Here is a 57,354-nt window from a genome sequence, read left to right as displayed (position 1 = left end):
GCACTACTACCAGTTTCGAGCCGGCCACTTTACAGGCATATTCCATGCTGCCCAGAATATCTTCGTTCAGAATATTGCCCGCAATGCGGATGCTGAAAATATCTCCCAGGCCCTGATCAAATATCAGCTCGGCCGAAGTGCGTGAATCGATGCAGCTTAAAATGGCGGCGAAGGGAAATTGTCCGGCGGCGGTTTCGTTTACCTGCTGCAGCAGATTGCGGTTCGCTTTCAGGTTATTTACAAAACGTTGGTTGCCTTCCTGTAAAATACTAATGGCCATTTCGGGGCTTAAACCGCTCTGCGATTCCAGGGTGTGCGTTCTCATAAAGGGTAAATATTTGCTGATTTCCGGAGATTGAAGGAACAGAATTGCATGAACCGCATAATTTCGCCGGGAACGAAATAGCTTAACGTGGAGCTTTTCGGGTTTTTACGCACTTCCAATCCTGATACTTGTGTTTTTTTTTACTTGTTTTGGCAAAATTGGGATTTTTATTTTAAATAAAAATCTTCCGGTGCCAACGGTTCCGGCACATTCGGTTCCTCCAGTAATTGTTTCAGGTTTATTTCTATGGCGCGGGCAATGGAAGTAACGGGCGTATCGGTAGGCATGTCTACAAAGGGATCCTCCAGGTAAGTGGCCGTTTTTTCGATCAGAAAGAAAGTGGTTGCCGTCATGATCAGGATCGGAATTTCCAGCGGACCCACCGTTTCCACCAGCCCCAGCGAAAGAATGATCAGGAAAAGGTAAATGAAGAAGTGGATGATCACGCGGTAAGTAACCGGGAAAACGGTATTGTTTATGCGTTCGGCCATGCCCATAGCATTGGTGAGCCGGTTAATGGTATTATCTACCTGAACCTGCTGATACGGGTTAATGGCTTGCTGGCTGAGGAGCTTTTTCAGGTCCTGCATGTGCAGGTCCAGCATGGCGAAATTCTTATTGCTTTGCGGCAGCACAAAACCCGCTTCGGCCGGGATCAGATACTTCAGAATGGTAGCGCGCGAGTCGCGGCCCCGCAACGATTCGCCGAAGGCATAGCACCAGCCAATTTGCCGAAAAGCTACTTTCCGGAGCAGCGCTTTGGTTTCTTCAAACCCTAAAACCTCCGGGTTTATAAAGTTTTTCAGTTCCAGAATAAGCGTGCGCGAATCGTTTACAATGCTTCCCCAGATCTTGCGCGCTTCCCACCAGCGGTCGTAAGAGTGATTCAGTTTAAAAGCCAAACCCAGCGAAATAGCCGTACCCAAAACCGTAGGCAATTGCGCGGGCAAAGAGGGCAAATAATCGTTGAAAAAGAATTTGAAAAAGTTGAACGTAAGAGAAAAAAGGAAAACCCGGATCACATCTACCTTGATCATGCTGAACAAGTAGTTGAAAGGCAGTTTCTTAGATATGAGCATAAAAGATCCGGGCAGTTTGCGTTTAAAAGATTTTAAAAACGCATCCGGCCGGATATGGTTTAACCTTGAAAGTGAAAAATACGCATTCCCGATTGTCCCCCTTCGGAGGGGGTAGGGGGAGGATGCACACATTTCTGAAGTTAGATTCTTGCCATCCCGGAGAGATCTCTCCTGACGTCGAGATGACAAAAAAACGCTATCCTTTCCGCCTCAAAAACTCACAGCTTTATCGAATCCGAAAGCACTTTCTTGCCATCGGCAAACGGTTTCAATTCGCGTTCGCAAAGCCTGATAATGCGTTCTAACCGTTCCGCCCGCAAAGCCGGCGATTTTACTTTTTCAATCTGCCGGATGTAAACAAACTGATTGGTATTGCTCAGGCTTTTAAAGAAGATCAACGCCGCTTCGTTCGCTTCCAGGGCATCGTCTAAGTCTTTCGGGATTTCCTGTTTGGCACTAAGTTGATAAGCCGCTTCCCACTGACCGTTTTGCTTTGCAATTTCTACCAGTTTCATCCCGGCGTCGGTCATTTTTCCTGCGGCAATTAGTTTCGCAACGCGGTCCTGGTTTACCACGCTCCACGTACTTTTGGGCTTGCGCGGCGTGAACCGGTTCATGTAGGTATCGTCGTCAATTCCTTTGCGAATACCATCGATCCAGCCGAAACAAAGCGCTTCTTCCACGGCTTCTTCGTAAGTTACGGTTGGTTTTTTGGTGCTGAGTTTGTAGAAGACCAGGTAAATTTCCGAAAGCTTATCGTAGTTCTGTTCGAGCCAGTTGCGCCATTCCTGCCGGTCTTTGGCAAATACTTTTTCCATAAAATTACGCGGTTGCGGGTTGGCTCATTTCGATCAGTTTGTTGATGGTGCGCCAGTTGCGGGTAGAAGCGGCCACTTTCAGTTTCTTCTCGAAAAAAGCATTTTCCAGCTTCGTGTTTCCGTAGCCGTTAAAGCAATACACAAAAATTTCCTTGCCCGAAACGCTATACATTTCCGGCTCAAAACTAAAGGCTTTCAGCGCTTCCAGTTTTTCTTCGGAAGGCGTTTCCTGCAAAAAAGTAACGTAGAGTTTTTCAGGCTCAAACCCTACCATTTCCGCGTACGGATTACGGGCAATTACCTGCTCCATTTCTGCCGCCGTCCGGCAAATTACCGGAACCTCAAACCCAAAAACTTCCTGAATTTTTGCCGAAATTTTGCTTTCCAGATCTGCTGCCGTAGCGCTTTCGAAAACCACGTTGCCGCTCTGAATGTAGGTGCGCACGTTCGTAAAACCGAGCGTTTTAAACATCGTTTTCAGCTCGGGCATTTTGATCTTTTTGTGCCCGCTCACGTTAATGCCGCGCAACAAGGCTGTATAGGTTTGCATCATTCAGAATCATTGCTTTCAGGCTTTGAAATTGCCGAAACAAAACCTGAAACGCAAATGGAAACCTTGCAGCGGCTGGTATTTTTTTAAAATTCCAGATGATCAGGCATAAATGTTTGACAATTAATTTGTTACAAGGTGTAAACGGTATCGGATTTGCTACGGAAAGTAAAATTAATTAGCCAAGGCAATCTCATAAATCTTTTGTTTTTCGTTTAAGCGGTATGGAGTATTTTGTAAAGGAGGGTTCGGTGGTGCGGCAGATCTGGGGTACCTCCGACGTTATTTTGTTTATTTTTGCTGGTGCGGCTGCGGAATTTGCCTTAAACAAGGCCGTAGACTGGCTTTATTTTACCGGTAAACTGCCCGCCGATCCGCTGGGGCGGCTTTTTTCTACCGTAGAATACGCGCGGGTAATTGTTTTTTCGGAAAAGGGATCAGCCGAAAAGGCTATCGATACGATGGCGAAAATTCATGCCGGGGTTGAATATAAGCGCGGTGCCGCAATACCCGACTGGGCGTACCGCGACGTGCTTTTTATGCTGATCGATTATTCTATCCGGAGCTTTGAGTTGCTGGAGCGCTCCCTTACACCCAGCGAAAAAGAAGAAGTTTTTGAAGTTTTTAACCGCGTAGGTTTACGCATGGGATTGCAGGGTTTACCGAATACTTTTCCGCAGTGGCAGGCCATGCGCGCCGAACACTTGCGGCAGAACCTCGAGAAAAGCCGCTATACCACCGATCTTTTTATGCAATACAAAAAGCACCTGGGCAATATCCGGTACCGCATTTTGCTGCAGGCGCAATTATTGGTTGTTCCTAAACGCGTGCGTAAACTGCTGAAAATAGGAAAAGTTTCGATGCTGCTGCCGGCCGTGCCATTGTATAGGTTAAGCCGCAAACTGCGCCTCGATTGGGTTTTGAAAGTTTTGTTGCTGCCGGCCAGTTATAAAATGCAGATCAATGCGCTGGATCGGGTGCCGGTATACGGAATGCGTGTAAGCAGTTAAGAGTTAGCTTAAAGAATTGCCATCCTGAATACGGGCATCGGGCTTACCTGCGCTTAGGTTGATAGGAAATTTTAAACTATTTAAAGTAAAATACTCAGTTATGGGTATTGCAGGCGGAGGCAACAATCGGTTATTTTTGTGTTTCCTATTATAAACCTGGAACTCCCGCAGCTATGACCTGTTCTCCTATTAAACGCCGCATAACGAAAGCGGCAGTAAGTGCTTTAAGCTTGTTTTTAGTGCTGGGCTTGCATGGTTGCGGCGATGATGAGGACGAAAAAGACGATAATCCGGCGCCCGGCGTGAGCGAAAGTTTGCATTTTAACTTCAAGACGCCGGATTGGGAACGCAATATCGATTGCACGCATCTGGATCTGCCTTCTAATTCGCTGGATGCTACCACTTATTATGTGTCGGCTACTTCCGCATCTACCAATTCTACGTTTTTCTTTTCGTTTCCGCAGGATAGCTCGGCTATTGTAAACCCTGCCAACCTGAAGCAATACAGCATTAAAGCCTATGGGCAGAACGATGCTCCGTTCCAGCTTTCTTTAAAACTGCCTTTAACCGAAGGCAACAGCAAACGCCTGGTAAGTAAAGCCGGGCAGTCGGCGGAATCTTACAACGAAATTTTAGCGGTGAAATACGACGGGCACAACGCTACGGAAGCGTTCTTTAAAGTAAAAGCCAAGTACCAGATGAAAACTGTGGTAGTAAACGACTCGAGCATTCAGAAAACCGTTTCCGGTACATTTCATTTCCGCATCCGGACTACCAGGAAGTAAGTTTTGATTTTGATGGATAAAGAAAACGCCTCTGAATTTTCAGAGGCGTTTTTGATAAAACTCCGATTTGGTGGGAGTGAGGGTTATTAAATGTTGCACAAGAATTCTTTTTCAGAAATCACTTCAAGAAAAGAACCTTGTTCTATTAGTTTGACAGCTTTCTCTTGTTTACTGCTCATTCCATCTTCCCCTACTACTTTATAATCTTGTTGTCCAACAACTAAAAAGTTTGTTGTTTTTGTAACTGAAGGAGCATTTATCCCGCCTATATCTGCAATTAATTGTTGTGCTTGCGCTCTTGACATCGAAGTTAGTGTTCCTGTAAAAACAACTGAATTCCCGTAGAAAATACTTTCATGTTTACGCTTAGCTGGGTCTCCTGCAATTATAGCTAAATCTTTTTTGGTAGACGACCCTTTAGATTCTGCTGGTCTGTAACCACCTTCAAATAATTCGCCAATCGAAATTTTTAGTTTTTCCTGAAACTCATGAACCGAATTTGTATTGGTAAGTTCAAATGCTTTGAGCGTTAATTCTGCACAAGCCCTTGAATCTGCAGCCGCTCTATGATGGTTTAAATTGATATTATTATACCAACAAAGCGTTTTTAAATCATAGGAAGCTAATCCAGTCCAGACTTTTTTAGAAAAGATATAACTGCATGCGTAATTTAAATTGGGAAACGGGAGATCGTAAGTAGTTAACGTTTTTCTCAGAACACTAAAATCGAAGCTTGCATTGTGCGCAATAACCAATTGGTTTTCTAACTTAGATTTGATTTCGCTCCATAGTTCATGAAATTCTGGTTGGTTAGCAACATCTTCAGGTCTGATTCCATGAATTGAAATATTGAATGGATTAAAGTAGGGATAACTTTTTGGCTTGATTAACCAAGATTCAGTTCCAACGATTTCCTTATTTTTTACATAAGTTAAGCCAATTTCACATGGGCTGTCTCTTTCAGAAGTAGCTGTTTCAAAGTCTATAGTTACAAAGTCCATATTATAGTTTTGTTGAAAGTATTCCAGTTGGAATTTTGTTTGTTACAAAGGTATAATTCTCATGAATTTCCCCTAACAAAAAACGCTATCCTTATCATTCTAAAAACTCAGAAGTAAAAAACTGTCTAAATTACTTCAGGCAACCTTTAAAGCAACAATTAATTTAGGCTAAGGCTTCTTCTTTCCCTGTAACTTCTTCACTTCCTTATCGAAATCAGATACAATCTTCTGGGTCTTGTTGAACTTGTCATATTCCTCTCCGGCTTTTTGTTCGGCGGCGAGTTTGGTTATTTTGCCGGAATTTTCTAAAACGTGATATTCGTTAAAAGCCAGGAATTTATTCACGCTTTCGGCTAAGGCTGCCATTGTAAAAGTTTGTCGTCTTTCGATCAGGTTTTCGATGTAATCAAAATAGCCGGAAACGGTGCGTTCCAATTGCTTGATCTCTTTCTCCGATAAATAGTTTTTGGCAACAGTTGTGTCTGATTTCAGGATACGCCCATCCGGAGAATTCTTCCAGGTGGTTAAGCCCATATTTTCCTTTTGGCTGTCGGCTAGTTTGTAAATTATTTCAGCGGCAGTATGGCCGGTAATAGCAAAATGGAATTTGTTTTGAATGGTGGCGTAAAAGGTTTTGGTCAGCTCTGAGTTGCGGTCGTAATCGATACTGCATTCGGCAAAAATATCGGTTATTTGCTGGTAAATGCGGCGTTCGCTGGCTCGTATGGAACGAACCCGTTCGAGTAATTCCTTAAAATAATCTTTGCCAAACAAAGTATTCCCTTGCTTTAAACGCTCATCGTCCATCGCAAATCCTTTAATCAGATATTCCTTCAGGGTTTTGGTAGCCCAGATTCTGAACTGCGTAGCCTGGCGGGAGTTTACCCGATAACCAACCGAAATAATGGTATCAAGGTTATAAAAATCTATACTTCGGGTTACTTGTCTGTTGCCTTCCTGGCGAACTACTCGAATTTTTCGAGTAGTTGTCTCTGCTTCTAATTCTCCGGTTTTATAAATTTCACCAAGATGATATGTAATAGTATTTGCCTCAACACCAAAAAGCTCACCCATGCTCTTTTGGGTAAGCCAAACCGTTTCATCCTGAATAATTACATCTACCCGTACTTCACCATTAGGAGCTGTATAAAGGAAAAAATTAGCTTCGTTTGGTATTAATTCATCCATTTCATTTTTATTCATTAGGCCCTTATACAAATGTAATACTTTGCGGCCAAGCTTTTAACAAAAAACGCTATCCTTTTAACCTAAAAAACTCAGAAACAAAAAAGCCTGCCCGAGTCACTTCAGGGAGGCTTTCCAATGCATTCAAACCTAAACTCACCGCACATCGCCCATCCACTTTTTGATCAGCGGTACGCATAAGATCAGCAGCACCCCAAACCCGATAGAATACATCCCGATCTGGCTCAGAATATCTGCGTAGTAAGGCAACGAAAGGGCAGGTTTATCTACCACGTTTTCGGGTACGCTCATGAGGGCGCCGATTTTACCGGCCAGGAATTCGCCGATGGCGCTGGCAAAAAACCAGATGCCCATCATCATGGCCCCGATCCGGACCGGCGAAAGTTTGGTGATCATGCTCAGCCCGATGGGGGAAATGCAAAGTTCGCCGCAGATTATAAAGAAGTAACCCGCCACAAACATCGCCAGCGAGATCAAACCGCCTTCCGCCGATTGGCAAGCCCAATAGAACACGTAAAAGCCCAGGCCTAAAAACAAAAAAGAGATCCCGAATTTCAGCGGCGTGCCGGGTTCCAGTCCTTTTTTATTGAGCGCAGGCCAGAGCCAGGCAAAAAAGAAACTGAGCACAATTACCCAGGCCGGCGGCAGGAAATTATTCACCGCCAAGGCCGGAAGTTCGGTCCCGAAAACGTGCATATCTACATTGCGCATGGCAAAGAGGTTAAGCGCGCCGGCGTTCTGTTCGTAAAAAGCCCAGAAAAGCGTGGAGAAAACGATCATGACCAAAGCCGCAAAAAGCTTGTAGCGCGGCACGCTCTCGAGCTGGAAAGCGGTGTATAAAATGTAGCCCAGCGACAGCGCGCCCAGGCCGAACATGATAAAATCCATGAGGTGGTAGCGGTGAAACAAGGCAACAATTACCGGAATGAGCAGCAGTGTAGCGCCATAAATAACCACTTCCTTGCTGATGCCGGCAAAAACCGGTTTCTTCAGCGCGGCGGCATCGGGCGGGTAACCTTCTTTCAACGATTTTTTACCCAGCCAGAAAACCGTTAAACCCAGCACCATAAAAATACCTGCCAACCCGAAACCGTAGTGCCAGTTTATCTGCTGCCCCACGTAGCCGCAAAGCAACCCACCCAGCGCCGCGCCAATGTTTATGCCCATGTAAAAAATGGAAAAAGCGCTGTCTTTGCGCGGGTCGTTGTCGGCGTAAAGCGTACCTACCAGACTGGAAATATTAGGCTTGAAAAAACCGTTGCCGCAGATAATAAAAGCCATGCCGTAAAAGAAACTCCAGTCTTCCGGCACCGCCAAAACCAAATGCCCGATCGTCATGAGAATGCCGCCAAACATAATGGCTTTCTTCGCCCCTAAAAACCGATCCGACATCATGCCGCCGAACATGGGCATGGTATAAACCAGCGCTGCGTACGAACCCAGGATGGCATAGCCTTTCGGTTCGTCGAACTTAAGCTGCGTAACCATGTAGGCCAGCAGCAGCGCTTTCATGCCGTAGAAAGAGAAGCGTTCCCACATCTCGGCGAAAAACAGCATGTAAAGTTGTTTCGGATGACCTTGGCTGGCCGGCGCTTCGGGGATTTTAGGTTCGGTTAAGTCCATGTTGGGTTTTGCGGTGCAGAGTTTTAAAGATGTAAGATAGTAGAGTTTTTTGAGGTTTTTGTATAGCGTTTTTTTACGGCTTCGGCTAAAAAAGCAACCGTCCGCAGCTTGAAAAGTCAACCATCCCCAACCCCTCCTGACCAGGAGGGGAGCTTTTTTTACTGCTTCATTTAGCTTCGGTAATTCTTAAGATACTTTTATGGAGGGAAACGTTAGGCTTTGATGCTTAAAAAATAGAGTGAAGCAGAACTGCAAAACTCCCCTCCTGGTCAGGAGGGGCTGGGGGTGGTTGATTATACCAAAGATCAAAAACAAAAAGCTACCGGGTGTGGTAGCTTTTTTCAATAGCAGGCAGGGTGATTTTATGGCAGCGTTAGATCGGTAAAGGTGCCGCCGGTTACTATTACTGAATCAGGTTCGGTGCTTCCGCCGAAAACTTTCTGGCCGGTAAAACGGAATGTGCCGGAAAATTTCTTCGTGTTGGCATCGTAGCTGGTAATGGTTAGCTGGTTTACCGTACTGTCACTCAGGAAACCGGTCCAGCGGGAATAGCTATTATCTGCATGCGTCAATTCGTAGGAAAGGCTGCCGGAAGTATACGTACCAGTTTTGGTAGGAGTATCCATGCTGATGGTTATTTTCCGTCCGGAGCCATCTTCGCCGTAAATTCCCAGCAGACCACCGGAAACCGCGGTATTGTGGTTTATCGCCTGCCAGCCTGCTCCGGCAATGGTAGCTTTGATCTCCGGCTTGGCTGGTGCGGGCTTATCGGTGTCGTCGTCTTTACTACAGCTGAACAGAAAGCAAAGCACTACGAATAAAGTGAAAGGTAAACGTTTGAAATTCATAAGCATGAAGGTGTGGGTTTGCGTTAACCTAAAGATAATGAAAATATTAACATATGATTTCCTGCGTAATAAGTGCTAAATTTTCCTGAAGCTGAAAGCCGAAAACGCTAGGCTTTAATGCTCAAAAAGTAGCGTGAAGCAGAACTTCAAAATTCCCTTCCCGGTCAGGAGGGGGTGGGGCAATGTCGTTAACTTAAGAATTTATTTTGGTCATCCCGAGGGAAGCTGAGGGAACTAAAGCGTACCGGACCTGCAAGGAATTCATTGCTTCGCTCGAATTCCCTTGTAATTCCGCGTAAGTTTCTTCGACAGGCTCAGAATGACCCAATAATTACCGAAGTTAACGACATTGGGGGTGGTTGTTTCACGCATTCCTGAATCTATAAATCCTCAAATCTGAAGAATCCAAGTTCAGACAGACGCCATTTCCGCCTGCTTTAGCTAAGGGAAACGATAAAAAGCAGTACCTTTCAGCATGGAAAACATGATCCGGGTTATTGGCAATATAGAACTGCTGAAAGCAAGCGACTGCGTTATTTACAACACCACCAAATACCTGTCGCCGCCCGAAGTTTACGTGCATGACCCGATCATTATTACCGGCGATAACCTGATCATGGACGAGGAAAAAAGCAATACTTCCGACGATGATAACGACAATAACGGGCTGCTGTATTACGAATTTCAGGTGTTGAATGAAGGCGAACCGGTTGAAAAGATCCTGGTGGTTTTCCACGATACGCATAAAAACGAATTCACCGGCTGGTGCCTGGAAGAATAAAAATGGAAAAGATAGAACTACAAGGCACCTGGACCAAAGACGAGGAAGGATTTATGGAATTCGAAACCTCGCAGCTGCAACGTTTATACGAAACCGTAACCGATAGCTACCACCACGTTTACAACCAGTTCCTGGAGGAAACCGACGACGAAGAAGACGCGCATTACAAAGCCCTGGAAGCCGGCTACGAAATGATAACCGATTACAAAGAAATAAGCGGCATAACGGAATTCGTGACCACTTATAAAACGCCCGCTTACGTGGCCGATATCTGGTACGAAACCGATGAATATACCGGCAAGAAAGTTTTCGACAAAGGCTTTATCCGGATCTCCGGCAAATAAAATTCAGATTTTTCTTTCCCAGGAAAACGTATTGTTACCCTGAAAACGGTATCGGTTTCAGGGTAAAAACTCGAAACGCCTTTTGTGAAGCCTTGCTTTTAAGCGGCCGTTTTTTTCTGAATATTCAATAGTCTTTTCAAGACATAAACAATAGCAATTGCCAGCATAGCCCCGGTAAAAGCCAGGAAAATATCTTTCTGCGCATCCCAAGCATCGCCCTGCGTGCCGAGGTAGGAAACGCCCTGCGCCGGAAAGAAAAGCTCCGCTACGGCCCACTCAATCAGTTCGTAAAGCCCGCTCACGGAAAGTGCAATTTCAATGGGTAATAACCACGCTACCCAGTTCGGGAATTTGGCCCATTTCAGAAAAGCCTCGCGCATGGGGTACGCCAGCAGAAAACCAAAGCTGAAATGCACAATGCGATCGTAATGATTCCGCGAAGTCTGAAACGTTTCCTGCAACCAATAACCCAGCGGATTTTCGGCATAAGTATGTTTGGCTCCATACACGTGCAGGCACAAATACACGCAGATCAACAGGTAACTCAGGTCTGAGAACTGGTGCTTTCTGTAAGTGAAAAACAAAAAGAAAACTGCGCCAAAAACCAATACATTTTCCAGGAGCCAGTTCGGCAGATCGGTAGTGCCCAGCAAAGAACTGCTCCAGAAAGCAAAGAAAATTCCGATGAAAGATTTCAGCCAGAAATTCTGGATAACGGGCGTGCGGTACGTAGAAATTGCGTTGGTAAAAGTCATGGTTCTCTCAGGTTTAAAGCGTTGTTTTTATTTGCTTCAAAGGTAGAAGCACCAACCCGCTCCGGAAAACCGGAAATTCAGAATGTTAGACTTTAGGTTTTTTCGGAATTAGTGTTTACTAACCTGAAAATCAGCAATTAAATGTGTGGATTATAAGACTTTTTGTTTTGCATTAATTGTCTTCGGGTTTTAAAACGCTATCCTTTTTAGCCAGAAAACTATAGAAACGAAAAAGTCTGCCGGTAAAGAATTCGGGCAGACTTTTTACAGTTAAAACGATATCGTTTTCCGGGTACCTAGAATACGTACACGTTAATGGCTTTTTCCAGTTTTTCGGCGGTAAGCGGTTTGTGAATAAAGCCTTTTACCTGCGGAATATCGATGGCTTTGCGTTCCTCGTCGGGGTTAATGCTGGTGGTAAGCATCAGGATCTTGATGCGGCGGGTCTGGTCTTCCGGCAGCTCTTTGTAAGCTTCCAGGAATTCCCAGCCATTCATACCGGGCATGTTTATATCCAGGAAAATGAGCCCGGCTTGCGGAAGGGTATGGGCGGAGGAAAACTTACCGGTATTGGTCAGGTATTCCAGCGCTTCGCGGCCATTACCTGCTACCTGCACCTCGGTGTTAATATCTGCTTTGCGGATCACGCGCTGATTCAGGTAATTGGTCGCCTCGTCGTCGTCCACTAATAAAATAAAATCTAAGCCGTTTATCTTTCTCAAAGCGAAAAATTGTTTGTGTTGATCGTAAAATAAAATGTGCTGCCCACGCCTGGTTCTGACGTTACCCACAGGTCGCCGTGGTGCAGGGCGGCAATGCGTTTGCAATGGGCCAGTCCAATGCCGCTGCCTTCGTACTGGCTGCGGGTATGCAGGCGCTGAAAGATCAGAAAAATGCGGTCGAGGTATTGCGATTCTATGCCAATACCATTGTCTTTTATCGCAAATTTCCATTTATCCTGCACCAGTTCCGCGCTTATCCGTACCTGGGGTTTTACGTCTGGTTTCCGGAATTTGATGGCGTTACTGATCAGATTCTGCAGCAACAAACGTAATTCGGTCCGGAAACCAACGATAACCGGTAGAGGTTGGGTTACAATTTCTGCGCCCGTTTCCCGTATCAGGGTATTAAGGTCGGCACATATTTCCTGTACCACTTGCTGGGTATTTATTTCGGTGGCTTCGGAATTACGCCCCAGCCGGCCATAATCGAGCAGGCCGTTTATCAGATCGCTCATGCGGGCGGTAGCCGCTTTAATGAACTGCAGCATTTCTGTTCCGGTATCGTCGAGCTTCTGGCTGTAGTCTTCCCGGAAAACATCAATAAAGCTGCTGATATTCCGCAGGGGTTCCTGCAAATCGTGCGAAGTAATATAGGTGAGTTGCTCCAGTTCGTCGTTGCGGGCTTCTATACGCTGCATGTTCAGCAGCGTAGCCTGGGCTTTTTTCAGTTCCGTAAGGTCGCGGGTTACTTTCGAAAAACCGGTAATTTCGCCGTCGTCGTTGTGCAGGGTGGTAATGGTAACGTTTGCCCAGAAATGCGAGCCGTTTTTACGTACGCGCCAGCCTTCGTCCTGGGCCCGGCCGTTTTTAATGGCTTTTTCCAGTAATCGCTGCGGTTTTTGCGTGGCCTGGTCGTCGGGCGTATAAAAAGTGCTGAAGTGCCTGCCAACAATTTCGCTGGCTTTGTAGCCTTTTATTTTTTCGGCGCCTTTGTTCCAGTTCTCAATTTTGCCGTTTACATCCATCAGTAAGATGGCATAATCCTGAATCTCAGCAATCATTTTGTGGTACCGGTCTTCGCTGCGCCGCAAATTTTCTTCCGCCAGTTTTTTCTCCGTCAGGTCGCGGGTTACTTTCGAAAAACCGATCACCAGCTCATTCTCATCGTGAATGGCCGTAATGGTTACACTGCCCCAGAATTTTCCGCCATCCTTCTTCAGCCGCCAGCCTTCGTGGTGAACCGACCCTTTGGCAGCGGCCTCAGCCAGTAATTTTCCCGGCAAATCGGCCACCCGGTCTTCAGGCGTGTAAAAGTTACTGAAGTGTTTGCCGATAATTTCGCCGGCGTTATAGCCTTTAATCTTTTCGGCGCCCTTGTTCCAGCTCTCGATGTAGCCATCCTGATCCAGAAGCAGAATAGCGTAATCTTCTACCTCTGCTACCATTTTCTGAAAACGAATATTCTTGATATCAGATTCGGGAGTCATTTTTAAAGTTTTACCGGCCAGAAATAACTAAAAAGGAAACGGCAAGATTCTGGCTGTTACTATAACGGCAATAAGGTTTGTATGGTTATATGTATTTTTTTATAGTCAGAACGCTATATTTTTGAGGGAAAAAAGTCAGCACCTGCCGCAACGAATGTTGGCAGGTGCTGACCAGGTTTTTCAGGAATAAGGTAAAGCCGTTATTTTTTCAGCGGCGCGCCCACCGGAATAGCACAATCGTGACCCGGCTGACCGTGCGGCGGGTTCATGCCGGCCACAGTTGGTTGAGAAGTTGGCTGGGTAGCAGGCGCTGTAAAAACCGGGGAAACCGTATTGTTGGCAGGCGGTGCCGTAGTTGGCACCGGATTGATTACCGGGTTGTTATTGTTTGCGGTAGCGTTCGCTTTAGGGGCACCGCTTAAAGGTGCTCCAACTTCCACATCGCAGCGGTGGCCGGGCTGGCCGTGGGGCGGATTCATGCCGGCGGCAACCGGCGCCGTTGCCTGCTGCGGCTGGCCGCCTACAGCCATTTCCGCCATCTGTTGCATGGCATCTGCGGTAGTATCGGGCGTGGTAGCAGGTGGTATAGTGGCCGAAGTAATATCGTCGGCGTTGGCGGTTTCGGTGGTAGTATTGTTATTTTCCTGCGAGCAAGCCAGCATGAAAACGGCCGAAGCAATAACTAAAAACTGGGAAGTAAATTTCATTCTAATACAAATTGGTTGGCCTGAAGCCAGGTTCTGATTTTATTTAAGCTATAATAACGTTTCTTGCTGCTTTTTATTGGCCTGAAACTGAATGCCTTTCAAAGATACGAATTCTGAAATCTAAAACGCTATACTTTTTGCCTGAAAAACCCTGAACCCGGGCAACACACCCCGTGAAATTGCGGCTTTTTACCGCTGTAAATTTTGTTAACCGTTGGTTTTTTTCTAATTTGTGTGCTTGTAAATAACCCTTCGTGCATGTGTGCCCGGTAAAGGCGCGCCTGCCAACAATCCTATATTCTGTATGCTTAACCGGATCTTGAGCCACCAGTGGAAAGAAGCTACCCGCGCTGCGGCCTGGCAAAACCACCTCGTTATGAATATTATCATGGGCATCGTGTTGTTTTTCATGGTGCTGAACCTGGGCGTATTGGGTTTCTTTCTCCATAAGATCCTGGAAGCGGCGGTGCCCGGTCAGGAAGTGGTGCTAACCTTTAACAAAGCTATTATCTATTACCTGGGAATTGACTTGGTGTTGCGGTTTTTTATGCAGCAGGTTCCTGTGCTGGCCGTGCAGCCTTACCTGCATCTGCCGGTTAAAAAAAGCAAACTGGTGCATTTTGTACTGGGGAAATCGGTGCTGAGTTTTTCGAACGTGTTGCCGCTTTTGGTAGCGCTGCCGTTTGCATTTCAGGCAGTTCTGCCGGCTTACGGGCTGCTGCCGGCGCTTGCCTGGTCTGCCGGTTTTATAAGCCTGGTGCTGTTCAATAACTTCCTGAACCTTTACCTGAAACGCCAGCTTACCTTAAAGCCGGTAGTTTTTCTGCTGTTAGCCGCCGGTCTGGCCGGTTTGGCAGGGCTCGAATACCAGGGGATTTTCAGGCTATCTTCACTTACCGAAAATAGTTTTGCTACGCTGCTGGCGCAACCGGCCATGTGGTTTTTATTGCCGCTTTTGCCGGTTGTCATGTATACGTTTAATTACCAGCTGCTGCGCCGGAACATGTACCTCAGCGAACTGGAAAGCGCCACTGCCAGCGTAACCAATGTGCACGAATTTGCTTTCCTGAAAAAGCTTGGCGCGGCCGGCAACCTGCTGGCCCTGGAAATGAAACTGATCTGGCGGAATAAACGGCCGCGGTCACTGTTTATCTCCTCGCTTTTTATGGTGGCATATGGCGGGGTTTTAATTATTATGAAAGATCCGCAGGAAGAAAATGTTCCGGACTCAATTATGCTGATCTTTGCGGGCGTTTTAACTACGGGCGCCTGTATGCTGTACTACGGGCAGTATCTGCACAGCTGGGATGCCAATTATTTCGATACGCTCATGACCAAAAACATCAGCCCGTATCAGTATTACCACTCTAAATTCCTGCTTTTTATAGGCATGTGTACCATCGCTTTGCTGCTGTCGCTGGGTTTGGCTATTCTTGACTGGCGCGTGCTGCCGCTTAATTTTGCGCTTTACCTGTATAACATTGGCGTAAATGCTTTTGTGGTTCTTTTGTTGGGGGTATACGATGCCAAAAAAATTGACCTGACCAAGAATGCGGCTTTTAGCTGGCAGGGTTTAGGCGTTGTGCAATACTTTATCATGTTGCCCTTAATACTGGGTCCGGTACTTTTATATCTGCCATTTTACATGCTCGAACAGAGCGATCTGGGCTTAACGATGCTGGCGGCTTTAGGCATAACTGGCCTGGTTTTCCATAAACCTATTCTGAAAAAACTGGCGAAGCGCCTAAAAAGCCGGAAATACAAAATGGCTGCCGCCTTCCGGGCCGCTTAAAAAACGCTATAGTTTCAGGCTGAAAAAGTAAAAAAATATGAACGCTCACCATAAAAGTATGATTGCAGTAAACGGTCTGGTTAAAGTTTATAAAGGCGTAACGGTGCTGAATATCCCGGAGCTGAATATTGCGCGCGGCGAAAGTTTTGGGCTGGTTGGCAATAACGGCGCCGGCAAAACTACCTTGTTCCGCATGATCCTGGACCTGGTTTTGCCCTTGGAGGGCGAAGTGCTCCTGCAGAATGAGAACGTACGCCAATCGGAAAACTGGAAGCAATTTACCGGTTCTTACCTCGACGAAGGTTTCCTGATCGATTACCTGACGCCTAACGAGTATTTTAATTTTATAGGCAGCCTGCACGGCCTCCACAAAGCCGAAGTAGCCGAGCGCCTGCGCAAATTCAGCGATTTCTTTAACGACGAGATCCTGGACAAACCCAAATACATCCGCGATCTGAGCAAAGGCAACCAGAATAAAGTGGGCATTGCCGCCGCCCTGCTCATTGAACCGCAGCTTTTAATTCTGGATGAACCCTTCGCTAACCTCGACCCGACCACCCAGATCAGGTTAAAGAATCTGCTCCGCGAACTGAAAGAAAAACGGCAGCTTACCATGCTCATTTCCAGCCACGATCTCAACCACGTAACAGAAGTCTGCGACCGCATTGTAATTCTGAATAAAGGCCAGCTCGTAGACGATATCCGCACCAGTGCCGATACCCTGAAAGAGCTGGAAGCCTATTTTGCGGTTTAATTTCTTTGTTGGTTTCTTAGCTTCTGATAGTTTTTAAACTGCCGGCAGTTTTCAACGCAAAATGCTACCCTTTCCGGCCTGAAAAGTCGGGAGGAATTAAGGTAGTGCAGGCTGTTTATCGGCCGGCTTCCTGACCTGGATAGCCGGGTTTTCCTGTAGCAGTGCTTCCAGGAAACCGGTTTCGTCTTTGGGGGAAATGAATAATTCGTCCCATTTATTATAGGTAATCATCATGCCTTTACTGGCAAGGGTGGCATTTACGTTGGCCCAGCTGCGGGTTTGGGTTTCTATTTTGTGAATGCGGTTTATGGGAATGCTACCCCTGGTAAAACCGCTGCGGTAGATCAAGGTGCCGTTCCGGAGTTCATAATGCGTGCCCCGCCATTTCCAGCCGTAATACCCCAGGAAAAAGAGCCAAAGGCCGATGGCAACCCAGTCGGAAATATCTACGGGCGTAAATTTCCGGAAAGTCTGAAAGACCAGGATCAGGCTGAGATTCAGCAGAAATAAGGTGGCCGGAATAAAAAGGCTTCTTTTAGGGGCAAACCTTTTTCCGGAAAGCGTTTTTTGTTCCATCGCTCGTCTGGTTTTAGCGCTCGCAATACTGCCGTTATAGCAAAGCTAAGTTATGGAAATAAACGGATCTGGCAAACAGGCGTTGTTGACTATTGCCCCGGGTACCAGTTGCGCAGCCTTACTTCAATGTTTTTATTGCCGGCGGTTACCAGTTTTTTAAATTCGTTCACATCGCTTTGGCCTTCCTGACCGCGGTAATGGTAGGGGTAAACGATCTTCGGTTTAAAAGCCAGCACGCCTTCTGCCGCCTGTTGCACGGTCATGGTAAAAGGCAGGTTCATGCACACAAAAGCCACGTCAATGCCTTGCAGCGCGCGCATTTCTTCGGTGTCTTCGGTGTCGCCGGAAAGGTAGATCTTTTTGCCGCCCATTTCTAGAACGTACCCGTTGCCGCGGCCTTTCGGGTGCCGGGAATCCTCGGTTTCGGGCAGGTTATACATCGGAACGGCGCTGATACCAATGTCGAGTTGTTCCGTGCTTTTGCCGTTTTTTAGCACTACCAGCTGGTCTTTATACGTTTCCGGAAGTTCATCTGCCACGGCCTGCGGTACTACAAATACGGCTTTCGAAGCTGGCAGTGCGCGGAGCGTTTCCAGGTCCAGATGATCCTTGTGAATATCGGTAATCAAAACCAGGTCAGCGGGCGGAATACCGGTAAAAGCCGGGGCTCCGCCGTACGGATCTACGTAAATGGTTTTGCCGTTCCAGGTTAATACCAGTGTGCCGTGCGTAATGGGCTGAATGGTTAAATTCCCGTGTTTGGTTTCAATTATGTCGGGAGTGGGGCGCTGCGCTGCTAACGGAAGTACAGGCAGGCAAAACACCAGCAAAAAAAGCAATTTCAGTTTCATGACGTGAAAGTTTAGTAAAGCAACCACTAAGAAGGAAAAAAGTTAAGCGCAGTGCCTGCTAAACGTTTCTGGCCGGCTTTGGTTAATTTCCTGCAGCCGTTGCACCGTTGAAAAACGCTATGTTTTTTACCCGGAAAACTGCTCTGGCGGCAAGTTGCTTTTAAGCATTTTATGAAACTTGAAAAAAGTAAGCATACTTTAAACTTCTAATTCCTGATTTTTAATCCCTAACTTCTGATTTTCCCAAACCTTACGGCTTGGCCACTGTTTGCTGCGCTACGGTAGCGTTATTTTCGTCGAGCAGTTTGGCAACAAACCGGGTGTTCGGGTCGCGGAGGTGCAGCAGCGTAACTTGAATGTTGTAATTGCCAACCGGCAGGTATTCGTAACGTTTAAATTCTTCCACCAACGTTCCGTCTTCCAGGTACACATTCAGGCGCGCTTTTTTCACTCCTTTGGCCAAAGCAAAACTGAAAGTGAAATCGCGGGCTTCGGGTTTTCTTTTTACGGCTTTGGTGTTTTTATCTACCTTTTGCTGGGCCAGTACTTTGCCGCTGGCATCAGTAATTTTAGCGTAAAACACCGGCGATTCGTTTGGTTCTACCAGTTCGTTTATGCCAAAGGTGTATTCTTTCATGCCGTGCGGAATGAGCTGGTTTTCGTAATGCGTGTGGTATACCTGGCCCCGGTCGTTGTAAATTTTAAACGAAAGCCGCTGGTTCACGGGGTTGTGGAAAAGCAGGATGCTCCGTTTGGAAAAAACCGCTAGGGGTGGCCGGGCAGTCATGGCCGTTGCCGCCGAAACAGGGCGCACTCTTCCGGCTGCCAGCCCGGCCGCCTTTGCCACGAACTGCATGATGTTATAAGCCGGGGCCATCAACTTATCTGCTACCCAGATATCGTATAATTGCTTTTTATCGGTAATAGCCCACACAAACATTTGTCCGTATTGCAGGCGCAGGTCCGGGTAATGGTTCAGCGAATCGCCCAGGGTTTTAAGCGGCGCGGGTGCCAGGCCTTGGTAAACGTAAATCTTATCGCTGCCCGGCGCAAAATTTTTAGATTGCATGCAGTAGCCGGTGAGCACAATTTCGTTTTTCGATCTTGGCGCCAGCACGATCAGGTATTCCTGCAAAAGCAGCAGGTTTTGCGCTCCTTCCTCGCCCGATTGGAAATACACCCCCGCCGGGATCCGGATCTTTAGCGACGCCGGGGTGGTGTTTTCCAGCAGGCACCGCAGGTTATTTTCGCCTAGGCCGCCAACGGCCCTGGCGCTTACCTGCACTTTTTTGCCCGAAACCGCCGCCGGAAGATCCACAAGGGTCACGTTGCCGGCAAAACAAACGCTGGAAAGCAAAAGCAGCCAGCCCAGAAAAAGCTTTTTCATAATTTTTTATTTCGGGTAGATTAAAGCAGGTAAACGGAAACGGATAACCGGAGCGCGTTGCAGGAATCGGCTTTTTTCTGCGAATGCCGCGCGCTGTTAAGATACAAGGATTTACTGTTTTCAACGGAAAGCACTGGGGCAAAAGTATAAGCGCAGCATCAAAAATAACAGCAACAGCACTTTTTTAAGCCCGGAGCATAGCGTTTTAGATTCATGAAATTATTCCCGCAGTTTCAGCAGTGCAAAAACGCTATGCTTTTAAGCCTGGAAAGTAGGGCAAGGCCTGAAAACGATTTTTGGAAGCAACCATTTCGGGCCGGTTTTGTACACTTCGGAATTAAATGTAGGTTAGAAGCCAAAAGCAGTAAAAACCATGAGAGGTAGATCGACATACAAAGCCGCCAAAGCCGTAGCCAAAGCCGTAGAAATGCATTTTGCCCAGCACCGGGAGGCTGCCTTGCTGCAGGGCGATGAAATTCTGGCGCCCTTACCGCGGGCCGGCATGATCGAATCGGTGATTGATACCGCTTTCTGGGCCAGCCTCCGGCGCGAAGAGGGTATTTCGCCCAAAATTTCCCTGGCATTTCTGCCACCCGAATTGGCCGGTCAGCCGCTCTTATTCGAAAAGCGCCTGCCGCTTACTTCGGGCATGCTTACCAAGCTGGGGCCGGGCGTGGAGCGGGCCGGTATTCACCTGGGAGTCTGGTACGAAAAGAACGAACTGTTTGTCTGGGGTACCACGCTGGAAATTCAGAGTTATTGTTTTGTGCTCGATGTGCCGGAGCCGGGTTTGCTGGTTATAAAACACCGCCGCGCCGACCGCTTTGGCAAATTTGCTAACGTAGCCGTGCTCAAAGGCGACCAGATAAAAATAGTAGATGAACAAAGCTCCAGCCTGCCGCAATGCCCAACCTTGCTTACCTCGCTGCTCGGTTTTACAGATCCGGCCTCCTGGAATGAATCGGTAAATGTGCTGGTTCAGCTGGCCGTTTCTATGCGCGCCCATGGCCGGGGCGGCACTTTGCTGGTGGTTCCCAAAAATGGTGAATCCTGGCGCGAATCTATTGTGAGACCTATGCAGTATGCCATCTCGCCGGCATTTTCGGGCTTGGCTAACCTCATGCGGCAGGACGAAGGCGAACGGAACCGGAGTTTGTGGCAACGATCGCTGCGCCGCGAAATAGACAATATTGCGGGCCTCACGGCCGTAGATGGCGCCGTTATCATCAGCGATCAGTTCGAGTTGCTGGCTTTTGGGGCAAAGATCACCCGGCCCGCGGGGGCGATGCTGGTTGAGCAGATGGTAGCAACAGAACCCGTGGTTGGGAATAGCGCCGTAGTCGTGAATCCGGGGCAGCACGGCGGCACCCGGCATTTATCGGCGGCTCAGTTTGTGCACGATCAGCGCGACGCCTTGGCTTTGGTTGCCTCCCAGGATGGCCGCTTCACGATCTTTGCCTGGAGCCCCTGCGAAAATACGGTGCACGCGCATAGAATTGATACCTTGCTGTTATAAGCTGATGCCTTGTTGTAAGCCCGAAAACGCTATGGTTTCAGGCTGAAAAAGTATTCGTACGGGGCATTAAAAGCCGTAGGGCAATGCTTGCTGGTAAATGTCGTGAATTTTTTCAGCCAGGGTATTGGCAGTTGGCAAAGGCACTTTTTTAAAATGATACCACAAAGGAATAGGGTTGGAAATATTGGTGGTCTCTACTTCCGAAGTGCTGAAGACTATTTCCGTTTCCGGATGCTTTCTCTGAAGTTGCTGAAACTGGTCTTCCAGCATCATCCGGTTTTCCACCGTAATAATTGCATCGTCGGTGCTGAGCCAGTTGTCGCAGCTGATATCGGCGTGGTCGGGGAATTGGGTAATAATTACGCAGGGCTTTTTTTGCTGATGACAGGCTACGCGGTATTCTTTTATTTTTTTGGCGCCTGCTTCATCGCCGTTTTTAACGGTAATATATTTTTGCATTTCCATTAAATCTGAAATTTTATTTATCGGGTAGTGGCAGCAGCATGTCTTATGAAGAAATAAAACAGCCGGCAATAGGTTGCTGCAAGTTGCAGAAGCTTTTACGGTAATTTATTTTTTGCAGCTATGTTTGCCGGGCAAAAGAAACGCGCGTAGTTTTTTGCCGGAAATCCATAGCGTTTTCTATTGGAGCTTCGGGTTAATGCTTCGGGATGCCTGTATGATTGCAACTCGTGCAACTGCTTTCGTTTGACCAGAATTTCTGAGAGGCTGCCTGGTTCTTAAAGCGGGTTCTGCCTGGCCGCCAGTTTTGCCTGTTCTACTTTAAAAATAAATTCCGTAGCGTTATCCCGGGAGCTGATCTGCTGATCGATCCGAAGGGAAGGCGTAGCAATGGAAATAATACTGATGGAATAGAAGGAATAAATCAGGTAAAAGAAGAACGATGTGATTCCGAATATGATAGACAGGTTATCTGTAGGCTTGCCCATTACCCCTTCCACAATCCTTTCCCCGATCATAGAAGCCATGCCATTTACGAGCATCAGAAGGGTTAAATACAGTAAAAGATCTATTTTTTTCTTGTCTATGGCAATGGAAGTAACGTCGTGGAGGTAAATACTTTTATAAAATTTGGCATTCTCCGCTTTGGCTTGTTGAATTACCCGCAGGTTGGTTAATATCAGGAGGTTTTGGTTTGCGCTGGCAATTATGGTTTCATTATCTAATAGCTGCATTTTACATCTATTTTATAGATCAGAGTCTCGTAATACTTAGTTTTTCAAATAAGGTATATACGTTCCATGCCGTTCCTGGGCTATTTTATTCTCCCCTGATCCATTTTCTAATGATCACTCTTCCTCGTTTCCAGCTTTTGAATGCTTTAAAAAAAAGCCATATCCCTGGAATACACATAAAGATCAAAACAAGCCATTCTTTCCCTTCCATAATCTCGCCCTTTGTTTGTTGTTAATTTGATTACGGATTTAAAGCAGCCTCGCCTGCATTAGCTGCAAAAGAATTTACCAGCCTTGCAATGTAAAGAAATAAATTCGCCTGATGCCTGAGATTGATAGCCAGAGATAAAAAACGCTATGGTTTCGGGGTGAAAAAGTCTGAAAATAAAGCTCAGAAAGTTGTTTTTCCGGTGCAGGAAGGCTTTCCAGAAAAATGGAATATGGGTGAAAAAACGAAAAATTTACCCCAGTTCAGATTTGGAGGAATTGATAATAACCTGAACTAAGCCCGGATTTAGATCCGGAAAAAGAAAACCACTGCCAATTCATTCCCGGAAACTCCGAAAGCTATAAAAACAAAAAAGCCTGCTTCTGATTAAAGAAACAGGCTTTTTAAGCTGGTGGTGATGATTGGAATCGAACCAACGACACAAGGATTTTCAGTCCTTTGCTCTACCGACTGAGCTACATCACCAGCTCTTTCGCAACCCCTCTTTCGAAAGGGTATGCAAAAGTAGGAATGTTTTTTTAACGTGCAAAATTTATTTCAAAAATTATTTTCAAGCCAATGTTTCTTTAACTTTGTTGCCTGCATAAATAGCTTGTTTGAACTTCAACCAACCTGACCGTGATAAGTAATATTATTTTCCTGCTCGTTGCCGCTGCCGCCATCGGTTTATTCGTCTGGCAGATCCGCAAGATCTCCAAGAACATAAACCTGGGCTACGACAAAGATATTTCCGATAATCCCGGCGAACGCTGGAATAATACCTTGCTGATCGCTTTCGGGCAAAAGAAAATGTTCAAGCGCCCGTGGCCGGCCATTCTGCACTTCTTCGTGTATGTTGGTTTCCTGGTGATCAACATCGAAGTGCTGGAAATTCTGATCGATGGTATTTTTGGCACGCACCGCGTTTTGGGTTTTATGGGCCCTTTGTATAGCGTTTTAATGGCGGTAAACGAAATCCTGGCTTTGCTGGTAATCATTGCCTGCGCCATTTTCCTGGTGCGGAGAAATATAACCAAGGTGCCGCGTTTAGCCAAAGGTGTAGAAATGCGCGCCTGGCCTAAAATGGACGCCAACCTGATCCTGATCACCGAAATTGTGTTGATGATCGCGCTTTTCGCTTTCAATATTTCGGATCTGAAACTGGCGCAACTGGCTGGCCACGAATTGCCGGGCGCTTTTCCGGTTTCAGCAGGCCTGATCGATCTTTTCGGTTCCGATGAAAGCACCTTGCGGACGATTGCCGGTTTTGGCTGGTGGTTCCACATTCTGGGTATTTTCGCTTTCATGAATTACCTGCCCAGCTCCAAGCACTTCCACATCATCATGGCGTTCCCGAACGTGTATTATTCCAAACTGTGGCCGAAAGGGAAATTCAACAACGTAGAAAATATTACCCACGAAATTAAAGCCATTATGGACCCAAGCTACCAGCCGCCGGCTCCGGCCCTGGATGCTGCCGGTCAGCCAATCGTGCAGCGTTTCGGCGCCAAAGACGTGGAAGACCTGAGCTGGAAGCAAATGATGGATGCTTACACCTGTACCGAATGCGGCCGTTGCACCGATGTTTGTCCGGCCAATATTACCGGCAAGCTGCTTTCGCCGCGGAAGATCATTATGGATACCCGTGACCGCATGGAAGAAAAAGGCGAACATCCGGCCATTTTCAAACCAAACCATTACAAGGAAATGGGCGTGGAGCGCGTAAAAACCACCGACGAAAATACGTTATTGCGCGGCTACATCACACCGGAAGAACTTTGGGCCTGTACCACCTGCAACGCCTGCGTAGAAGCCTGTCCGGTAAACATCGATCAGCTTTCAACCATCATCGATCTGCGCCGCTACCTGGTTTTAGAAGAATCGGCCGCGCCGGCGTCTTTAAATGCCATGTTCAACAACATCGAAAACAACGGGGCCGTGTGGGCGTTCCCGGCATCGGACCGCTTTAACTGGGCCGATGACCTGTACGTGACGGTTAAGGGATAGTAGCGGGTAGTTGGTATCTGGTATTTAGATTTTAGAAAGTAGAAGCAATAAATTGAATTAGAAAAGGTAGTTGGTTTGGTATTCGGCTGAAAAGCAAAATGGTATTAAAAAGACGGAAGAAAGTCCAGATACCAGATACTAACTACTAATATCCAAATAAAGCAATGTCAGAAAAGAGATTAATAAAAGTGCCTACCATGGCCGAATACGCGGCCAACGGCGATACGCCGGAAATTCTGTTCTGGGTGGGCTGTGCCGGTTCTTTCGATGACCGTTACAAGCGCGTAACCCGTTCGTTTGTACAGATCCTGGAGCACGTAGGCGTGAAATATGCCGTTTTAGGCACCGAAGAAAGCTGCACCGGCGATCCGGCCAAACGCGCCGGTAACGAGTTCCTGTTCCAGATGCAGGCCATGAGCAATATTCAGGTGCTGAACGCTTACGAAGTGAAAAAGATCGTTACAGCCTGCCCGCATTGCTTCAACACCATTAAAAACGAATACCCGGACCTGGGCGGCAACTACGAAGTAATTCACCACTCTACTTTTTTACAGCAGTTGATCAACGAAGGCAAGGTGAAAGTAGCGGGCGGCGAAAGCTTTAAAGGCAAACGCATTACCTTCCACGATTCGTGCTACCTGGGCCGCGCCAACAATATTTACGAAGCCCCGCGCGATGTTTTAGCTGCTTTAGATGCCGACCTGGTGGAAATGAAACGCAGCCGCGCCAACGGTTTGTGCTGCGGCGCTGGCGGTGCCCAGATGTGGAAAGAACCGGAGCCGGGCAAGAAAGACATTAACGTAGAGCGCGCCGAAGAGGCCCTAGGTACGGGTGCTACCATCATTGCTTCGGCTTGTCCGTTTTGCATGGTTATGATGAACGACGGGGTGAAAAATAAGAACCAGGAAGACAACGTAAAAGTGTTCGATATTGCGGAGCTGATCGCTTCGGCTGAAGGCTTGAACTAAGCTTCCAGGGCTTTTTTGCCGGAATCGCCTTCTGAAGAAACGCTATGTTTTTGGACCGGAAAAGTCTGAAAGCATCGCGTTTTTTTAGTTTGGGCCGCCTTTGTTTCGTTGCTGCTTGGTGCTCAAACTTGCTGCTTAAAATCCTTGCCTTCTCTTTTTTGGTTTTTAAACCCGAAAACATGGCGCTTTACCCATTTTTTTTGTTGCCGGGTTTTAACTTATTATATTTAAAACTTGATTAAAACATAAAAATTTGCTAGTTTCAACTTTCGGGTTTTTACTGCAAAAAGCATAGCGTTTTTTTCAGCTTAGAACCACCCCAATTAACACCGAATAATAAATAATAAATGTACGTTCCTTTCGAACAGCTTCCGCCGCAGGCCCGCATCTGGATCTACCAGTCCGACCGGGAATTTACGGAAACGGAAGCCGCTGAAATTCAGGATAAAATAGAGAAGTTTGTAACCGAATGGAGCGCGCACGGCCAGCAATTGCACGCTTCGGGCCAGTTGCTGCACCGGCGGTTCGTGGTGCTCGGCACCGATGTAAACGTTACCGCACCAAGTGGCTGTTCCATAGATAGTTCGGTTAAGTTTCTCAGAATCCTTGAAATGGACTACCAAACCAGGCTTTTTGATCGTACGCACCTGGCATTTCAGAAAAACGGTGCAATAAATATTGTGCATCTTACCGAAATGCCGGCCGCGGTAGCCAGTGGCGAGATTACTGCTGAAACGCCGTATTTCGATAATCTGGTAGCCGAAGCCGGCGGCCTGAAAGCCAATTGGGTGAAGCCAGCAGGCAAAACCTGGCTGCAAAAATATTTTTCCTAAGCATATTTGTATTCAATAATATTTTCTTAATATTGTTTCCTGAAAGTCAAGAATATCCATCATTATTCATATCGTAGTATTCGTTTAAATTTTAGCTATGAAGAAAATTATAGTTAGTTGCTTGGTGCTCTCGGTAGCATTTACGAGTAGCTGCAGCTCAAGCGGAAGCATGAGCAAAGCTGATAAGAAATTCGCCAAAGCAGAGTATGAAAATGCAATTGAGCTTTATCAGGCCGACATTAAAAACGGTAAAGATCTAGCCAACGCAAACTTCAAGATTGCAGAAGCTTACCGGATGTCTAACCGTTTGCCAATGGCTGAAAGCTATTACAAAGCGGCGCTTGATGCTGGCAGCAAAAGAGAAGAGGCAATGTTCTATTATGGCATGGCTTTAAAAGCAAACGGCAAATACGACGAAGCTACTGCCCAGATTTCCAGCTATGCTGCAAAAGGCACAAAAGCTCCGTTGGTAGCGCAAGCCAAACGCGAAACAGGTAACCTGAAGAATGTAACCCAGCTGGCAAGCACGCCAACTTACATGATCGTAACGCCGGTAGATGCGGCTAACTCCGCTTCTTCAGATTACGCTCCGGTACTGAAAGGCGAGGAGCTGATCTTCTCTTCTTCACGCGGCGATAAAAAATATGCAGGTAACGGCGAAGGCTTTACCGACGTGTTCGCCCTGAAATTTGACGATGCGAAAACCATGACCGGTGGAACTGCCCGCAGCTTCGATCCGCAGATCAACCTGGGCGATACGCACGATGCAGCAGTTACTTTCTCTGCCGATGGCAACACCATGATCTTTGCCCGCGGTAATACCGGTTCTAAAAAAGGAACGCTGAACGTAGATTTGTTCATTTCCCGCTTTAAGAACGGTGTTTGGTCTGAGCCAAAAATGATCTCGGTAAACGATAAAGCTGCCTGGGATTCTTCTCCAGCCTTATCGCCGGATGGCAAAACGTTATACTTCTCTTCTGATCGTAAAAAAGGCGGCCAGGGTGGTAACGATATCTGGAAAACGACAATAGATGCAAACGGCCGTTTCTCTGCGCCGGTAAACTTAGGCCCAACCATTAACACCGCCGGTAACGAGAACTTCCCGTTCGTGGCAGAAGATGGTACGCTTTACATTTCGTCTGACGGACATGCCGGTTTAGGGATGCTCGATATTTTCAGAATTGAGAAAAACCAGCCGGTAAATTTAGGTTCGCCGATCAACTCAAATGCCGATGATTTCTCGCCTTACATGACGAGCGCAACCTCTGGTATTTTTGCTTCGAACCGTGCCGGTGGTAAAGGCGGCGACGATATCTACATGTTCGCCAAGCAGAAACCGAAACTGGTTAGTTTCTTCGTAGATGGTTCGGTTAACCTGAAAGAAGATAAGAAAGCTGCTGTTCCGGCGGCTAACCAGAAAGTTGTGCTTAAAGACAACGCTGGCAAAACCTTGCAGGAAGCTATGACCGATGCGCAGGGTAAATTCTCTTTCAAACTCGATACTGCTGCTTCTTACGCAGTTGTTGCTGAGAGACCAAACTACATTACTGACCGTAACGCGGTGGTAACGGCCGGTAAAACGCCTGCACAGTCGCAGTTAACCGAAGAAATGACTGACATTCGTTTAACCACTGCGCTTACCCTGGATAAGATCGTGGTAGGTAAAGCCTTCGAAGTAAAAGACATTAACTACGATTACGACAAGTGGGATATCCGGGAAGATGCTGGTGTGAACCTAGATTCGTTAGTAATGTTCCTGAACGATAACCCGAAAGTTACCATCGAGCTGAGCTCGCATACGGATAGCCGCGGTAAAGATGCTTACAACATGACGCTTTCTCAGAAGCGTGCTGAAGCAGCCGTTGATTATATCGTTTCGAAAGGTATTGATAAATCACGGATCACGGCTAAAGGTTACGGCGAAAGCAAACTGCGTAACAAATGCAAAAACAACGTGAAGTGTACTGAAGATGAACACGCTAAAAACCGTCGTACGGAGTTCAAGATCACCAAAGTAGCCAAGTAAGTGCTGCCCGAATAATAATAAAAGCCTCTGCCGAAACGCGGGGGCTTTTTTTTTAAATTGTTGATCGCTGATTGTTAATTGAGATTAGAAAATTACTTTTGCAGGCAGTTGATCAACATTCCTATTAAACCATCAGCAATTAACAATCAACAATAAAATAATGCAAGACCGTTATATGCGCCGGGGTGTTTCGGCCTCGAAAGAAGACGTTCATAACGCCATTAAAAATTTAGATAAAGGGTTATTTCCGAAAGCCTTCTGCAAAATTGTGCCCGATCTTTTAGCTGGCGACGAAGAGTTCTGCAACATTATGCACGCCGACGGCGCCGGTACCAAATCTTCGCTGGCTTATCTGTACTGGAAAGAAACCGGCGATCTGAACGTATGGAAAGGCATTGCGCAGGATGCGGTGGTGATGAATACCGACGATCTTTTGTGCGTAGGCGCTACCGATACTATTCTGCTTTCTTCCACCATCGGCCGCAATAAAAATCTTGTGCCCGGCGAAGTGATCTCGGCCATAATTGAAGGCACCGAAGAAGTGTTGCAGATGCTGCGCGATAACGGCGTGGGCATTTACAGCACCGGCGGCGAAACTGCCGATGTAGGCGATCTGGTCCGCACCATTATTGTAGACAGCACGGTTACCGCCCGCATGAAGCGCTCGGAAGTAATTTCGAACCACAACATTAAAGCCGGTAACGTGATAGTAGGTTTTGCCTCTTACGGCCAGGCCACTTACGAAACCGAATACAACGGCGGCATGGGTTCCAACGGCCTGACTTCCGCGCGCCACGATGTTTTCCATAAATACTTAGCCGAAAAATACCCGGAGAGTTTTGACCCGCAAATCGATAGCGATCTGATCTACAGCGGCACGCGCAAGCTGACCGAAATGGTAGAAGAAACCGGTCTGGATGTAGGGAAACTGGTGCTCTCGCCAACCCGTACGTACATGCCGGTTGCCAAAGCTATTCTGGAAAACCACCGCGATAAGATAGACGGGATGGTACATTGCTCCGGCGGCGGCCAGACCAAGGTTTTACATTTTACGGAGAACGTGCACGTTATAAAAGATAACCTATTTGACGTACCGCCGCTTTTCCGCATTATTCAGGAAGAAAGCCAGACCGGCTGGCAGGAAATGTACAAAGTTTTCAATATGGGCCACCGCCTGGAAATCTACACCGATGAAACTACTGCCGAAGAATTGATCAAGATCGGTAAATCGTTTAACATCGATACCAAAATTGTAGGCAGAGTAGAAGCAAATCAGGGAAATAAACTGACGATAAAAAGCGATAAAGGCGAGTTCGTTTATTAAGTAAGCGGTCATACAATTATTGTGTCATCCCAAGCCTGCAAGGGATCTAAATCAGTTTAAAAGCTGCGCTAGATTCCTTGCAGGCTCGGGATGACTTTTGTATTAGCTGCTTGAAAATTTCTTAAGGAGGCGTTTGACTTTTTTACTCCAAAACCATAGCGTTTTCAACAGTTTTTCCGGTTAAAACCCTACCGCTTTTAAGAAAAACCAACAATTTTAAACCTGTTTCCGTAGGCCCGCATTTTCTGGCACAATTTTAGGATATAGTAGAAATATGATACACACCTACTAAATTCTACAATTATGAAACGGTATGCAGTGGCTATCTTCCTGATGGCCTTATTACTCGGCAGCCTCGCGGCGCATGCAGCCAGCGCAACTTTCACTACCCGGCAAGGGCAGATTTTCCAGTTATTAATAAACGGCCGCCTGGTTAACGGGCGCGGTACCAGTCAGGTAATTTTAGACCGCTTGCCGGCCGGCAAACATATCATAGAATTCAGAGTTCCGGCGCGCCGCGGCTTTTTAACGTATTGCACCAATATTTTCCTGGATCGTGGTTTCGAAACCAATTACGTGTTGATTCCGCCAAGCCGCAACCCGAACTTCCTGCTGAAGGAAGTAGGCCGCAGACCATTAATTGCGCCGGTTGCCTGCAGTACCTGTCCGCCGCAACGCCCGCACGGCCACGGCATTTACGATGATTTTGATGGCTACGGAAACCACGGCGGCGCGTATCAGAACGGACCAAGCCACGGCGGTGGGAATTATAATCAGAACTACAACCAGGGCAACTACAACAATGCACCGGGCTACGGCAATAATTATAATAATCAGCCGAATAACGTGATGAGCAGCTACGATGTGGATCTGTTAACGGAAAGTATCCGCCGCAAGAGCTTCGATGATGCCAAAGCCGATATTGCCAAACAAGCCCTGAGCAACCAGTTCATTATGGCCGAAGATGCAAAGAAAATTATGGAGCAGTTTACCTTCGAAAGCAACCGCCTCGATTTTGCCAAGTTTGTTTACGCCAAAGTTTACGATCAGCAGAACTTCTACCGCGTTTACGATGCTTTTGAGTTTGACAGCAGCATAACTGAAATGCAGCGCTGGCTGAAAAGATAGATCGTTCGAATGTTCGATATTTGAATTTTCGATGATCAGATAGAATAAGCTTCCGATAAATAAAAAGTGCCGCTGAAATTATTTCGGCGGCACTTTTTTGGGTTAAAACCCTACTGTTTTTCTGAACGAAGTGAACGGTAATGACTTTTCAGGTTAAAAACGATATCGTTTTCAGAGGGAAGGTTTTAATGCCTGTGTCCTGATACTAATGTCTGAAAAAATTAACGCAGGCGATCTACCGAACGCACCAGTTGTTCGTCGCGGCGGATGAAACGGTTGGCTAGTGCATTAAGCAATAAGGCCAGGAAAGGCAGGTAAAAAGCGGCTTCGCGTTCGCCGGGCACACCTTTAATCATTTCTTCGCCTACGTAATAAGCATAATAAACGCTGGTACCCAATAAAGCAGCCAGCAATAAAGTGTTCAGCATACCCAGTTTCATTTGTGTTAAGCGGTTCTTGTACTGGAAGATCTCGTAAAGAGCCACGGCCGCAGCCATAATTGCCAGAATGGTCAGCGCAATGGTGCTGGTAGAAGTGCTGGCCGTTTCGGTGCCGGCTGCCGCTGTTTGGGTTAGGCTGAAAGCGGTTAACGTGGCCGTAACGCCTGTTTCAGCATCGGTTTTCGACCAGATGGGCAGAAACAAAAAGGCTATCATGCAAAGCGCGATCAAAAGCAGAAATACGGATTGAATTCTTTGTATCATAATAAGTGTTTAATTTGCAACAGAATTGCAAAAGTAACCAAAGAAGCCTAAAAGAAAAACCTATGAGTGCTGCTTATATTGTAGATATTGTAAGAACCCCGGTCGGAAAGTTTGGCGGCACGCTCGCTACCGTTCGCCCCGATGACCTGGCCGCGCACGTAATCAAAGAATTGCTGAAGCGGAACCCGGATTTTGACGTGAATTTGCTCGAAGATGTAATATTTGGCGCCGCCAACCAGGCCGGCGAAGATAACCGCAACGTGGCGCGAATGGCTTTATTACTTGCGGGCTTACCGATGGAAATTGGTGGCGTAACCGTAAACCGTCTTTGCGCTTCCGGCCTGCAATCGATAATCGATGCTTCGAGGGCTATTAAATCTGGCGATGGGGTGGCTTATTTAGCCGGCGGCGTAGAAAGCATGACCCGCGCGCCCTTCGTAATGGCCAAAGCCGAGCAAGCTTTTTCCCGCGTTCCCGAAATTTACGATACTACTATTGGCTGGCGCTTTACCAATGGCGCTTTAAGCAAACTGCATTATCCGTATTCTATGGGCGAAACGGCCGAAAACGTAGCCAAGAAATGGAACATCACCCGCGAAATGCAGGATGAATTTGCTTACAATTCCCAGTTAAAATACCAGGAAGCCGCCAAAGCCGGGAAATTCAGCAATGAAATTGTACCGGTAACCATTCCTTCTAAAAAAGGCGACCCAACCGTTTTTGCTGTGGATGAACACCCAAGATTATCTTCGGTAGAAAAATTAGGCGAACTGAAACCGGCTTTCGTGAAAGAAAATGGCAGCGTTACGGCCGGAAATTCTTCGGGTATTAACGATGGCGCGGCAGTAAGTTTAATAGTAGATGAAGAAACCCTGAAACGCTTCAACCTAAAACCAATTGCCCGGGTAGTTTCTACCGCCGTTGCCGGTGTAGACCCGATGTACATGGGCATGGGGCCGGTTCCGGCTACGCAAAAAGCCTTAAAACGGGCCGGCCTGAAAGCTTCGGATCTGGATCTGATCGAACTCAACGAAGCCTTTGCCTCGCAAGCCGTGGCCTGCGCGCAGGACCTGGAACTCGATCCGGCAAAAATAAATGTGAACGGTGGTTCCATTGCTATTGGTCACCCGCTGGGCGCAAGTGGTACGCGTATTACAGCCACGCTTTTACACGAAATGCAGAAACGCGACAACGTAAAATACGGCCTGGCTTCGATGTGCATTGGAGTAGGTCAGGGTGCGGCTATTATTTACGAGAAGCTGTAATTCCTGAAGTTAAAATTGAGAACTAAGTCCGTTGCTGAAAAGTAACGGACTTTTTTGCTTTTAAAGGCTAGCGTTTTGCAGCGAAATTTTAAAGCTCGGGGATTAGTGTTGTTTGTTTCGTATATTAGAATTTCTGAGTTCATTCAGGTGAGTTAAGCGCTTTTGTATGAAAAAGATATTCGTTTTAATAATCGGGTTGCTTGTTGGGTTTGAGCTGCAGGCTAGTTGTATGGCAGAGTGGATGGCAATTTATCCAAGTACCAATTCAGTAACCCAAAATCCGGTTTTCTTACTAGAATACGACGAATCAGAATACAAGCTTGCTACTAAATGGGACGAATTGGAATTTACTTTGCTGGTAAATAATAAGCATAAAGTAGGCGTGAAGGTGTTGCAAAAAGTAACTGGTGTGGGGGCGAATTCGCAGTTATTACTTCAGCCGGAAAAATTGCTGACTCTTAACGATTCGGTGCAATTAGAAGTGGACTTTAAAAAGAAAAATACAGGAATATTAAATCAAACATTTTTGACTTTTCGGGATCGAATTAAATGGCGCAAATGGAAGGTTGCGCAGCCTGAAGATCTGAAGCCGGTAAGTTGGGTGGGAAATCTTTCCTGGGAATATCCGGAAGAAAGAATTAGCTCAATTAGTACCCGTGGCGTTAATTTCTTATACCAACTCCATGATGATAATCCGGTACATTACGAATATGTGCCGGGGAAAACTACTGCGCTAAATCTGTTTGAAATTGAAATAAATGGCCGGAAATTCTACAGTTTGGGGGGTGGGCCAAAAAGTAAGTTTAGTATTTATGATAGCATATGCGGCGGCAACTTTTACCTGCAACATAATAAGCAATACGAAGCCAGAATTACCGCGTTAGATTTTTCCGGCAACCGAAGCCAAGAAACCAAACTGGTTGCTTTTAACACGTTCAGAAACTAAAACGATATGGTTTTTCAGCTGAAAACTCAAAGCCCGCCAATTATTCAGCCATTTAATCATTAAACCGTTAAACCATTTACCCAATCCGTTTGAAAAAAGTATCTTTGCTGCAAATGCGGTACTTTCTTCAGATTTCCTACAACGGCACCCGGTACAATGGCTGGCAAACGCAGCCCAATGCCCGCGCTGTGCAACAGGTTTTAGACGAAAGTTTGCACACCATTTTTCAGACCGAAATAAATACGGTTGGCAGCGGCCGGACCGATACCGGTGTACACGCATCGGAGCAATTCGTGCACCTGGATCTGCCTTTTCAGATAAGCTCTGAAGAAACCGCGTTCCGCCTGAATAAAATACTGCCGAAAGATATTTCGCTGAATAAAATTCTGGAAGTTGGCCCGCAGGCTCACGCCCGTTTCGATGCCATTTCCCGGACGTACGAATACCGCATCTGCTTACAGAAAAACCCGTTTCTGGCCGATTTCGCTTATTATTTGAGCCGCAAACCGGACGTAGAAGAAATGAACGAAGCGGCAAAAATGCTGCTGGGGTTTCAGGATTTTACGGCTTTCTCGAAAGTAAAAGGCGATACCAAGCATTACAATTGCCACATTTACGAAGCGAACTGGAAACAGGAGCAGGAACTGCTGATCTTCACCATTAAAGCGAACCGGTTTTTGCGCGGCATGGTGCGGTTAATTGTAGGCACGCTTTTAAGCGTAGGCAAAGGCAAAATTTCAGTTTCAGCATTTGGTAAAATAATTGAAAGCCAGGACCGGAGCAAAGCCAGCGGTGCGGCGCCGGCCGAAGGTTTGTTTTTAACCAAAGTAGAGTATCCGGAAGGGTATTTCGACGAACAGAAAAAGCTGTTTTACAGCCACCTCAACGTATTGCCGGGCGGCGGAAGTTAACGCGAATCAGATATTTTTTACCTGCAACTGACTTTTCGGGCCAGAAAGCCTACCGTTTTCCAATAAATAATCGCAACTTCACACGTTGTAATATTCATCTTTTCTAATTTTTTACTTTATGCTTACCGAAGACAACAAGTACACGCAATACCTCGGAGATCGGAAATTCCGGCCGGAAAGTTTAATGATGAGCTACGGTTACAAGCCCGAATTGTCGCAGGGCGCTATTAAAAGCCCGATCTTCCAGACTTCCACCTTCGTTTTTGAGAAAGCGGAGGACGGTAAAGCGTTTTTTGAACTGGCTTACGGTCTGCGCGAAAAAGGCGAAAAAGAGGAAATGGGCCTGATCTACAGCCGCCTGAATAACCCCGATCTGGAAATCCTGGAGAACCGCCTTTGCCTGTGGGATGATGCTGAAGAAGCTGCCGTTTTTGCCAGCGGGATGGCTGCTACCAGCACTACGTTACTGGCTTTGCTAAACCCCGGCGACGTAATTCTGCACTCCGAACCAATTTACGGCGGTTCTGATTACTACATCAAAAACATTCTGAAGAAATTCGGGATTACGGCGGTTGGCTTTAAAGCAAACGCCACCGCCGAAGAAGTTGATAAGATTATTCAGGAAAAAAATATTGGCGGAAAACTGGCTATGATCTTCATCGAAACGCCGGCTAACCCAACCAACCACCTGGTAGATATTCAGGCTTGCGCGGATCTGGCTAAAAAATATTCCACGGTCGATAAAAAAGTATTGCTTACGGTTGATAATACGTTCTTAGGGCCGGTTTTCCAGCACCCGTTAAAGCACGGCGCCGACTTAATTATTTATTCCGCTACCAAATTTATCGGTGGCCATTCCGATCTGATCGCCGGGGCCTGTTTAGGTTCGGCTGCGTTGATGAAACAGGTAAAAGGCATGCGCACCTTCTCGGGTTCCATGGCTAGCCCCTGGGATGGTTGGATGATGATGCGCAGCCTCGAAACTTTGAAAATAAGAATGGAACGGATGGCCAAAAATGCCGCGGTAGTAGCCGATTGGTTGGTAAAACACCCGAAAGTGGAGAAGATCCATTATTTAGGCATGCTGGAAGATAACGCGCAGCAAAAAGCTATTTTTGAAAAGCAATGTTTAGCGGCCGGTTCCATGATCGCATTCGATATTAAAGGCGGCGAAGCAGAAGCGTTCAAATTCCTGAATAACCTGAAACTCATAAAACTGGCTGTAAGCTTAGGCGGTACCGAATCGCTGGCGGAACACCCGGCTTCTATGACCCACTCCGATATCACGCCGGCCGACCGCGCGGAAATGGGAATTGGTGAAAATATGGTGCGTCTTTCTATTGGGGTAGAGCATCCGGAAGATCTGATCGCCGATATGGAGCAGGCTTTTGCGGCGGTTTAGTTTTTAAACTGAAAAGCCTACCGTTTCTTCAGACCTCCCAGGTTTTTAAAAACTGGGAGGTCTTTTTTTTGCCGGAACTGCTGCAGGAGCAAAAAGCAGTGAAAGTTGTTTATTTGATTTTCCCAATAGTAGCAACCTCTGGCGATTTTCATTCATAGCCAGCAAATCCGTCAGCTAAAGCAGACGGTAATGAATTTCTTCAGTGTTATAATTTTCTTCATTGCCGTTAGCTTTAGCCAACGGTTTAGCATGGTTTCTAAATGGCTTTAGCCTAAATTTGCAATATGGATTGGTGTCGCTTAAAGACATTGGAAGTATTTCAGGAGTAATGCCAAAACAACTTCATTGCCGTCTGCTTTAGCTGATGGATTTCCTGGAATGAAATTCTCCTTTCCCAAAACGCTATCCTTTTCCCCATAAAAACTCCAACAACTATCAACCACCAACCAACAACGAAATTTAGAGTATCTTTGCAGGCGTAAAAACTAACGGCGCAATTTCCCCGTGGAACAAACCAAAAGCACCAAAACCGGCAAAGCATTCGACAGCGAAGTTCTGAAAAGGCTATTCGTGTTTGTGCGGCCGTACAGCAAAATATTTTATTTCCTGATCTTCCTCACCGTCGCTTCGGCGGTGCTGGGTACCATCCGCCCGTTTCTGATTCAGTTCACCGTCGATAACCATATTATGGTGGAAGATATGCAGGGCCTGAACCGAATGTTTATCTGGCTGGGCGTTTTGCTGGTGGCGCACGCGCTGGTTTCGTATTTGCATACGTATTTTGCGGGCTGGCTCGGGCAGAATATTGTGCGCGACATTCGCGTGAAACTCTACCGCCATATTCTTAAATTACGCCTCAAGTTCTTCGATAGAACGCCCATCGGCACGCTCGTAACCCGTAATGTTTCGGACGTAGAAACGCTTTCCGATGTTTTCTCCGAAGGGCTCGCAGCCATGATCGGCGACGTTTTGCAACTGGTTTTTATTCTGGCTTACATGTTTTACCTCGACTGGGAACTGACGTTGGTAAGCCTTTCTACGTTCCCGCTTTTGTTTGTGAGCACCTATGTTTTCAAAGAAAAAGTAAAGCAATCGTTTCAGGAAGTGCGTACGGCGGTAGCGTCTTTAAACTCGTTTGTGCAGGAACATATCACCGGTATGAGCATTGTGCAGATCTTCAACAACGAAGAACGCGAAAATAAGAAATTCCGGGAGATCAATAAAACCCATACCGAAGCCAATATTCGTTCGGTGCTTTATTATTCCATTTATTTCCCGGTGGCCGAAGTAATTGGTGCGGCTGGAACGGGTTTGCTGGTATGGTACGGCGCGAAAGGCGTTTTAGACCACGAGGTTACGCTTGGTACCCTGATCGCGTTCATCATGTACATCGCCATGTTTTTCCGCCCTATCCGCCAAATCGCCGACCGCTTCAATACGCTGCAGTTAGGCGTGGTAAGTACCGAACGCATTTTAAAGCTTTTAGACAGTAACGAACTCATTTCCGATTCCGGCGAGTTAAAACCCAAAACGCTGAAAGGCGACGTGAAATTCGACAACGTGTGGTTTGCTTACAACGACGAAGAATACGTGCTAAAGGGTATCAGTTTCGAGGTTAAAAGTGGCCAGACCGTAGCCCTGGTAGGAGCCACCGGTGCCGGCAAAACGTCTATCATAAATTTATTAAGCCGCTTCTACGAAATTAACAAAGGTACCATCGCCATAGACGGTCACGACCTGAAAGAATATGATCTGGGCGAATTGCGCAAGCACATCGGGCTGGTGTTGCAGGATGTTTTCCTGTTTTCCGGAACCATTGCCGATAATATTTCTTTGGGAAACAAATCTATTACCGAAGCCCAGATGTGGGAAGCCGCTGACCTGGTAGGAGCAAGGAGGTTTATTGAGCGGTTACCGGGCGGCCTGCACTATAACGTAATGGAGCGCGGCGCGACTTTGTCGGTTGGCCAAAGGCAGCTTATCTCTTTTGTGCGCGCCATGGTTTACGATCCGAAGATCATTATTCTGGACGAAGCCACTTCCAGCGTAGATTCCGAAACCGAAGAGCTGATTCGCTTTGCCATTGATAAACTGATGCAGGGCCGTACTTCCATTGTAATTGCGCACCGCCTGAGTACCATTCAGCGCGCCGATAAAATTATTGTTATGGATCGCGGCGAAATAAAAGAAAGCGGCAGCCACGACGAACTTCTGAAACTAAACGGTTATTACGCGCAGCTTCACCAGATGCAGTACAAAGATGTTTTAAACGCATGAACACCAAAAAACTCTTACTCGGATTTTTAGTAATTATCTTGTTAGGCGGCGCGGGCTATGCCTGGCTAGGCGGTTTCAATAACGCAGAAGTTAAGCAGATTACCACTTCTGAAATTTATGTAGTGGGCAAAGAATATAAAGGATCTGTTAAAAGCGATAAGTTTGGCGTCCTGTTTCTGGAGGCTGGCAAACTGGTAGAAGAAAAAAAGCTGGCTGGCAACCCCGGTAGCATTTATTACAACGATCCCGAAAAGTTTAAAGATTCTATCAACGCGTTTATCGGGGTGGTAGTTACAGATCCGAAAATGGCACTGCCGGCAGGTTACGAACTAAGAACGCTTCCGGCCGGTAAGAAAGCGGTGCAAGGCAACATCAACGCCCATTATTTATTGGCTCCGAATAAACTTTTCCCGGCAATTTTCAATTACGCCAAAAATAAAAACATTACCCTACAGGATTTTTTTGTTGAACGCTACCCGGATGAGCGCCACGCCGAAGCCATTGTTTTTGAGCAGGAAAAATAGCGCGGCCGCAGAAATTTGTTTGTAAAGTGCTTGCTGACAGGGATTTGTGTTTGACTTTTTATAGCCAAAAGCATAGCGTTTATTATTCCTGTTAAACTGGGTTACAGGATTTTAGTAAGTTTCATATATACTATTTTTCTAATATGTGGAAAAATAATCCAACCTTATGAAACGTTGTGGCTGGTTTTTTGTTGTGCGAAGTAATTTTGAATTAGAAAAAAACTTTGCTTACTTTAGAAAATCGCACCGATAAATGAAGGACATGACTACGATTGGCATTATTGAAGACGACACTACGATTCGTGAAGGCTTGCGTACTTTTCTGAATCGGCAGTCTGGCTTTAGCTGCACCGTGCTCGTAGATTCTATTGAAGAATTCCTGAATCTGGATACAGAAGAGCGCCGGGTAGATATTCTGCTGCTCGATATTGGTTTGCCAGGCATGTCGGGGCTGGATGGCTTGCGTTTGCTCAAACAGCACCTGCCCGATACCAAGATCATCATGAGTACTGGCAACGAAGAATCGACTTACATTTTCCGTTCCTTTAATGCCGGCGCCAACGGTTACCTGCTGAAAAACAATCTTTTTTTCGAAGTGAAAACCGCTATCGATTCGGTGCGTGAAGGCAATGGTTATCTTTCCCCGATCGTAACCCGCAAAGTGCTCGATTTTTTTAACGCCCCCAAGCACGAAGAGATTGAAATTACCAGCCGCGAACGCCAGATCGTGCAGTGTCTGGTAGATGGCCTGAGCTACAAACTCATTGCCGATAAACTCGATATTTCTTTAGATACCGTACGTTTCCATTTAAAGAACCTTTACAAAAAGCTGCGCGTGAACAGCAAGTCAGAAGTTGTTTCAAAAGCGCTGAAAACCAATCTGATCAATTCCTGATCCGTCATCCTGAAAAACTACCAGAAATTAACACAATCCTCAACCCTGCGGGGTTAAGGAATTGTTGCGGTATTGTAAATTGTAATTTATTTCTATTGTAGCGTAGCATTATACCGCGAAAAACTAGGTAAAAGCCGGTAAAATGGCTTTTACTACCCAAACATGTAGTTGTGTAATTGTATTTACTGGGGTAATTTTCTGCCGGATTTAAGCTTTAACAAGCCCATCCAAGGAAAAGTTAGTGTTTTTATTTAAAGACTCTTACCCCAAAAATCTACAATTATGATGCAACTTCTACTTTCAAAAAGAGTTTCTGAAACACGGGGCAGCTACGCGCCGGAACAGAAACGCAGGTTTTCGAACCGGGCCCAGGGCCACAACGGTCAGCCAGTTTTTAAAACTGCCGGAGCCCGCTCGCTGGTTTCCATTCTGATAGCCTTGTTCTTTAGCGTGAGCGCCTACGCTTCACACTATAAAGGCGGCCAGATCACTTACGAAAGCCTGGGTGGCGGAACGTATAAAGTTACCGTAAAAAGCTACTGGCGTTCACAATTGCCGGGTAGTGTGGTTCCTTCTTATTCCGGTAGCCCAACCTTAAATACCAACCTGAACATGGTATCGCTTACGCCGCTGCCAGATGGTGTAACGGTAGAGAAAGTAGAACAGCAGACGGTAACCTGGCCAACGCCGGGTCTTTATACCATCAGCTGGACCAGCTGCTGCCGCGTAAACGGCGGTGCTAACTTTGGTCAAACCGATATGGGCCTTTTTGCAGCTGTAAATTACGATCCTGCCAAACCAAGTTCTTCCCCGCAATTCTACGATCTGCCGGTGTTTAACTATGCTGCCAACGTGCCTTTAAGCTTTGGTTTCAACAATACCGATCCTGAAAACCACGATCAGCAGTATACCCTGAACACGCCTTACGGGATTGCTACTAACCCTTACGGCAGCATGATCTCAACCGGCTTTTCTATTTCAAATAGCGGTATCGTTTCCTGGACCAACCCGCAGCAAGGTATCTGGTTAGTAAATGTGAAACTGGAAGAAAAAATTAACGGGGTATTGACCGGCGCTTATGTGTACCGCGATTTTATGCTCAACATTGTGCCAACTACCAACCATGCCCCGGTTTTAGGCAATTTAAATGCCCAGACCGTTCGAGAAGGTCAGAACCTGCAGTTTGCAGTAAACGCTACTGAACCTGATGGCAACCAGGCTACGCTGCGTGCCAGCGGTTTGCCAATGAGCATGGGTGCTGCTTTCGCCCAGACAACTACCGGTAACGCGCCAAACGGTACTTTTACCTGGACGCCACCTGCTGGTTCTGCCGGTACTTATTCCGTGCAGTTTGTAGCTACCGATAACGTAAATCCTCCGCTTTCTGCGCAGCAAACCGTAATGGTAACGGTATTGCCACTTTGCAATCTGACTGCTACCGCAGCAGTAACCAATGTACCTTGCGGTAATGTTAATACAGGTGCTATTACAGTAACTGCTACGGGCAGTGCCAACTACGAATATTCGAAAGATGGTGGTATTACTTTCCAGAACGCAAACGTATTCAGCAACCTGGCTCCGGGTACTTACGAAGTTGTGGTAAAAGACGGAGTATGTTCTTCGCAAATGCAAACGGTTACCATTATTGCTAATCCGCTTCCGGTAGTAACCCTCGATAATTTTGCCAGCCTGTGCGGCAATAGCGGCAACGTTACTTTAACCGGTGGCCAGCCTCTGGGCGGTACTTATTCCGGAACAGGTGTAAGCAACGGTATCTTTAATCCGGCTGTAGCTGGTTTTGGTGCCCACACCATTACCTACACTTATACAAACAGCAACGGCTGTGTTAATGCAGCCACGGCTACTATTACGGTAGGTGCCGGATTTACAGCCAACGCCGGTCCTGATAAAACCGTGGTAACCAATTATAACCCTACAAAATGCGTAACCTTAACGGGTTCTGCTTCTAATGCTAACGGAACGTATACTTACCTGTGGAGCAACGGCGCTACAACTCCTTCTATTAATGTTTGCCCAACCACTACCACTACTTATACGCTAACCATTACTAACGCGGCCGGCTGCACTGCTACCGACCAGGTTACAGTTAAAGCAATAGATGCTTCCTGCGGGAACCGCAACGAGAAAGTAACGATCTGCCATAACGGCCACGAGATCTGCGTTTCTGTAAATGCGGTACAGGCACACTTAGCGCACGGCGATGTGTTAGGCAACTGCCAGTCTTCTAATAACCAGCCAGCCAAACCAAATAACGGTGGCGGTACAATTAATAACAAAGTTGTTTCTGATATTTTAATGACGGCTGTGCCTAACCCGTTCACAGAAAATACGCAGATCGACTTCGTGATGCCTGAAACCGGCTCGTATGCCCTTGCAATTTACGACCTGAAAGGCATGCTGGTGAAGAATGTGGAAGAAGGAAATGCCACAGCAAATGAGCGCCGCAGCATAGAAGTGAACGGTAATCAGTGGCCGAAAGGCGTTTACATGGCGCGCCTGGTAACCGGCAAAGAAGTAAAAGTTATTAAAATTGTACTTGCAAAATAAGTAATAAGCGAAGTTTAGAATTATTAAAAACGGCAGCTCCCCTGGGGCTGCCGTTTTTTTATGCGTTTCCCGGCAGCTGCCTGCAGTTACAAGAATTCTGGCTATTGAAAATTTAAAGATCTGCCTGAAGATAAGTTAACCTAACGGTTCGCGTCCCGTTTAAATATTCCCGGAAAACGCTATTGATTTGGCCGGGAAAACCAGGCATGGCACCAGATATTAAAAACGAATTCGAACAGGCGCGTTTAAAACATTTATTGTTCAAGTCTAAATTGCGGGCTATTTTGTTGGGCGCTGAAATAGAAGAGGCGCCGGTACTTTCGGAGCACGATTGTCCGTTCGGGCAGTGGATGCAAACGTATTTGCTAAAAAAATGTAAAGACTCTGCCGCGCTGAAAGAACTGGAAACCATTCATACCGAAATGCACCGCCTGACCAGGATTGTAGTTAAAAATTACCATGCCGGCGCAGAAGCTGCTTCTGAAGTTGAAATGAAAAAAATCGAGATCCTCGGCGACCGCATTCTGGAGTTGCTCGATATTCTGGAAAGGCATTGCTGAAAGCAGAAGAAACTGCCATAAAACGCTATGGTTTTAACGCAAAAAACTGCCGGAACACAAGTTTCGGCAGTTTTTTTATTTATAGGAATGCTGAATAAGTTGTTTTAAAGTTGCGTGGTAAGCGCTGCAATGCGGGCCCGTAATTCATCTATCTGGTTACGGTTCGCCTTCGATTTTTCAATGGCATCGAGTTTTTCGAGCAGTTTCTGCATTTCCTGCAGGTGCTGCATTCTTTTTTCCGGCACGATCGGGCCATTATGCGTAGCCTGTTTAAAAATATTCCCTTCGCCGTAAATTACCCAGTGAGCATTCAGTTCTTTTATCTGCGTAAGCACTTGCAGGAGTTCATCCATGGTGTAATTTTTGCCGGCCATAATATTGGAGATCAGCGGCGCTGAGGTTCCGGTAAGTACGCCCATTTCATAAATGCCCAGTTCTTTTATTTTCATATAAAAGCGAAAGCGGGCTCCGATCTGTTCTAAATTAGCGGCCATAGGTATAAAGGTTTGTTTAATATTCAGTTACTGCCGGCATGTTATGTTCGGCTGGTTGCCTTTTATAACCAGAAAATACGCAAATTAATTCGGAAGGGTGCCTGCCGGGGAATAAAGCTGCCAAAAACGGTAGCGTTTTCAACCCGAAAACCGTAAGCTTGCAAGAGAAAGTTACTGAAGTAAAGCCTTAAGATTCCATTCCTTGTCAACGCATTCTCACGATCACAGCCTTTTGCATCACGCGCACGCACACACCGGAAAGAACCTGGTGCTGGCCTTCTGGATGAATACGGCTTTTGCCATTTTTGAGCTAATCGGGGGTTTTTACATCAACAGCGTGGCCGTAATGTCCGATGCGGTGCACGATTTCGGCGACTCGGTTTCCTTGGGGCTGGCCTGGTATTTTCAGCGCATGGCCGGGCGCCACCGCGATGCGAGCTTTTCGTTTGGTTACCGGCGTTTCTCTCTGCTTGGGGTGCTCATAAATTCGGCGGTGCTTTTGCTTGGTTCCGGTTTTGTGATCCGGGAAGCGCTGCTCCGGCTTTTTAACCCGGAGCCGGCAAGCGCAACGGGTATGATCGGGTTTGCCCTGCTCGGGCTTTTAGTGAATGGCGTGGCTTTTTTACGGTTGCAGAAGGGCGGCAGTTTAAGCGAGAAAGCGGTAGCGTTGCATTTTCTGGAAGATGTATTGGGTTGGCTGGCCGTTTTAATTGGCGGCGTGGTCATGTACTTTATAAATGTTCCCTGGCTCGACCCGGCTTTATCGTTAGGTATTGCCTGTTTTATCCTGATCAACGTTTTTAAGAATTTCCGAACCAGTTTCCGGATCTTGCTGCAGGGAACGCCGCCCGGGCTGGAAGAAGAAAAACTGCGCGCCCTATTAGCCACCGTGCCCGGTATTGCCGCCATTAACGATCTGCACATATGGAGCCTCGATGGGGAATACAACGTGCTTACGCTGCACCTTACACCCGATAAAGATTATACCCTGGCCCAGACCCAAGGCCTGAAAAATGCTGTTCGCCAGCTGCTGAGCCAGAAATCAATTCACCACATAACCATAGAGCTGGAAAGCAACGCGGCAAGCTGTGAGCTGTAAAAGCCATAAAAAAACCGGAAGCTGTGAGGCATCCGGCGTAAAGAGGCAGAAAATGAAATATTAGTTATCTGAGAATGTATAATCTCCGAAATTGTAGATCTCAATGCATTCGCAGGTAGTGGCAGCACCCGGCTTTTGTAATTTTTTCGGGGTAGAAATAGTTTGCTCAAAGCCCCATTTCAAACGGTTCACATATTTCAGTTCTTCAGCGAGTAAAATTTTCTTTTTGTTCATAGCTTTTACATTTTAAGGTTGGTAAAAAAACTATCGGCAAGAAAATGGATGCCGCAATGGCACTGGCAGAGGTTTCTTTCTTTTACTTCTGTAGCGGGTTCAGGTTACAGCAGGGTAAAAAAACTAATTGAATTATTTTAATACGGCGCTTGCACTTAAAGGTGAACAGAGCCGGCATATGTTTTTTAATGGCAGAAACAGTGCCAAATAAAAGATTGGGTCCGGTTCCTGAATAAAAACGCTATGCTTTTACCCTCAAAAACTAAACCTGCGCTTCGGTCTGTAATTGTTTTTCGTAAAGTTGTTTGTACAAACCCTCGTGTTGCATCAGGTTTTGGTGCGTGCCGTGCTGCACAATTTCGCCGTCGTCTAAAACCAGGATATGGTTGGCCAGCTTCGCCGACGAAACCCGGTGCGAAATAATGATAGACGTGCGGTTACGCATGATCCGTTGCAAATTGTTCAGAATTGCGTTCTCGGTTTTGGTATCTACCGCCGAAAGGGCATCGTCTAAGATAAGTATTTTTGGTTCGCGTACCAAAGCCCTAGCCATAGAAACCCGCTGTTTTTGTCCGCCCGAAAGCGTGATACCCCGTTCGCCCAGTTTGGTTTCGAATTTCTCCGGAAAGCGCATGATATTTTCGTACACGTCGGCATCTTTGGCGGCTTGTTCCATTTTGTGATCCGGCAGCGTGTTTACACCAAAGCCAATGTTGGCCCGAATAGTATCGGAAAACAGGAAAACATCCTGCGGCACGTACCCGATCTGGCTGCGCAAATTGCTGATGTTGTAATCCCGGATATCTTCGCCGTCAATCAGGATTCTTCCTTCCGAAACATCATAAAGCCGCGTTACCAGGTTGGCAACCGTACTTTTCCCTGAACCAGTATTTCCGATAATGGCCAGCGTTTCGCCGTGCTTAATGCTGAAATTCAGGTTTTTCAAAGCTACGATCCCGGTATCCGGATAAACGAAGGTTACGTTCTCGAATTGAATATCGCCCACGATCTCTTTTTCAAAATTGCGCTGCGAAATAATGTCGGTTTCGGTATCCAGGAATTCGTTGATGCGGGCCTGCGAAGCGGCGGCGCGCTGCACCAGGCTTGCGGTCCAGCCCAACGCGGTAACCGGCCAGGTAAGCATGTTCACGTAGATCAGGAATTCGGCAATATTACCGGCCGTAATGCTGCCGTTTATCACTTCCTTACCACCGATCCAAACCGTAATAATGGTGCTTAAGCCGATCAGGAATAAAATAAGCGGAAAGAACAACGCATTCACAAAGTTTAGCTCCAGGCTTTTATCTTTATACGTATTGCTGGCTTTATCGAAATTCATCGCTGAATCGTCTTCCCGCACAAACGATTTCAGAACCCGGATCCCTGAAAATGTTTCCTGTACAAACGTAGTAATGCCCGACAAACTTTTCTGGATCTGGTCCGATTTGCGCTCGATAATATTGTTCACGTAAAAAATGCTGATGGCCAGCAGCGGCAGCGGCAAAAGCGTGTAAATGGTCAGTTTTACGTTCACCGAAAGCATGTACGGAATTACCAGCAAAAACAAAACCACCAGGTTAATGCCATACATGATCGCCGGGCCAACATACATCCGAACGCGCCCCACATCTTCGGAAATGCGCGCCATTAAGTCGCCGGTATTGTTGCGGCGGTAGAAACTTAATGGCAGCGTCTGGTAATGGGCGTAAATGTCGTTTTTCAGGTCGTTTTCTACTAGCCGGCTCATTACAATAATGGCTTGCCGCATGAAGAACAAAAACACGCCGCGCAGCAAGGCCATGAGCACAATCAAAGCGCCGTAAAACAAAATGTTGCGCGCAAAAACGCTATAGATTTCCGGCTGAAAACCCGTGCCTGCGTAAAGCTCATGCAGCTTTATGCCGTCCTTCACCAGATCGAAGGCATAGCGCACGAGCTGCGCCGGAATAATGGCAAACAAATTGGAAACCGCCACAAAAACCACGCCCCAGAAAAGGCGCCATTTATAGCGGAACAAATACTTATTTAAAGCGAGTAGCGATTTCACAGGTTCAGGAAAAGTTACAGCAAAGGTACCGGTAGCAAAAGCAATTGCCAAATTAATTGGAAAACGGTAGGGGTATACGGGCAAAAAGTATGAGAAAGATGGGAACGGATTTTTTTAAGAAGAAAGATATAGGGTTTAATGGATTGATTAGCTTAAAATTCATGCATTATTGCCTGATCAGGCTAAAGAACACCAGTAAGACAATTGAAAATACTGGTGTAAGAAAAACCAGCACCAACAACTTAGTATAATCATTCCTGGCCTGTTCTTTAGTCTTTAATATTTTTATAATAAGTATAATGAAGAAAAGAATGCTGATTGAAGAGGTTAAGCTTAATAAAGCTATATTGAAAATGTGACTTGAAGCAGGGGAAATTGACGCATCTGATAAGAACCACAAAACCAGATAGACATATAAAACAAAATGGATGACTATTAAAATGGTTAAAAATCTATGCCGGCTAAATAATTCCATTTCAGAAAACTGAATAGTTTTTGCACAAGTTAGTGAACAAAAGAAAATAAACTTCACCTATTTTTTAATTGCTTAAAACAACCAAAATTACGCAATCCTTGTCTACTCTCATGTTCAGAATTATTACTGGTAACAGCAATAAGTATTTTAATATCTGAATGTTTTGCCGCTTGTTAAACCCGGTAGCTAAAAAAAATCCCAATTGGGTTTTCTGCAAAAATTGAATTACTTTTGCATCCGGATTGTACTAGGGCTGCTATATAGTTTTTTACAAACCCAGAATAACCTTTTAATTAGCATAAAATGGTCGAAATTAAAGAAGTACCAGTTAAAAAGGAATCCTCCGTTTTCGGGCAGGTATCCGAGTTTCAGCACGAACAAGTTGTTTTCTGCCACGATCACGAAACCGGTCTGAAAGCAATCATCGGCATTCATAATACCGTTTTAGGCCCTGCTCTGGGCGGTACCCGCATGTGGTCTTACGCTACCGAAGCCGAAGCTTTGAACGACGTATTGCGCCTTTCCCGCGGTATGACCTACAAAGCAGCCATCTCTGGTTTAAATTTAGGTGGCGGTAAAGCCGTTATCATTGCCGATTCCAAAAAAGATAAATCCGAAGCCCTGTGGCGCAAATTCGGCCGCTTTGTAGAAAACCTGAACGGTAAATATATCACTGCTGAAGACGTAGGAACCACCAGCAAGGATATGGAATACATTAAAATGGAAACCGACTACGTAACCGGCCTGCCGGAAACAATGGGCGGTTCCGGCGATCCGTCTCCGGTTACAGCTTACGGCACGTACGTAGGTATGAAAGCCGCTGCCAAACGCGCTTTCGGTTCCGATAGCCTGGCGGGCAAAAAGATCTCCGTGCAGGGCACCGGCCACGTAGGTGGTTACCTCATCGATCATTTAGTGAAAGAAGGCGCGCAGCTGTTCATCACCGATATCGACCAGGAGCGTCTGAAAGACATCAACGCCAAAACCGGTGCTACCATTGTTGGCCTGGATGAGATCTACGACCTGGATGTGGATATCTATTCGCCATGCGCGCTGGGTGCAACCATTAACGACAATACCCTGAGCCGTCTGAAGTGCCAGGTAATTGCCGGTTGCGCCAACAACCAGCTGAAAGACGAAACCGTACATGGTCCGGCTTTGGTAGAAAGAGGCATTGTTTACGCGCCAGACTTCCTGATCAACGCGGGTGGTCTGATCAACGTTTACTCGGAGCTGAATGGTTACAACCGCACCGCGGCTTACGACCAGACCGAAAAAATTTACGATTACACGCTGAACATTTTTGACCTGGCCGAGCGCGAAGGCATCTATACCCAGCTGGCTGCCATGAAAGCGGCTGAGAAACGTATTTCTGACATTGGTAAAGTAAAATCTACTTACTAATTAACCGAAAAACGCTATTGAATAATAACCCAAAAGTGCTGCATGAATTTGTAGCACTTTTGGTTTTAGTACCTGTTTAAGATTTATTTCATGTTTTCGGAATCTGTTTTAAAAGGTACACTAACCCGGCCGCACTTTTTACGGTAAAAGACCTACCGTTTTGTTTGCAGCCCCCCTTCGTTCTTTGACCGGCGCTCAATTGCTGAATGGTTTCATTGCTAAACGGTTTCTCAGAACAAAGTTTTAAAAAAGATCAAAGCGTTTTTCCGCCCGAAACGCTACCGTTTTCCGGGTAAAAACTGCCAGATACAAAACCAGTAATGGACTACAGAGCCATTATTAATTATTCATTATTAATTATTCATTACAAAAATGCTCAATCGCCGCACCCTTCGGATAAAAGCCATGCAGGCCATTTACGCGTATATGCAAGCCGAAGGTTCCGATTACCTGATGGCCCTGGACCTGATCGAAGATGATTTTGCCCCGGATCTGAATTCCATGGAAGTACAGAACAAGCAGCTGCTGGAAGGTAAAAAACAGATCGGTACGCTTCTTTTCAAGGAATGGTACAAAACCCGCCAGTTCGATACCGAAGAAACCGACAAGGAAATTCTGCAATCGGTAAACAGTGCGGTAAATTTTTATCAGAAACAGGTAAAGAACGACTACAAATTTTTCAGCAACCAAATGCTGAGCGCCGTAGAAAATATCTACGATCATTACCTGGCCATTCTGGCGTTGGGCGGCGAAATTGCAAAGCAGATCGATAACGAGGAAGTTAAAAAAGCCACCCGTTTTACCGAGAAAAAAGACATCGACCTGCAGCGCCTCACCGAAAACAAGGTTTTTCAGCAATTGCTGGCCAACAAATCTTTGCAGCAACTCATCATCCGCCGCAGCATCAGCTGGGAAAAAGATGCTGACCTGATCACCCAATTTTACCGCACCGTTCTGAAGCAGGACGAAACCATTCAGGCTTACGTGTTGAAATCGGAAGAACATACTTTCGAAGAAGACAAAGAACTGGCCAAATACTTTTTCAAAACCCTGATTTTCAAAGATAAAAACCTGCAGGCCTGGTTCGAAGAGCACGACCTGAACTGGCAGGAAAACAAAGCCATCGTGAAAAGCCTGGTGATGAAAACGATCAAATCGATTGAAGAAACCACCGACGAAAACCTGGCTTTGCTCGACCTTTCCACCAACTGGGAAGACGATAAGGCATTCTTCGAAGAGCTTTACCACAAAACTTTGGAAGATGACGCCAAATACGAAGCCATGATCGCGGCCGGCGTAAAAAACTGGGACATCGAGCGCGTTGCCGTGATCGATAAGATCATCCTGAAAATGGCGCTTTGCGAAATGCACATCTTCCGCAGCATTCCCGTGAAAGTAACCATCAACGAATACATCGAGATCTCGAAACTTTACAGCACGCCTAAAAGTAAGCAGTTCATCAACGGCGTACTCGACAAGCTGGCGCAGGATCTGACCGATTCGGGTAGCATCCGGAAATCGGGCCGCGGCCTGATCGATAATAAATAGAAAATGCGGAAACGCTAGGGTTTTTATCGGAAAAAGTGCCCAATCCTTGCCGAAAACGATTATATTTACCAGGCTATATCATCTAACCTCTGATATTCTTATGAGCAAAAAAACAACCGCCATCATTGCTTTTCTCAGCGGCGCTGCGGCAGGCGCTGCTTTCGGCATGCTATACGCGCCCGATAAAGGCCGCGAAACCCGCGACCGCCTGAGCTTCCGTTTAGATAAGTACCGCGAATTGCTGCGCGAGATCACCGAAGACATGCTGGACGGCAAGGAAAATGCGCCTTCCGCTGCCAAAAGTGAAGGCCAGCGCGTAATAGACGACGCCCGCGACAAAGCCGAGAAACTATTAGGCGATGTGGATTCGCTCATTAACCAGATAAACAGCCGGAAAGAAGCCTAAAACATGAAAGTTATTACCTTGATCCCCGGCGATGGCATCGGGCCGGAAATTACCGAAGCCGTTAAGAAAATTTTTGCCGCCGCCAACGTTCCCGTAACCTGGGAAGAAGAAAACGCCGGCCAGACCACTTTCGAAAGCAAAGGCGAATTAATTCCCCAGTCGCTCATCGATTCTCTGGAGAAAACCCGGGTAGGTCTGAAAGGGCCGATCACTACGCCGGTAGGCAAAGGCTTTAAAAGCATAAACGTGCAGCTGCGTCAGAAATTCGATCTGTACCAGAACGTACGTCCGGCCTGCACTACCCCCGGCATTACTACCAAGTTCGAAGGCGTAGACCTGGTTTTGTTCCGCGAAAACACCGAAGGCCTTTATTCCGGCCTGGAAACCTACGATGCACGCTTAGGAATTGCTGATTCTATAAACCGGATCACGGTAAAAGGCTGCGAGAAAATTACCCGCGCTGCTTTTGCTTACGCCCGGAAACACGGCCGCAAAAAAGTAACTGTGGTGCACAAAGCCAATATCCTGAAAATGGCCGGTACCTTAATTCTGGAAGCGGGAAAAAAAGCGCAGCAGGAATTCCCGGAAATTGAAATGGACGACAAGATCATCGATAACATGTGCATGCAGCTGGTAGCCAAACCAGAGCAGTTCGATGTGGTAGTTACTTCCAATCTGTTCGGCGATATTCTTTCGGATCTTTGTGCAGGTCTGGTAGGTGGTTTAGGCGTAGTGGCCGGGGCCAACATTGGCGACGATATGGCTATTTTTGAAGCTGTGCACGGTTCTGCTCCTGATATTGCCGGCAAAGGCCTGGCCAACCCGACGGCTTTATTGCGTTCGGCTATCATGATGCTGCACCACATTGAGCTGCACGATCACGCTTCTAAAATTACCAACGCCCTGAACAAAACGCTGCTGAACAAAGAACAGTGCACCGGCGATCTGGGCGGCAAAGCCAAAACCATGGAATTTGCTGATTACATTATTGGCAATTTATAGTATCAGGCTTCGTTTTAGTACCGAATTCAAATTTAATAATATTAGTACCCATGAAAATTAAACTTATTTACGCGCTGCTGATGGTTTTCGGATTTTTTGCCACCACAAGCTGCGACAAGAAAAGCGAAAACACCACTGAAAGCCACGAAGCTACTGCCGAAGAACTTTCTGCCGCAGACCTGATCAACAACCCCAATACCGCCAACCCGGAAGTGGTAACTACCGGCCCGGCTCCGGTTATGACTTTTGATAAGAATGAGCATGACTTCGGCGATATTAAACCGGGCGATGTGGTAAAACACACGTTCAATTTCAAAAATACCGGCAAAGCGCCCCTGATCATCGAGAGTGCTACGGCTACCTGCGGTTGCACGGTGCCAAACTATCCGAAAGAGCCGATCGCCCCGGGCCAGTCTGGTAAAATTGATGTGCAGTTCGATAGCAAAGGCAAAACCGGCCAGCAAAGCAAACAGATCTCGATCCGTTCTAACACGCAGCCCAACATTACCGAACTTACCATTAAAACCAACATTCTGCAGTAAGCCTCCGGGCTTACTGCTTTTTCACCTATTTTTACTTTTCTACCTTAAATGAATACCGTTTTCCTGCAAACATTTTCTATGGAAGGCATGCAGCAGATCCTGCTGTGGGGCGCCATTATTCTTATCTTTTATTTTTTCATGATCCGGCCGCAGCAGAAAAAAGCGAGCGACCAGAAAAAATTTCGTGAATCGTTACAAAAAGGTACGAGCGTAGTAACCATTGGCGGTTTGCACGGTAAAATCGTAGATATTCAGGAAACTACCGTATGGTTAGAAGTAGACCGCGGTTTTAAACTGAAATTCGACAAATCGGCTATTGCTTCGGCTGCCACCACTACCGAAGCCAAGGCTTAAGTTAATTCCACCATTATCGACAGGGTAAAGCACATACTCGCCTGGTTATTAAGGCCTTTCTTTCATAAAGAAAGGCAATACTGGCGTATTGTGCTGCTTTGTTTTTTACTGGCTGCCACTTTCTGGGTTTTAAAGGCGCTGAACAAGAAGTACGAAAACGTGCGCATCAGCTACCCGGTAAGCTTTATTTATAATCCCAAAACGCAGATCCCGGTTACTGAGCCTCCCAAAGAAGTAGTAATAAACGTTGATGGTAAAGGCTGGAAACTGCTTCGCAAAGCCCTGAACCTGCGCATTCACCCGGCCCAGATAGACCTCCGGAACCGCGGTTACGCCAAGTTTCTTACTTCCCGACAGCTGCGCCCGCATATTAATGCGGCCTTAAGCGGGCTTGATTTGAACTACGTGGTAACCGATACCATTTATTTCAATTTCGAAAAACTGGAGCACCGCCGTTTACCTTTAACCTTGCAGCTTTCCGATTCGGCGCTCGCAACAGGTTACCAGCTCGATAGCAACGTGAAAATTATGCCGGGAAGCGTTATTGTTTCCGGGCCGGCCTCGCTCATAAAAGCATTGCCTTCGCCTTACCCCATTTATCTGCCGGATTCCGGCATAACTCAAAATTACCGCAAACAGATACCGCTGGGTTTTGTGCCCGAAAACCTGCTGAAGCCCAGCCAGGAAAACGTGAGCGTGGCCTTTGATGTAATTCCGCTGGTTAAAAACGATATTCAGGTAATGGTAAGGGTTCGCAACCGCGATTCTATCAGCAGTCCGGTAGTTTTGCAACCCAATGCTGTAAAGCTCACCTATTATGCCCTTTCCGCCGATACTGCCGTTTCAGCTGCGCACTTTACCGTAATAGCCGATCTGGATAAGGTAAATCCGAAAGATTCTACCATTGCCCTGAAAGTAATGCAAAAACCGGCAAAAGCTAGAATGGTATCCATTTCGCCGCAAAAAGTAAAAGTCGTTTATTAAGTTTCCTTCCCGAGTTTTTATGTTGAAGATCGGAATAACCGGTGGCATTGGTACCGGTAAAAGCATTGTAAGCCATCTATTTGCCCTGCTAAACATTCCCGTTTACGATTCCGATCTGCGGGCCAAACAGGTAATGGCGCACAATCCAGAACTTAAACAGGAACTCATTGCTGCATTTGGTCCGGAAACGTTTACTGCCGAAGGACTGAACCGCACCAAACTTGCTTCTATTGTATTTCCCGATCCTGAGAAACTGGCCCAACTCAATAGGCTGGTGCACCCGCACGTAAAGCAGGATTTTATAAACTGGGCCGAAGAAAATAAAAAGGCTTCATACGTTTTAAAAGAAGCTGCACTCATGTTCGAAACCGAAGCCTATAAGCAGGTAGACGAAATGATAACCGTTTTTGCGCCCCTCGAAATCCGGATGCAACGCCTGCTCAAGCGCGACTCTCACCGCACCGAAGCCGACCTGAAAAACATTATTGCCAAACAGCTTCCCGAAGAAGAAAAACTGCGCCGCGCCGACCACATCATTTACAACGACGATTCGCAACTCGTTATTCCGCAGGTTTTGAAACTCCACCAATACTTTCTGGCAAAAGCCGCCGCAAAACGCTAGGGTTTCGGGCTGAAAAAGTCGCGGTTCAGCAGAAGCTGATTTCCGGAAAATTATTCCGGGGCCGGCTGTTTTAGCGAACGCGTTCCGTTAATAAACGTGCGTTTCCAGCGATTTGTAGGTTTTATCTAATTTAAAAACCGAAAAGATCTTGATGTCATCAACTTTTATCTGGTACACCTCTTTTTGCAGCGGATAATCTTTTGGGTGCCAGCGGTATTCGGTCAGAAAGTAATCGGCTTTTGAGATGTGATCTACATAAACCAGGCGCTTGCGTTGTTTAGGCGGCAGCGAAAACTGGTTGGTTCGGCCCGGTAAATTGGCCACATACACGTTTATTGCCGGTTTATCAGAATCCTTCACCACAAATTCCAGCCCCTGCTTATAAGCCAGGCCCCAGTAATCCAGTTCAAATTTCTGGCGCACCCGATCATCTTTATAAATGCTGAAATAAACGTTCTGATGCGGGTGATTTTTTACCATCCAGAATGCCAGGTTGCCCATATACAAGAGCAATATAGCTACCAGGCCGGTTCGAAGCATTTTGCCGGTTTGCTTATAGGGCAACGAAGAGAATTTCCGGTAAAGAGTATGAAAGCCTAAAACAGCCAGGTAAATAAAAGGTGGATAAATAAAATACAGGTGGCGCCAGCCATCGTAAAGCACCAGGTTCAGTAAAATCGCTGCTAAAACCGGGATCAGAAATAAACCCGCCATGATCCAGTCCTGCTGTTCTTTCAGATTGCGGTAAAGCGAAAAGCGCGGCCAAAACGTCTGCCGGAGCAGGAATAACAGACCCAGTACAAACAAAACGCTGTAGAGAACCGGGGTAGTTATAAAAAACCAGGTGGGTAAATAATGCCAGGGCAGGTTCGTGGCCGGAATGGCTTCGCCCATAAAAAGCATTTGCCCCGGCCACGGGAAAGCGCTGGAGCGGGCCACTACCTGCGGAAAGCGGATATAAGGCTTTTCCCATAGATAGGGCCAGAATACGATCATAAAGCCCAAAAGGAGCAAGCCATAAAAGCTCACACGCTTAAAAGCTTCCTGTAATGGTTCGCCGTCTTTTCTGAACAGGTTCAGGTTTAAAAAGCTAAAACCGGCGGTAAGTGCCGGGAAAATAAGCCCGAGCAAACGCAGATCTATGGCCAGCGCGCTCGCCAGAGCATGCCAGATAGCAGTTTTGTAGTTCCGGTTTTTCAAAAAAAGCACTAAGGTGTATGTGCTGATAACAGATAATGATAAAAACGGCAGGTCTTTGGAGTTATAAAAGGATTCGGCAAAGATCCTGGGACTGACTATGAGCATGGCAGTGCCCGTTAACGCCAGTAAAGTGTTCCGGAATCTTTCTTTAAGCAGTAAGTAGAAAAAAATGGTGCTTACATAAAACAGGAGGAATGTGCAAAGGTGCCGCAGTTGAAAAACTTTCTGCAGATCTTTCACTTCAAAAAGCCATTCCAGGAAAGTGGGTACCAGTTCGAAGATCGGGCCATGATCACCATCCACGTATTCGGCCAGGGTAGGGCATTCGGGGCAATAGTTTTTGCCTTCCAAAACCGATGGCGCAATTTCGCCGGCAATATAAATGCCGTTTACTACGCCGTTTTCGCGAGCCCAATGGTCATCGTAGTAAATTCCGAAATCTTTATAAATGAACAGACCCAGTAGCAGGTAAATCGCAAAAAATGCGGTTACCGGCCAGCGGCTGGTCATGGTAAGATTTTCGGGATATTTCAAGGCAAAAATATTCAAGCTGAAGCAATGAAAAGTAAAAACGGTAGGCTTCCGGGCACAAAAAGTCTGAAAGCCTGCCGGAAATTATTTAATGATCGGGTAGCGTTCAAAAGGCCGGTTCGGATCGAAGAGTTTGCGATACGTAATGTGCGTTTTAATAATGGTAGAACCTAAAAGCCGCGTTACCGCCATCATTTTCGGATTGAAATCGCCGATCCAGTTCATTTCGATATCGGTGTAGCCCAGTTTCATTACCACGTCCTGGGTAGCGCCGATCATAACCGTTTCCACGCCTTTGCCCTGGTGCTCAGGCACTACGCCAAAAATAATTCCGAAGGTTTTCTTCGTTTCCATTTTGCCGCGCAGCTTATACTTATACCATAAAAATTTCAGTTTACCTATCAGGTCGAGTTTGCCATTCAGGTGCTTAAAGATCTGGTTCAGTTCGGGTAGCATTACAAAAAAACTAACCGGCTCCCCGTGGTAATAACCAAACCAGATCAGGCGTTCGTCCATAACCGGTTTCATGGCTTTTACAATGGCGCGCGCTTTATCCATGGTCATGCGGCTGATACCGGTGTGGCTGGCCCAGGCTTTGGTATAAACCGTGTAAAAATCGGAAGCCAGTTTTTCGAGGTTATTTTTCTGGGCGTGTTTAAAGCTGTAACCGGGAGTTTTCATGGCCCGCGAAATGCGTTCGCGAATGGCAGGAGCCAGGTCTTCGCGGGTACTGCGCCAGTAAGTATACTGTTTGAAATAAACCTGAAAACCGTAATTCTCAAACAAAGCCTGGTAATAAGGCATATGGTAAAACATGCCATAATTTGGCTCAGTAAAACCATCTACCAGCAAACCCCACCACTTATCGCGTTCCCCAAAATTGATCGGGCCATCCATGGCTTCCACACCGCGCGCTTCCAGCCATTTTTTACTGGCATCGAAAAGCATAGAAGCGGCGTCCTGGTTGTTGATACACTCGAAAAAGCCCATGCCACCTACCGGAAAATCGCCGGAATTTTTAGTGCTTTCGTTTACAAAGGCGGCTACGCGGCCAATGGTGCCTCCTTCTTTATCGGCTAAAAGCCAGCGGATCGCTTCGCCGGTTTCAAAGTTCTTGTTCTTTTTCGGGTTAAAAACGGCTTCAATGTCATTATCGAGCGGCCGGATCCAGTTCTTTTCATTTTTATATAAGCGCGCCGGAAATTCCAGAAATTCTTTGCGCGTACGGGAATCGGTTACTTCTAATAGTTGCATGCGGTAAAAACGCTAGGGAAATAAGGCTTAAAAGTACGAATTCCCGCCGATTACCGGAAATGCAGAAAGTGATCTGGTAAGGCCTTTAAACGAAACTTCCGAATTAACGGCCTGTATGGCTGATTCTCCTCGGTAGTATTAATTTCATAGCCGTCTGCTTTAGCTAAGTTTTTTTTAAACCTCTCCTGCATCAGGGCTGGGGGTAAAACAAAAAAGCCTCACGTTTTAGCGTAAGGCTTTTAAAATGGTGGGGCGTACTGGATTCGAACCAGTGACCCCCTGCTTGTAAGGCAGGTGCTCTGAACCAGCTGAGCTAACACCCCGTTTTGTTTACAAACCAGCTGTTTGTTTGGGAAGACAAAGATGGCAGCAAAAATTTAAACTACCAAATCCCTCTTAAAAAATTACCCGAAGGTCTTCATAAAAAAGCCTCACGTTTTAGCGTAAGGCTTTTAAAATGGTGGGGCGTACTGGATTCGAACCAGTGACCCCCTGCTTG

55 protein-coding genes and 2 tRNA genes (1 of these 57 only partly in view) are annotated in these 57,354 nt (G+C 46.5%); 32 read left to right on the top strand and 25 right to left on the bottom strand.

Annotation, left to right across the window (positions count from 1 at the left end; translation table 11 throughout):
* From I5M27_RS10805 to I5M27_RS10790, 4 genes are all read right to left on the bottom strand, one after another.
* Positions 1-325: the 5' portion of a carbonic anhydrase family protein gene (locus tag I5M27_RS10805; protein ID WP_200506232.1), read on the bottom strand. It extends 305 nt beyond the left edge of the window; 325 of the gene's 630 nt are visible here — the first part of the coding sequence; the start codon lies at positions 323-325; its stop codon lies off the left edge, out of view.
* Positions 326-492: 167 nt separating this feature from the next.
* The gene (locus tag I5M27_RS10800; RefSeq protein ID WP_200506231.1) at positions 493-1,404 is read right to left on the bottom strand and encodes a bestrophin family protein; all 912 of its coding nucleotides are present in this window, start codon (positions 1,402-1,404) and stop codon (positions 493-495) included.
* Between the two features lie 218 nt (positions 1,405-1,622).
* Entirely contained in the window at positions 1,623-2,222 is a 600-nt protein-coding gene (locus tag I5M27_RS10795; protein ID WP_200506230.1) for a YdeI/OmpD-associated family protein, read from the bottom strand.
* A gap of 4 nt (positions 2,223-2,226) precedes the next feature.
* Complete coding sequence (locus tag I5M27_RS10790) at positions 2,227-2,772, bottom strand: DUF1697 domain-containing protein (protein ID WP_200506229.1); 546 nt, start codon at positions 2,770-2,772, stop codon at positions 2,227-2,229.
* 224 nt (positions 2,773-2,996) lie between these two features.
* On the opposite strand from I5M27_RS10790, the gene I5M27_RS10785 reads away from it, so the two are divergent.
* Together I5M27_RS10785 and I5M27_RS10780 are read left to right on the top strand one after the other, a co-directional pair.
* Positions 2,997-3,782: an oxygenase MpaB family protein gene (locus I5M27_RS10785; protein ID WP_200506228.1), complete on the top strand. Its 786-nt coding sequence runs from the start codon at positions 2,997-2,999 to the stop codon at positions 3,780-3,782.
* A gap of 173 nt (positions 3,783-3,955) precedes the next feature.
* Positions 3,956-4,567: a hypothetical protein gene (locus I5M27_RS10780; protein WP_200506227.1), complete on the top strand. Its 612-nt coding sequence runs from the start codon at positions 3,956-3,958 to the stop codon at positions 4,565-4,567.
* 86 nt (positions 4,568-4,653) lie between these two features.
* Here the strand turns inward: I5M27_RS10780 and I5M27_RS10775 are convergent, their stop codons facing one another.
* The 4 genes from I5M27_RS10775 to I5M27_RS10760 form a co-directional block, all read right to left on the bottom strand.
* On the bottom strand, positions 4,654-5,568 hold the full coding sequence (locus tag I5M27_RS10775; protein ID WP_200506226.1) for an exonuclease domain-containing protein: 915 nt from the start codon (positions 5,566-5,568) through the stop codon (positions 4,654-4,656).
* Positions 5,569-5,736: 168 nt separating this feature from the next.
* The gene (locus I5M27_RS10770) at positions 5,737-6,756 is read right to left on the bottom strand and encodes a virulence RhuM family protein (protein WP_200506225.1); all 1,020 of its coding nucleotides are present in this window, start codon (positions 6,754-6,756) and stop codon (positions 5,737-5,739) included.
* 153 nt (positions 6,757-6,909) lie between these two features.
* Positions 6,910-8,397, bottom strand: a complete 1,488-nt coding sequence (locus tag I5M27_RS10765) for a peptide MFS transporter (RefSeq protein WP_200506224.1) — start codon at positions 8,395-8,397, stop codon at positions 6,910-6,912.
* 362 nt (positions 8,398-8,759) lie between these two features.
* Entirely contained in the window at positions 8,760-9,245 is a 486-nt protein-coding gene (locus I5M27_RS10760; protein WP_200506223.1) for a DUF6252 family protein, read from the bottom strand.
* 475 nt (positions 9,246-9,720) lie between these two features.
* Here I5M27_RS10760 and I5M27_RS10755 point away from each other — a divergent pair, with 475 nt between their 5' ends.
* Both I5M27_RS10755 and I5M27_RS10750 read left to right on the top strand, forming a co-directional pair.
* Complete coding sequence (locus I5M27_RS10755) at positions 9,721-10,026, top strand: hypothetical protein (protein WP_200506222.1); 306 nt, start codon at positions 9,721-9,723, stop codon at positions 10,024-10,026.
* A 2-nt stretch (positions 10,027-10,028) separates the two neighbouring features.
* A complete protein-coding gene (locus I5M27_RS10750) occupies positions 10,029-10,370 on the top strand; it encodes a hypothetical protein (protein WP_200506221.1) in 342 nt (113 codons plus the stop codon).
* A 98-nt stretch (positions 10,371-10,468) separates the two neighbouring features.
* On the opposite strand, the gene I5M27_RS10745 is transcribed toward I5M27_RS10750, so the two are convergent.
* The 4 genes from I5M27_RS10745 to I5M27_RS10730 all read right to left on the bottom strand — a co-directional run bounded on the left by I5M27_RS10745 (position 10,469) and on the right by I5M27_RS10730 (position 14,041).
* The gene (locus tag I5M27_RS10745; protein ID WP_200506220.1) at positions 10,469-11,125 is read right to left on the bottom strand and encodes a DUF2238 domain-containing protein; all 657 of its coding nucleotides are present in this window, start codon (positions 11,123-11,125) and stop codon (positions 10,469-10,471) included.
* A gap of 296 nt (positions 11,126-11,421) precedes the next feature.
* Positions 11,422-11,847 carry a response regulator gene (locus I5M27_RS10740; protein ID WP_200506219.1) on the bottom strand — a complete coding sequence of 142 codons (426 nt, stop codon included), beginning with the start codon at positions 11,845-11,847 and terminating at the stop codon, positions 11,422-11,424.
* The gene (locus I5M27_RS10735; RefSeq protein ID WP_200506218.1) at positions 11,844-13,334 is read right to left on the bottom strand and encodes a sensor histidine kinase; all 1,491 of its coding nucleotides are present in this window, start codon (positions 13,332-13,334) and stop codon (positions 11,844-11,846) included. Before I5M27_RS10735 ends, I5M27_RS10740 begins: the two co-directional genes overlap by 4 nt.
* Positions 13,335-13,534: 200 nt before the next feature.
* Positions 13,535-14,041 carry a hypothetical protein gene (locus I5M27_RS10730; RefSeq protein ID WP_200506217.1) on the bottom strand — a complete coding sequence of 169 codons (507 nt, stop codon included), beginning with the start codon at positions 14,039-14,041 and terminating at the stop codon, positions 13,535-13,537.
* 304 nt (positions 14,042-14,345) lie between these two features.
* On the opposite strand from I5M27_RS10730, the gene I5M27_RS10725 reads away from it, so the two are divergent.
* The gene (locus I5M27_RS10725) at positions 14,346-15,833 is read left to right on the top strand and encodes a DUF5687 family protein (RefSeq protein WP_200506216.1); all 1,488 of its coding nucleotides are present in this window, start codon (positions 14,346-14,348) and stop codon (positions 15,831-15,833) included.
* Positions 15,834-15,891: 58 nt separating this feature from the next.
* Positions 15,892-16,587 carry an ABC transporter ATP-binding protein gene (locus I5M27_RS10720; RefSeq protein ID WP_200506215.1) on the top strand — a complete coding sequence of 232 codons (696 nt, stop codon included), beginning with the start codon at positions 15,892-15,894 and terminating at the stop codon, positions 16,585-16,587.
* 96 nt (positions 16,588-16,683) lie between these two features.
* On the opposite strand, the gene I5M27_RS10715 is transcribed toward I5M27_RS10720, so the two are convergent.
* The 3 genes from I5M27_RS10715 to I5M27_RS10705 form a co-directional block, all read right to left on the bottom strand.
* Positions 16,684-17,163 carry a PH domain-containing protein gene (locus I5M27_RS10715; protein ID WP_200506214.1) on the bottom strand — a complete coding sequence of 160 codons (480 nt, stop codon included), beginning with the start codon at positions 17,161-17,163 and terminating at the stop codon, positions 16,684-16,686.
* A gap of 89 nt (positions 17,164-17,252) precedes the next feature.
* Positions 17,253-18,014, bottom strand: a complete 762-nt coding sequence (locus I5M27_RS10710; protein WP_200506213.1) for an MBL fold metallo-hydrolase — start codon at positions 18,012-18,014, stop codon at positions 17,253-17,255.
* A 250-nt stretch (positions 18,015-18,264) separates the two neighbouring features.
* Positions 18,265-19,401: a hypothetical protein gene (locus I5M27_RS10705; RefSeq protein WP_200506212.1), complete on the bottom strand. Its 1,137-nt coding sequence runs from the start codon at positions 19,399-19,401 to the stop codon at positions 18,265-18,267.
* A 373-nt stretch (positions 19,402-19,774) separates the two neighbouring features.
* Between I5M27_RS10705 and I5M27_RS10700 the strand changes: the two genes are divergently transcribed.
* The gene (locus I5M27_RS10700; protein ID WP_200506211.1) at positions 19,775-20,917 is read left to right on the top strand and encodes a putative sensor domain DACNV-containing protein; all 1,143 of its coding nucleotides are present in this window, start codon (positions 19,775-19,777) and stop codon (positions 20,915-20,917) included.
* A 66-nt stretch (positions 20,918-20,983) separates the two neighbouring features.
* Here the strand turns inward: I5M27_RS10700 and I5M27_RS10695 are convergent, their stop codons facing one another.
* Together I5M27_RS10695 and I5M27_RS10690 are read right to left on the bottom strand one after the other, a co-directional pair.
* Positions 20,984-21,382, bottom strand: coding sequence for a hypothetical protein (locus tag I5M27_RS10695; protein WP_200506210.1), 399 nt, complete (start codon positions 21,380-21,382; stop codon positions 20,984-20,986).
* 275 nt (positions 21,383-21,657) lie between these two features.
* Entirely contained in the window at positions 21,658-22,113 is a 456-nt protein-coding gene (locus tag I5M27_RS10690; RefSeq protein ID WP_200506209.1) for a hypothetical protein, read from the bottom strand.
* 368 nt (positions 22,114-22,481) lie between these two features.
* Here I5M27_RS10690 and I5M27_RS10685 point away from each other — a divergent pair, with 368 nt between their 5' ends.
* The gene (locus I5M27_RS10685) at positions 22,482-22,619 is read left to right on the top strand and encodes a hypothetical protein (protein WP_200506208.1); all 138 of its coding nucleotides are present in this window, start codon (positions 22,482-22,484) and stop codon (positions 22,617-22,619) included.
* 112 nt (positions 22,620-22,731) lie between these two features.
* On the opposite strand, the gene I5M27_RS10680 is transcribed toward I5M27_RS10685, so the two are convergent.
* Positions 22,732-22,807 (bottom strand) — tRNA-Phe (locus I5M27_RS10680).
* Positions 22,808-22,954: 147 nt separating this feature from the next.
* Here I5M27_RS10680 and I5M27_RS10675 point away from each other — a divergent pair.
* From I5M27_RS10675 to I5M27_RS10650, 6 genes are all read left to right on the top strand, one after another.
* A complete protein-coding gene (locus I5M27_RS10675; protein ID WP_200506458.1) occupies positions 22,955-24,328 on the top strand; it encodes a 4Fe-4S dicluster domain-containing protein in 1,374 nt (457 codons plus the stop codon).
* 164 nt (positions 24,329-24,492) lie between these two features.
* Entirely contained in the window at positions 24,493-25,296 is an 804-nt protein-coding gene (locus I5M27_RS10670; protein ID WP_234462493.1) for a (Fe-S)-binding protein, read from the top strand.
* A gap of 347 nt (positions 25,297-25,643) precedes the next feature.
* The gene (locus I5M27_RS10665; RefSeq protein WP_200506207.1) at positions 25,644-26,129 is read left to right on the top strand and encodes a hypothetical protein; all 486 of its coding nucleotides are present in this window, start codon (positions 25,644-25,646) and stop codon (positions 26,127-26,129) included.
* A 97-nt stretch (positions 26,130-26,226) separates the two neighbouring features.
* On the top strand, positions 26,227-28,155 hold the full coding sequence (locus tag I5M27_RS10660; protein ID WP_200506206.1) for an OmpA family protein: 1,929 nt from the start codon (positions 26,227-26,229) through the stop codon (positions 28,153-28,155).
* A 160-nt stretch (positions 28,156-28,315) separates the two neighbouring features.
* Positions 28,316-29,479: an AIR synthase related protein gene (locus I5M27_RS10655; protein WP_200506205.1), complete on the top strand. Its 1,164-nt coding sequence runs from the start codon at positions 28,316-28,318 to the stop codon at positions 29,477-29,479.
* Positions 29,480-29,782: 303 nt separating this feature from the next.
* The gene (locus tag I5M27_RS10650) at positions 29,783-30,607 is read left to right on the top strand and encodes a DUF4476 domain-containing protein (RefSeq protein ID WP_200506204.1); all 825 of its coding nucleotides are present in this window, start codon (positions 29,783-29,785) and stop codon (positions 30,605-30,607) included.
* Between the two features lie 221 nt (positions 30,608-30,828).
* Here the strand turns inward: I5M27_RS10650 and I5M27_RS10645 are convergent, their stop codons facing one another.
* Positions 30,829-31,311 carry a DUF4293 domain-containing protein gene (locus I5M27_RS10645; protein WP_200506203.1) on the bottom strand — a complete coding sequence of 161 codons (483 nt, stop codon included), beginning with the start codon at positions 31,309-31,311 and terminating at the stop codon, positions 30,829-30,831.
* A gap of 62 nt (positions 31,312-31,373) precedes the next feature.
* Between I5M27_RS10645 and I5M27_RS10640 the strand changes: the two genes are divergently transcribed.
* From I5M27_RS10640 to I5M27_RS10600, 9 genes are all read left to right on the top strand, one after another.
* Positions 31,374-32,576 (top strand): thiolase family protein, encoded by a 1,203-nt coding sequence (locus I5M27_RS10640; RefSeq protein WP_200506202.1) that lies wholly within the window; start codon positions 31,374-31,376, stop codon positions 32,574-32,576.
* Positions 32,577-32,742: 166 nt separating this feature from the next.
* Positions 32,743-33,522, top strand: coding sequence for a hypothetical protein (locus I5M27_RS10635; RefSeq protein ID WP_200506201.1), 780 nt, complete (start codon positions 32,743-32,745; stop codon positions 33,520-33,522).
* A 113-nt stretch (positions 33,523-33,635) separates the two neighbouring features.
* Entirely contained in the window at positions 33,636-34,433 is a 798-nt protein-coding gene (gene truA, locus I5M27_RS10630; protein ID WP_200506200.1) for a tRNA pseudouridine(38-40) synthase TruA, read from the top strand.
* Positions 34,434-34,551: 118 nt separating this feature from the next.
* Positions 34,552-35,835, top strand: a complete 1,284-nt coding sequence (locus I5M27_RS10625) for a cystathionine gamma-synthase family protein (protein ID WP_200506199.1) — start codon at positions 34,552-34,554, stop codon at positions 35,833-35,835.
* Between the two features lie 504 nt (positions 35,836-36,339).
* The gene (locus tag I5M27_RS10620) at positions 36,340-38,112 is read left to right on the top strand and encodes an ABC transporter ATP-binding protein (RefSeq protein ID WP_200506198.1); all 1,773 of its coding nucleotides are present in this window, start codon (positions 36,340-36,342) and stop codon (positions 38,110-38,112) included.
* Positions 38,109-38,636: a GyrI-like domain-containing protein gene (locus tag I5M27_RS10615; RefSeq protein ID WP_200506197.1), complete on the top strand. Its 528-nt coding sequence runs from the start codon at positions 38,109-38,111 to the stop codon at positions 38,634-38,636. The genes I5M27_RS10620 and I5M27_RS10615 overlap by 4 nt, the downstream gene beginning before the upstream one ends.
* A 253-nt stretch (positions 38,637-38,889) precedes the next feature.
* A complete protein-coding gene (locus tag I5M27_RS10610; RefSeq protein ID WP_200506196.1) occupies positions 38,890-39,531 on the top strand; it encodes a response regulator in 642 nt (213 codons plus the stop codon).
* 282 nt (positions 39,532-39,813) lie between these two features.
* Positions 39,814-42,099: an Ig-like domain-containing protein gene (locus tag I5M27_RS10605; RefSeq protein WP_200506195.1), complete on the top strand. Its 2,286-nt coding sequence runs from the start codon at positions 39,814-39,816 to the stop codon at positions 42,097-42,099.
* A gap of 206 nt (positions 42,100-42,305) precedes the next feature.
* Complete coding sequence (locus I5M27_RS10600) at positions 42,306-42,659, top strand: CZB domain-containing protein (RefSeq protein ID WP_200506194.1); 354 nt, start codon at positions 42,306-42,308, stop codon at positions 42,657-42,659.
* 104 nt (positions 42,660-42,763) lie between these two features.
* On the opposite strand, the gene I5M27_RS10595 is transcribed toward I5M27_RS10600, so the two are convergent.
* Entirely contained in the window at positions 42,764-43,153 is a 390-nt protein-coding gene (locus I5M27_RS10595) for a hypothetical protein (RefSeq protein WP_200506193.1), read from the bottom strand.
* A 202-nt stretch (positions 43,154-43,355) separates the two neighbouring features.
* Here I5M27_RS10595 and I5M27_RS10590 point away from each other — a divergent pair, with 202 nt between their 5' ends.
* Positions 43,356-44,252 carry a cation diffusion facilitator family transporter gene (locus I5M27_RS10590; RefSeq protein ID WP_234462492.1) on the top strand — a complete coding sequence of 299 codons (897 nt, stop codon included), beginning with the start codon at positions 43,356-43,358 and terminating at the stop codon, positions 44,250-44,252.
* 60 nt (positions 44,253-44,312) lie between these two features.
* On the opposite strand, the gene I5M27_RS10585 is transcribed toward I5M27_RS10590, so the two are convergent.
* Both I5M27_RS10585 and I5M27_RS10580 read right to left on the bottom strand, forming a co-directional pair.
* Positions 44,313-44,486: a hypothetical protein gene (locus I5M27_RS10585; protein WP_200506192.1), complete on the bottom strand. Its 174-nt coding sequence runs from the start codon at positions 44,484-44,486 to the stop codon at positions 44,313-44,315.
* 262 nt (positions 44,487-44,748) lie between these two features.
* Complete coding sequence (locus I5M27_RS10580) at positions 44,749-46,533, bottom strand: ABC transporter ATP-binding protein (protein WP_200506191.1); 1,785 nt, start codon at positions 46,531-46,533, stop codon at positions 44,749-44,751.
* Positions 46,534-47,311: 778 nt separating this feature from the next.
* Here I5M27_RS10580 and I5M27_RS10575 point away from each other — a divergent pair.
* From I5M27_RS10575 to coaE, 8 genes are all read left to right on the top strand, one after another.
* Complete coding sequence (locus I5M27_RS10575; protein ID WP_200506190.1) at positions 47,312-48,412, top strand: Glu/Leu/Phe/Val dehydrogenase; 1,101 nt, start codon at positions 47,312-47,314, stop codon at positions 48,410-48,412.
* A 372-nt stretch (positions 48,413-48,784) separates the two neighbouring features.
* The gene (gene nusB, locus I5M27_RS10570; protein WP_200506189.1) at positions 48,785-49,960 is read left to right on the top strand and encodes a transcription antitermination factor NusB; all 1,176 of its coding nucleotides are present in this window, start codon (positions 48,785-48,787) and stop codon (positions 49,958-49,960) included.
* A gap of 100 nt (positions 49,961-50,060) precedes the next feature.
* Complete coding sequence (locus tag I5M27_RS10565; protein ID WP_200506188.1) at positions 50,061-50,366, top strand: YtxH domain-containing protein; 306 nt, start codon at positions 50,061-50,063, stop codon at positions 50,364-50,366.
* Between the two features lie 3 nt (positions 50,367-50,369).
* Positions 50,370-51,368, top strand: a complete 999-nt coding sequence (locus I5M27_RS10560; protein ID WP_200506187.1) for an isocitrate/isopropylmalate dehydrogenase family protein — start codon at positions 50,370-50,372, stop codon at positions 51,366-51,368.
* A 50-nt stretch (positions 51,369-51,418) separates the two neighbouring features.
* Complete coding sequence (locus tag I5M27_RS10555; RefSeq protein WP_200506186.1) at positions 51,419-51,910, top strand: DUF1573 domain-containing protein; 492 nt, start codon at positions 51,419-51,421, stop codon at positions 51,908-51,910.
* 48 nt (positions 51,911-51,958) lie between these two features.
* A complete protein-coding gene (gene yajC, locus I5M27_RS10550; protein WP_200506185.1) occupies positions 51,959-52,264 on the top strand; it encodes a preprotein translocase subunit YajC in 306 nt (101 codons plus the stop codon).
* Between the two features lie 90 nt (positions 52,265-52,354).
* Positions 52,355-53,248, top strand: a complete 894-nt coding sequence (locus I5M27_RS10545) for a YbbR-like domain-containing protein (RefSeq protein ID WP_200506184.1) — start codon at positions 52,355-52,357, stop codon at positions 53,246-53,248.
* A 19-nt stretch (positions 53,249-53,267) separates the two neighbouring features.
* Positions 53,268-53,870, top strand: a complete 603-nt coding sequence (coaE, locus tag I5M27_RS10540; protein ID WP_200506183.1) for a dephospho-CoA kinase — start codon at positions 53,268-53,270, stop codon at positions 53,868-53,870.
* 87 nt (positions 53,871-53,957) lie between these two features.
* Here the strand turns inward: coaE and I5M27_RS10535 are convergent, their stop codons facing one another.
* The 3 genes from I5M27_RS10535 to I5M27_RS10525 all read right to left on the bottom strand — a co-directional run bounded on the left by I5M27_RS10535 (position 53,958) and on the right by I5M27_RS10525 (position 57,178).
* Positions 53,958-55,604: a glycosyltransferase family 39 protein gene (locus tag I5M27_RS10535; protein WP_200506182.1), complete on the bottom strand. Its 1,647-nt coding sequence runs from the start codon at positions 55,602-55,604 to the stop codon at positions 53,958-53,960.
* A gap of 81 nt (positions 55,605-55,685) precedes the next feature.
* Entirely contained in the window at positions 55,686-56,855 is a 1,170-nt protein-coding gene (locus I5M27_RS10530) for a hypothetical protein (protein ID WP_200506181.1), read from the bottom strand.
* A 245-nt stretch (positions 56,856-57,100) separates the two neighbouring features.
* Positions 57,101-57,178: transfer RNA gene (locus I5M27_RS10525), tRNA-Val, on the bottom strand.
* Positions 57,179-57,354: the final 176 nt, after the last annotated feature.

The sequence above is a fragment of the Adhaeribacter terrigena genome (assembly GCF_016623615.1).
GTDB classification, from domain to species: Bacteria; Bacteroidota; Bacteroidia; order Cytophagales; family Hymenobacteraceae; genus Adhaeribacter_A; species Adhaeribacter_A terrigena.
This window is presented reverse-complemented; position numbering and strand designations above follow the sequence as displayed.

What these genes read in the sequence shown, in the direction of transcription:
- coaE (WP_200506183.1), top strand. Translation starts at nt 53,268, where the DNA reads ATGTTGAAGATCGGAATAACCGGTGGCATTGGTACCGGTAAAAGCATT.
- I5M27_RS10710 (WP_200506213.1), bottom strand. Translation starts at nt 18,014, where the DNA reads ATGAAACTGAAATTGCTTTTTTTGCTGGTGTTTTGCCTGCCTGTACTT.
- I5M27_RS10670 (WP_234462493.1), top strand. Translation starts at nt 24,493, where the DNA reads ATGTCAGAAAAGAGATTAATAAAAGTGCCTACCATGGCCGAATACGCG.
- nusB (WP_200506189.1), top strand. Translation starts at nt 48,785, where the DNA reads ATGCTCAATCGCCGCACCCTTCGGATAAAAGCCATGCAGGCCATTTAC.
- I5M27_RS10775 (WP_200506226.1), bottom strand. Translation starts at nt 5,568, where the DNA reads ATGGACTTTGTAACTATAGACTTTGAAACAGCTACTTCTGAAAGAGAC.
- I5M27_RS10695 (WP_200506210.1), bottom strand. Translation starts at nt 21,382, where the DNA reads ATGGAAATGCAAAAATATATTACCGTTAAAAACGGCGATGAAGCAGGC.
- I5M27_RS10645 (WP_200506203.1), bottom strand. Translation starts at nt 31,311, where the DNA reads ATGATACAAAGAATTCAATCCGTATTTCTGCTTTTGATCGCGCTTTGC.
- I5M27_RS10800 (WP_200506231.1), bottom strand. Translation starts at nt 1,404, where the DNA reads ATGCTCATATCTAAGAAACTGCCTTTCAACTACTTGTTCAGCATGATC.
- I5M27_RS10795 (WP_200506230.1), bottom strand. Translation starts at nt 2,222, where the DNA reads ATGGAAAAAGTATTTGCCAAAGACCGGCAGGAATGGCGCAACTGGCTC.
- I5M27_RS10560 (WP_200506187.1), top strand. Translation starts at nt 50,370, where the DNA reads ATGAAAGTTATTACCTTGATCCCCGGCGATGGCATCGGGCCGGAAATT.
- I5M27_RS10615 (WP_200506197.1), top strand. Translation starts at nt 38,109, where the DNA reads ATGAACACCAAAAAACTCTTACTCGGATTTTTAGTAATTATCTTGTTA.
- I5M27_RS10735 (WP_200506218.1), bottom strand. Translation starts at nt 13,334, where the DNA reads ATGACTCCCGAATCTGATATCAAGAATATTCGTTTTCAGAAAATGGTA.
- I5M27_RS10565 (WP_200506188.1), top strand. Translation starts at nt 50,061, where the DNA reads ATGAGCAAAAAAACAACCGCCATCATTGCTTTTCTCAGCGGCGCTGCG.
- yajC (WP_200506185.1), top strand. Translation starts at nt 51,959, where the DNA reads ATGAATACCGTTTTCCTGCAAACATTTTCTATGGAAGGCATGCAGCAG.
- I5M27_RS10700 (WP_200506211.1), top strand. Translation starts at nt 19,775, where the DNA reads ATGAGAGGTAGATCGACATACAAAGCCGCCAAAGCCGTAGCCAAAGCC.
- I5M27_RS10715 (WP_200506214.1), bottom strand. Translation starts at nt 17,163, where the DNA reads ATGGAACAAAAAACGCTTTCCGGAAAAAGGTTTGCCCCTAAAAGAAGC.
- I5M27_RS10530 (WP_200506181.1), bottom strand. Translation starts at nt 56,855, where the DNA reads ATGCAACTATTAGAAGTAACCGATTCCCGTACGCGCAAAGAATTTCTG.
- I5M27_RS10650 (WP_200506204.1), top strand. Translation starts at nt 29,783, where the DNA reads ATGAAACGGTATGCAGTGGCTATCTTCCTGATGGCCTTATTACTCGGC.
- I5M27_RS10625 (WP_200506199.1), top strand. Translation starts at nt 34,552, where the DNA reads ATGCTTACCGAAGACAACAAGTACACGCAATACCTCGGAGATCGGAAA.
- I5M27_RS10635 (WP_200506201.1), top strand. Translation starts at nt 32,743, where the DNA reads ATGAAAAAGATATTCGTTTTAATAATCGGGTTGCTTGTTGGGTTTGAG.
- I5M27_RS10780 (WP_200506227.1), top strand. Translation starts at nt 3,956, where the DNA reads ATGACCTGTTCTCCTATTAAACGCCGCATAACGAAAGCGGCAGTAAGT.
- I5M27_RS10600 (WP_200506194.1), top strand. Translation starts at nt 42,306, where the DNA reads ATGGCACCAGATATTAAAAACGAATTCGAACAGGCGCGTTTAAAACAT.
- I5M27_RS10605 (WP_200506195.1), top strand. Translation starts at nt 39,814, where the DNA reads ATGATGCAACTTCTACTTTCAAAAAGAGTTTCTGAAACACGGGGCAGC.
- I5M27_RS10730 (WP_200506217.1), bottom strand. Translation starts at nt 14,041, where the DNA reads ATGAAATTTACTTCCCAGTTTTTAGTTATTGCTTCGGCCGTTTTCATG.
- I5M27_RS10640 (WP_200506202.1), top strand. Translation starts at nt 31,374, where the DNA reads ATGAGTGCTGCTTATATTGTAGATATTGTAAGAACCCCGGTCGGAAAG.
- I5M27_RS10755 (WP_200506222.1), top strand. Translation starts at nt 9,721, where the DNA reads ATGGAAAACATGATCCGGGTTATTGGCAATATAGAACTGCTGAAAGCA.
- I5M27_RS10555 (WP_200506186.1), top strand. Translation starts at nt 51,419, where the DNA reads ATGAAAATTAAACTTATTTACGCGCTGCTGATGGTTTTCGGATTTTTT.
- I5M27_RS10765 (WP_200506224.1), bottom strand. Translation starts at nt 8,397, where the DNA reads ATGGACTTAACCGAACCTAAAATCCCCGAAGCGCCGGCCAGCCAAGGT.
- I5M27_RS10770 (WP_200506225.1), bottom strand. Translation starts at nt 6,756, where the DNA reads ATGGATGAATTAATACCAAACGAAGCTAATTTTTTCCTTTATACAGCT.
- I5M27_RS10760 (WP_200506223.1), bottom strand. Translation starts at nt 9,245, where the DNA reads ATGAATTTCAAACGTTTACCTTTCACTTTATTCGTAGTGCTTTGCTTT.
- I5M27_RS10690 (WP_200506209.1), bottom strand. Translation starts at nt 22,113, where the DNA reads ATGCAGCTATTAGATAATGAAACCATAATTGCCAGCGCAAACCAAAAC.
- I5M27_RS10790 (WP_200506229.1), bottom strand. Translation starts at nt 2,772, where the DNA reads ATGCAAACCTATACAGCCTTGTTGCGCGGCATTAACGTGAGCGGGCAC.
- truA (WP_200506200.1), top strand. Translation starts at nt 33,636, where the DNA reads ATGCGGTACTTTCTTCAGATTTCCTACAACGGCACCCGGTACAATGGC.
- I5M27_RS10665 (WP_200506207.1), top strand. Translation starts at nt 25,644, where the DNA reads ATGTACGTTCCTTTCGAACAGCTTCCGCCGCAGGCCCGCATCTGGATC.
- I5M27_RS10720 (WP_200506215.1), top strand. Translation starts at nt 15,892, where the DNA reads ATGATTGCAGTAAACGGTCTGGTTAAAGTTTATAAAGGCGTAACGGTG.
- I5M27_RS10785 (WP_200506228.1), top strand. Translation starts at nt 2,997, where the DNA reads ATGGAGTATTTTGTAAAGGAGGGTTCGGTGGTGCGGCAGATCTGGGGT.
- I5M27_RS10705 (WP_200506212.1), bottom strand. Translation starts at nt 19,401, where the DNA reads ATGAAAAAGCTTTTTCTGGGCTGGCTGCTTTTGCTTTCCAGCGTTTGT.
- I5M27_RS10575 (WP_200506190.1), top strand. Translation starts at nt 47,312, where the DNA reads ATGGTCGAAATTAAAGAAGTACCAGTTAAAAAGGAATCCTCCGTTTTC.
- I5M27_RS10610 (WP_200506196.1), top strand. Translation starts at nt 38,890, where the DNA reads ATGAAGGACATGACTACGATTGGCATTATTGAAGACGACACTACGATT.
- I5M27_RS10585 (WP_200506192.1), bottom strand. Translation starts at nt 44,486, where the DNA reads ATGAACAAAAAGAAAATTTTACTCGCTGAAGAACTGAAATATGTGAAC.
- I5M27_RS10655 (WP_200506205.1), top strand. Translation starts at nt 28,316, where the DNA reads ATGCAAGACCGTTATATGCGCCGGGGTGTTTCGGCCTCGAAAGAAGAC.
- I5M27_RS10745 (WP_200506220.1), bottom strand. Translation starts at nt 11,125, where the DNA reads ATGACTTTTACCAACGCAATTTCTACGTACCGCACGCCCGTTATCCAG.
- I5M27_RS10660 (WP_200506206.1), top strand. Translation starts at nt 26,227, where the DNA reads ATGAAGAAAATTATAGTTAGTTGCTTGGTGCTCTCGGTAGCATTTACG.
- I5M27_RS10750 (WP_200506221.1), top strand. Translation starts at nt 10,029, where the DNA reads ATGGAAAAGATAGAACTACAAGGCACCTGGACCAAAGACGAGGAAGGA.
- I5M27_RS10725 (WP_200506216.1), top strand. Translation starts at nt 14,346, where the DNA reads ATGCTTAACCGGATCTTGAGCCACCAGTGGAAAGAAGCTACCCGCGCT.
- I5M27_RS10595 (WP_200506193.1), bottom strand. Translation starts at nt 43,153, where the DNA reads ATGGCCGCTAATTTAGAACAGATCGGAGCCCGCTTTCGCTTTTATATG.